Below are 51887 nucleotides of genomic sequence, written 5' to 3' on the forward strand. Positions count from 1 at the left end.
CCCAGACGCCGTTTGCGGCGCGAAACGCGCTGCCGTCCCCAGCAACCACATAGGGCCGCATGCGCGGCGTGCCCGCGGCACCGCTGGTGATGAACAGGAAATCCATGCCGGGCGAGGAAAACAGGTCGAACATGCCGTAGATCGTGGAGGCGGTAGCCTCCGGAACGGCAAGGATCGCCACATTCAATGGGCCGGTCTGTTCAACCATGGCAGAAATGACAGCCTTCCAGCATTTTTGACTTTAGTGGTCGTGCCGGTGCTGCGCTAGCGTGCGTGAAACGAGGAGACCGCCACATGGCCACCGCCGCCACCCTTGCACCATCGAGCATCGAAAGCTTCCGTTCAACGATGCGTGGCGAGGTGCTGGAGCCGTCTAGCCCGTCCTACGATGCGACGCGGGTCGTCTGGAACGGCATGATCGACCGCCGTCCCGCCGTCATCGCGCGCTGCCGGAATGCTGCCGATGTCGCGGCATCGGTGAATTTCGCGCGCGAAGAGCGGCTGGCGATCGCGATCCGCTCGGGCGGCCATAATGTTGCAGGCTATGCCGTCTGCGACGGCGGCCTGATGATCGACATGTCGCTGATGAATGGCGTGCGGGTCGCGCCCGGCCTCGATCGTGCCTTCGTTGAGGGCGGCGCTATTTGGGCCGATGTCGATGCGGCCACCACCCCGCTTGGCCGCGCCACGCCGGGCGGCCTGATCTCGGCGACCGGCGTTGCCGGCCTTACACTCTCAGGAGGCATCGGCTGGCTGCGCGGCAGCCACGGCCTCAGCGTTGACAATCTGCTGGCCGCCGATCTGGTGACCGCCGATGGACGCCTCATCCATGTCGATGCGACGCAGAACCGGGATCTCTTCTGGGCGCTGCGCGGCGGCGGCGGCAATTTTGGCGTGGTGACGAGCTTCGAGTTCAAGCTGCACCCGATCGAACCGGAGCTGATGTTCTGCGGTCCTGCCTATCCCGAAGAGCGCGCCAACAAGATCATTCCGCTCTGGCGCGACTTCATGCAAACCGCCACCGACCGCCTGAGCGGGCTGGCCGAGTTCTCCACCATTCCGGAGGATCCCTCCATTCCCGAACACGCCTGGGGCCGCCGCGTCCTGGCGCTTGCGCATGTCTATGACGGACCGGCGGACGAGGGCGAGCGCGTCGTGGCTCCGCTGCGCAGCTTTGGCGAACCGCTCGTCGATTTCAGCGGCCGCATGCCGTATCGCACCATCCAGTCGCTCTATGACGACCTGTTCCCGAAAGGCCGCGACCGCTGCTACTGGAAATCCACCTACCTCTCGCGCCTCGATGACGAGGTCATCAGGGAGATCACCGCGCGGATGGCGAAGCGGCCCTCCGAGATGACCTTCGCCTCGATCTGGAAGTTCGGCGGTTTCGTCCAGCGCGTTGCAGCCGATGCGACCGCCTTCGGCGACCGCTCCATGCCCTTCATGCTCAGCCTCGACGCCATCTGGCCAGGCGCTGACGATGACGATGCGAACATCGGCTGGGTTCGCAGCTTCTGGCAGGACATGCAGCGCTACTCGACCGGCCGCCTCTACCTGAACTTCCCAGGCCATGGCGAAGGTGCGGATCTCGTGCGCGACGCCTTCGGGGCCGAGGTCTACGCGCGGCTCGCCAAAATCAAGCACAGATACGATCCGGACAATCTGTTCCGCCTCAACCAGAACATCCTGCCAATGCACTGACGACTCTCGTCTCGATCGTGATGGCTTTGATCGCGCTGAGTCGCGAGCGACGCCCAGTGTGGTCGCCGCCGCGATGTGTGCTGATCGAATCGGCGCTCGATCATCTCTTCGTTTTCGTCACGCGCGAAACCAGCGCGACCAGCCTCGGGCGCAGGCGCTGCATGAGGCGATCGAGAAGAACATCCGTCTCCGGCGCATCCGGCGGCAGCAAGAAGTGCCGTGCACAGGCTGCTTGCCAATACCGACGAGGTTATCGGGCGGTCGCGGCGGTGATTTATACCGCAAAGTCGGCGCTGCCCCTCACCCTTACCCTCTCCCCGTAAAGAACGGGGAGAGGGGGAGGCCAGCGCTGGAGCTTGTCCCTTCTCCCCGTTTTTCATGGGGAGAAGGTGGCGGCAGCCGGATGAGGGGCAGCGCCAACTTTTATCAGGTACGGCGAGCCAATCGCCTCAAATCGTCGGCTTCTCCCCATCCTTCGTCGGCGTCAAATCGATGCCGTTGACCTTGCCGATATGCGTCGCCAGCATCGGCACATATTGATCGGCGGGCCCGGCGGCGAATGCGCCGGCGAAGGCGTTCTTGGTGGCGTTGCCGAGCGGGTTGGCGATGCCGGCGGCACCGGCCATCGATTCGAGATAGGTGAGGTCCTTGAAGGCGTTGGCGATGGTGAATTTGTGCGCGTCGCGGTCGCCTTCCAGCGTCCAGCGCATGAAGGTCTGGTAGAAGCCGCAATCCATGCGGCCGTTGCGGATGACGCTGTCGAAGCGGGGCGGCGAGATGCCGACCTTTTCGGCCAGCGCCAGCGCCTCAGAATAGATCGCCGCATAGCCCAGCGAGATGAAATTATTGAGCAGCTTCATACGGTGGCCGTCGCCGGTGTCACCGATATGGACGATACGCCCGGCCCAGGTGTCGAGCACTGGCTTCAGCCGGGCAAACACCGCGTCGGATGCACCCACCATGGCGTCGAGCGTGCCTTCCCAAGCCTCCTTCGGGGTGCGGCTGAGCGGGGCATCGACATAGTCGACGCCAATCGCCTTGAGTTCGGCGGCAAGCGCCACCGTCGAGGTCGGGTCGGAGGTCGAGCAATCGACGACCACCGAACCCTGCTTCAAGCCCTCCTTGAGGCCGCCCGGCCCGCGGATGATGGCCTCGACCTCGCGCGAGCCGGTGACGCAGATGAAGACGATATCGGATGCCACTGCCACCTCGCGCGAGGTCGCGGCTTCCTTCGCGCCGCGGCCGAGCAGGTCTTGCGCCGGCGCGCGGTTCTTGCGGCCGAGAAACGTCAGGGAATAGCCCTTGTCGACGATGTTCTTCGCGATCCCGTGTCCCATCAGGCCAAGGCCGATGAAGCCGATCTTTTCGCTCGCGGCGGTGGTGTTCATGGCGTGTAATCCCTGTTGCGGTCTCGATGACGGCGCCGCACTTCGGCAGGCGAATTGTTGAAGCGGGTTTTTGCCGCAAGCGGTTGGCAGACGATTGCAGACTTCGATATTGTCTGACAATACACATGAATCCTGGAGAATGTGGAGAGCAAAATGACGAAGCGGATCATGTTCACCGGCGGCAGCGGCAAGGCTGGGCGTCATGTCGTGCAGTATCTGGTCGAGCAGGGCTGCCAGGTGCTCAATATCGACACCAAGCCGCTCGACAATCCCAAGGTGCGCACGCTGATCACCGACATCACCGACAGCGGGCAGGTGTTCAATGCGCTGTCGAGCTATATGGGCCTGCATGAATTCGACCCGTCGCTGCGCGCGCAGCCGGTCGACGCCGTGGTGCATTTCGCGGCCATTCCGCGCATCATGATCACGCCCGACAACGAGGTGTTCCGCATCAACGCACTCGGCACCTACAACGTCATCGAGGCGGCGGTGAAGCTCGGCATTCGCAAGGTGGTGATCGCTTCCAGCGAGACCACCTACGGCCTAGTCTTCGCCAACGAGCCGCGCAACCCGACGCATTTCCCGCTCGACGAGGACTATGATGTCGACCCGATGGACAGTTATGCGCTGTCCAAGATCGTCAACGAGAAGACGGCGCGCGCCTTCGCGCTGCGCAGCGGCATCGACATCTATGCCTTGCGCATCGGCAATGTCATCCAGCCGCATGAATATTCGCTGTTTCCGAAATGGTTCGCCGATCCGGGTTTTCGCAAGCGCATCGCCTGGAGCTATGTCGATGCGCGCGACCTCGGCCAGATCACGTTGCGCGCCATCGAGAAGGACGGGCTCGGCTATCAGGTGTTCAACGCCGCCAATGACGACACCTCGTCCGACCTGCCGACTGCCGTACTCTTGAAGCGGTTTTATCCCGGCGTGCCGGTCAAGGTTGAGCTCGGGGAATACGAGACGCTGCTTTCGAACCGCAAGGCGCGGGACCTGCTCGGGTTCCGCCCGGAACACAGCTGGCGGAAATACGTCAAGACGGCATGACGGGATCGATGCATCCGGGCTGATCTGTGCACAGAAGCAGGCTTTGCAGCCCGAGGCTTTTCCCGCGCTTGACAGCTTTCGGAATCCGGACTTTGTGAATGCATGCGGGACGGGAAGCCGAACAAGAGAAAAACACCGGCCAAAACGGCGTCCGCCGAGCGCCCGGCTGTCGTGCGTCGGGCCGACGCGGCGCGTATGCCGGGGTCGAGCGTGCATGCATCGCTGGCCAACGAAATCGGTCTCAGGATCGTGCGCGGCGACTATCCGCCGGGAACCATCCTTCCCAACGAGGCCAAATGGTCCGAGACTTTCGACGTCAGCCGCTCGGCGGTGCGCGAAGCGATCAAAATGCTGATGGCCAAGAGCCTTTTGGCGTCGCGTCCAAAGATCGGCAGCTGGGTCGAGCCGAAAGAGCGCTGGAACCTGCTCGACCGCGACGTGCTGGCCTGGTACGCGACCTCGCCCGACCGCGAGGTGTTCCTGAAAACGGTGCAGGAGTTCCGCCACATCATCGAGCCGGAAGCGACCGCCTTTGCCGCGATGCGGCGTACAGACGAGCAGATGGCCGAGATCAGCCGGGCCTGCCGGGAGATGGGCGCGGCGGCGACGCTGCAGGAGCGCACCCGCGCCGACACGCGTTTTCATCTGGCGATCCTGCGCGCCTCCGGCAACGACCTCCTGGTGCCGCTCGGCGTGCTGATCGAATCGGCGTTCGATCATCTGTTCGCCTATACGACGCGGGAACTGGACGATCTGCAGCACGCGCAGAAGCTGCACGAGGCGATCGAAAGGAGCATCCGCCTGCAGCGGCCGGATGCGGCACGCAACGCGGTGCGCAAGCTGTTGGCCAACACCGACAGCGTCATCAAATCGCGCTGATATAGCGCGGGACCACTGCAGCTGCGGTGCAGGACCTTTGATCGTGGAGGGACAGCGCGCCCCTCTGTCCTGCCGGACATTTCCGCCGCAAGGAAGGAGATCGGCCTTTATCACTGATTTCGCCAACCAGCCTTGCAAAAAGGACGCCGTCCGCAAAGCTGCCGATCTCCCCCCAAGTGGGGGAGATGTCCGGCAGGACAGAGGGGGGCGCGAAGGATCGCAACAGAGCGCTTTTATTCTGAGCCGCAGCATTCTTCGGCTGATGTAACGGCATGGATCCTAGGGTCTGCGCCGCGTCGCTTCGCTCCTTGCTCCGCCCTAGGACGACGAAGTGGCGGGGTGTCCTGCGGCCAATCTACCGCCGGGCGTCGCCATCGTCATCCCGCCGGCGTCTCAGTGCTCTCTCGGGCGGCCAAACGCGGCGCGCAGTTCGTCCTTGGCGTCCTCCAGCGCTTTCTTCTGCTTGGCCGGCAGGTTCTTGCCGGCGCGGTTGATGTAGAAATTCAGCATCGACATGGCGGACTGGAACGGCTCGGCCTTGCGCCGGTCGCTGTGTTCGGCCGATCGCTTCAACGAGGCTGCGATCTTCTTGGGGTCGTGGGATTCGAAGATATGTTCCTCGAGGTCCAGCGCATCGCTGTGCTCGGTGACCTCGGCCGACCATTTCCTTTTCGCGGTCATGACAAACTCCTTCTTCCTTCTATTGGCCTATTGGCAAGTTGATGAAAAACTCCGGGACGGCGGCCACCGTTCCACTGCAGCTCAAATCCCTGGAGCCACGGAATTGCGCGATGTGGCGCTGCACGGCGCCGCCAATGTGCCGATAGTGGTGTCGAACCCGTCGACTTGCGCACAACCGCGGACAGGAAACGCCTTGACCACAACCGCCTCCAGCCAGGCAAGCAGCCCCGGCATAGACAGCGCCTATGCCTGGCTGCGGCTCGGCATCTCGATGCTGCTGGCGACGATCGGCGGTGTCGGCATGTGGGCGGTGGTCGTAGTGCTGCCCGCCGTGCAGGCCGAATTCGGCGTCGATCGCGCCGCCGCTTCGACGCCCTATACCGCGACCATGGTCGGCTTCGCCGTCGGCAATGTGCTGGTCGGCCGCGCCATCGACCGCATCGGCTACTGGATACCGGCGCTCATTGCCTCGGTGACGCTCGGTACCGGGTTCCTGTTGGCGTCGCTGACCACTTCGGTGCTGCAGTTCACCCTTGTCCAGGGGCTTTTGATCGGCGTCGGCACGTCGGCGATTTTCGGGCCGCTGATCGCCGACATCTCGCACTGGTTCAACCGCCGCCGCGGCGTTGCGGTGACGGCTGCCGCCGCCGGCAGCTATCTCGCCGGGGTGATCTGGCCGTTGGCAATGCCCTACGTCATGCAGAGCGAGGGCTGGCGCTTCGCCTATGCCGCGATCGGCGTCGTCTGCCTCGCCACCATGCTGCCGCTGATCCTGCTGCTCAGGCGCGGCGCACCACATGCCGCCGCTCCCGGTTCACCCGGCAGCCGGCCGGTCCAGCCGATCTCGCTGTCACCGGCAGCGCTGCAGGTGTTGCTCGTCGTCGCCGGCCTTGGCTGCTGCGTGGCGATGTCGATGCCGCAGGTCCATATCGTCGCCTATTGCATGGATCTCGGCTACGGCGTGGCGCGAGGCGCCGACATGCTGTCGATCATGATGGCGGCGGGCGTCGTCAGCCGGCTGGCGTCCGGCTTCCTTGCCGATCGCATCGGCGGCGTGAAAACCCTGCTGGTCGGCTCGGTGCTGCAAGCCCTGTCGCTGTTGTTCTACATCCCCTTCGACGGGCTCGCGTCGCTTTACGTCGTCTCGCTGGTCTTCGGCCTGTCGCAGGGCGGCATCGTGCCTTGCTATGCCATCATCGTGCGCGAATACATGCCCGCCAGAGAGGCCGGCCAGCGCGTCGGCATCGTAATCATGGCAACCATCGTCGGCATGGCAATCGGCGGCTGGATGTCGGGCTGGATCTACGATCTGACCGGCTCCTACGCCGCCGCGTTCCTCAACGGCATCGCCTGGAACCTGCTGAACATAGCGGCCATGGTGCTGCTGCTGTGGAAGGCACGGCGCAGCGCCGCGGCGATGGCCTGAGCACTGACCCCGGTGGCCTGCCGCTGGCCAGAGCGATGGAAGAGACATGGCGGTGGCTCGTGAGACGCGGATGCCGGCCACGTTCGTGCTTGACCTACACATATCTCGGCGGTTATTGGTTTTCCAATAGCCAGCGAGTTATCGATTGTCACAGTCCCACGAGATCCTCTTTAAAACGCTCGCCGATCCGACGCGACGGGCCATCTTCGAGCGGCTGTGTCGCGACGGAGACCAGACCGTCGCGGCCCTGACCGCTCGGGCCGGGGTCTCGCAACCGGCCGTGTCAAAGCATCTTGGGGTGCTGAAGCAGGCCGGGTTGGTGCGCGATCGCCACGAAGGCCGCAACACGCACTACAGCGCGGAGCTTGGCGCCCTGGCCCCGCTGATCGACTGGACAAACCAAATGGCTGGGTTCTGGCAAAGCCGGTTCGACAACCTCGAAGATCTGCTCAAAAGGATGGACCAATGACCAGTACTGAGACCGAAACGCGCGCCGTCGTTGTCGAACGGGAGGTCGCTTTTCCGCCGGAAAAGATCTGGCGCGCGCTCACCCAATCACACCTGATCGAGGAGTGGCTGATGAAGAACGATTTCAAGCCAGACGAGGGGCACCGTTTCAATCTGAGCGCGGACTGGGGGACGGTCGACTGTCAGGTCCAGGCAGTCGAGCCCAACAAGACGCTGTCTTACACGTGGGATACCAAGGATCTCAAGAGTGTCGTCACGTGGACGCTCACCCCTACGAGCACCGGGACCCATCTGCGCATGGAGCAGTTGGGCTTCCGGCCGGACCAGCAGCAGTACTATCAGGGCGCCCAACACGGATGGCAGCGGTTCTTTGCGAACCTGGAGCAGGTCGTGGCGCGGATAGAATAGCCGTGCCGGCGCCATAGGCATCTGCGGGCGAACGCCATGCTCAACAAGACGCCCGTCAACGAAACAAGGTAGCAAAAAAGCCGCCAAGCGGGTCGCGCGGCGCGTCTTCAGAGGAGGTCCCAAATGAACTGGAATACGTGGATTCGGCAATTCCACCGCTGGCTGTCGATCATTTTTACGGCGGTCGTCGCTGCCATCTTCATCAGCTTGGGCGTAGGTGTCGAGCCCGCCTACTGGGTATACCTCATGCCGCTGATCCCGCTCGGCTTGCTCATGCTCAGCGGTCTCTACCTGTTCGCGTTGCCCTACGCCAAGAGGTGGCGCAGCGGACGACGCACGGCGTAGAGGCCTGAGCACGGTGGACGACAAGACGCCCGCTCACCACCCACAGCCGAAATTCAAACTGTGGCGCTACCCGAGTTCGGGTAGCTGTCCTGCCCGGTTCGCTTGACAATGGGCTAAGGCTGCGCGACGCCAGACGAGTGCGGCAGCCAAAATCACTGGTAAGTATGGGTTGGCATGGCGACAGTGGCAAAGACGCTGAACAGCATTTCGTGGCCGCGCTTGGGCGAAGGCGCCGCGTTCGGGGCAAGGCTGTGACCAAACCGCGCTCGCGCCGCGGCGGCGGCCGTCCGACGATCGCCGATGTCGCGCGCAAGGCCGGCGTCGGCGCCATCACCGTCTCCCGCGCCTTGCGCGAGCCGGAGCGCGTTTCGGAGGATCTGCGCCGCCAGATCCAGGCGGCCGTCGATGAGCTCGGCTATCTGCCCGACCCGAATGCGCGAGCGTTGGCTTCGGCGCGCGCCGAGGTCTTTGGCGTGCTGGTGCCGTCGCTCACCAACAGCGTCTTTGCCGAAGTGCTGCGTGGCATCTATGACAGCCTGTCGGACAGCTCCTACCGCATCCAGCTCGGCAACACCCATTATTCCGGCCTCGAGGAGGAACGGCTGCTGCAGGTGTTCGGCCCGCAGCGCCCGGCGGCGTTGATCGTGGCGGGCATCGACCAGACGCCCACGTCGCGAAGACTGCTCGAGACCGCCGGCTGCCCGGTGGTTCAGGTCATGGAGACCGGCCCCGATCCCGTCGACATGATGGTCGGCTTCTCGCATTTCGACGGCGGCAAGGCGGCGACGGAGCACATGATCGAAATGGGCTATCGCCGCATCGGCTTCATGGGCGCGCGCATGGACCCGCGCTCGCAGCGGCGGCTGGCCGGCTATCGCGCGGCAATGGAGGCGGCCGGCCTGTTCGACGCGCGGCTGGTCACCACCACGCCTGTGCCGTCCAGTGTGACGCTGGGGCGCGAATTGTTTCGCGATGCGCTGGCCAGGATGCCGACGCTGGACGGAGTTTTCTGCAACAATGACGACATCGCGCTCGGCGTGCTGTTCGAATGCCACCGCGCCTCGATCGCCGTGCCGAAGACGATCGGCATCACCGGCTTCAACGATCTCGACATGATGGAAGTGGCTTTTCCCTCCGTCACCAGCGTCCGGACGCCTCGCTACGAGATCGGCCGGCTTTCTGTCGCCATGGCGCTCGCGGCGATTGCAGGCAAGCGGCCGCAACAGCCGGTCGTCGATCTCGGCTTCGAACTCAAGCGCCGCGAGAGCACTGCCCGCTGAAAGCACTTTCCAGGGATCGCGAAATGACGCTTTACACAACGTCATGGTAGCGCTACCATCCGCCTCTGGGCGAAAACTCGCGGCAAAGACCGAAGTCTGTTTATTATATATAAGCGACAGCCAATGCTTGTTTATTATGTATAATATGATAGTTTTTACTCCGGTTTACCGGGCGACAAGGAGGGAGATCGGGTTGGCATTCGGCCACCTGAAAAGCGCGACGGGCAAGGCGGGAGGTGCCGGGCCAGACGCGGCGAGACGCGTAAAAACAATCAGAAACTGCAACTGGGAGGAATATCAATGATCAAGTCACTCGTTGGCGGCATCGTTGCCGCCACTGCATTCGTCATGTTGAGCTCGTCGGCCATCGCCGACCCCGAAATCGTCAAGGGCCCGGCCGCAGAGCCGGACTGCTTCGTGCCATGGGCTGCCGACACGCAGTTCTTCAAGTTCCCCAAGAAGGAAGGCCCCTACCGCATCGCGCTCGCCAATGGCTATATCGCCAACACCTGGCGCATCCAGATGATCCAGACCGCCAAAGCTTACGCAGCGCAAAAAGACGTCGCTGCCAAGCTTAAGGAATTCAAGGTCGTGTCGACCGGCGAGGATGTACCGGCGCAGATTTCGGCGATCAACAACTTCATCGATTCCGGCTATGACGCCATCGTCGTCAACGCGCAGAATCCGACGGCGTTCGGACCGGTCATCAAGCGTGCCAAGGAAGCCGGCGTCGTGCTGGTCGCCTTCGACAATATTCTCGACACCAAGGACGCCATCAACGTCAATGTCGACCAGAAAGGCCTTGGCGAGTTGTGGGCCAACTGGCTGATCAAGCATATTCCCAATGGCGGCAAGCTCCTCGAGGTGCGCGGCGTTGCCGGCACGTCGGTCGATACCGACCGCCATAACGGCATCCATGAGGTTCTGGACGCTTCGGGCAAGAAATGGGAGGTCACCGAAGTCGCCGGCAAGTGGGATGATCCGACAGCGCAGAAGGTCACGGCTGACGCGATCGCCACCAATGGTCCGTTCGTCGGCATCACCGGCCAGGGCGGCGACACCGGCATCGTCCAGGCGATGATCGACGCCAAGCATCCGTTCGTACCGTTCGGCGGCGAAACAGAGAACGGCTTCCGCAAGTTCTGCGCGGCCCATGCAGCCGACGGGCTGAAATGCTCGTCAGCCGGTACCGGTCCGGCGCAGGTGGCGGTTGCTATCAAGACGGCGATCGCAGCACTCGAAGGCCAGGTCGTCCCGCAGTCGGTGAAGCTGCCGCTGGCGATCGTCGAGGATCCGAACTTCAAGGCAGGCCAGGACTATTTCCCCGACCAGTCCGACAATTTCTTCGTCGGCAACTCGTTCCCGACCTGCGGCATCAACTTCACCGCGCAGGAAATCATGGGCCAGAGCAAGGAAAACCAGTAGACTGATCGCTCGGCGCCGCGGAACATCCCGCGGCGCCGGTCCCGAAGAACAAGCGCCTTGGGAGGGGCCGATGGACGGTGCGGTTCCGCTCTTCCGCATGGAAGGCATATCCAAGCGCTATGGCGGCGTGCGGGCGCTGGAAAAGGCCGAGCTGTCCGTCACGCCAGGCAGCATCCACGCCGTCCTCGGTGAAAACGGCGCCGGCAAATCGACACTGATCAAGGTCATGGCGGGCGTCGTCGCGCCTGACGAAGGCCGCATGATGCTGGACGGCAGCGAGGTGACCTTCGCCTCGCCGGCTGCCGCCAACCAGGCCGGCATCGTCTGCATCTTCCAGGAGCTGTCGCTCGTTCCCGAACTCAGCGTCGCCGACAATATCGTCATTTCCGATCCGCCGAAACGCTTCGGCATGATCGACCGCAAGGCGCAGCGCCGCATCGCGGAAGAAGCCCTGGCTCGTGCAGGCGCCGCCGACATCCACCCGCTGGCGCTGGTCAAGGACCTTCCGCTTTCAAGACGGCAGATGGTCGAGATCGCCAAGGCGCTGGCACGCAAGCCGCGCATCCTGATCCTCGACGAGGCGACCTCGGCGCTGACCGCGGCCGACGTCGCCAAGATCTTCGGCGTGCTGAAGCGGCTGCGCTCGGAAGGGCTGGCGCTGCTCTACATCTCGCACCGGATGAACGAGATCGCCGAGCTTGCCGACCAGTGCACGGTGTTTCGCAACGGCCGCAATGTCGCAAGCTACAAGGCAGGCTCGAAGAGCGACAACGAAGTCGTCGAGTTGATGATCGGGCGCGAATACAGCCACATCTTTCCGCCGAAGCCGGTGCGTGCACCGGCCACCGCCGCTCCCGTGCTGGAGGCGCGAAAACTGTCGTGGACCGACCGGCTGGACAATATCTCACTCACGGTCGGCGCAGGCGAAGTCGTCGGCCTCGGCGGTCTCGACGGCCAGGGTCAGCGCGAATTGCTGCTCGCCTTCTTCGGCGTGCTGCGCGGCCTGTCCGGCCAGATATTGATCGACGGCAAGCCGGTCGCCATCGCCAGTCCGGCCGCCGCGCGCGGTGACCGGATCGGCATGGCGCTGATCCCGGAGGACCGCAAGACGGAAGGCCTGATGCTGCCGATGACGGTGCGCGAGAACCTCTCCTTCGCGGCACTCGACCGGCTGTCCAGGGCCGGCATCATCGATCGTGCCGCCGAGCAGCGGCTGATCGACGACATGGTCGGTCTGCTGGCGATCAAAACGGCGGGTCTCGACATTCCGGTCGGAGCGCTGTCCGGCGGCAACCAGCAGAAGGTCGTCATCGCCAAATGGCTGATGCGGCAGCCGCGCATCATCCTGCTCAACGATCCGACGCGCGGCATCGATGTCGGCACCAAGCAGGAACTCTATCAGCTGATGCGCAAGCTCGCCGATCAAGGTGCGGCGATCCTGTTTTACTCAACCGACTATGACGAGCTGATCGGCTGCTGCGACCGGGTGCTGGTGCTCTATGACGGAGCGGTCAAGCGCGAGCTGGTCGGTCCCGAGATCACCGAGCGGGCGCTGATCGCCAGCGCGCTCAACATCCATGGCGAAGAGATGCCCGTTAGCCTGGGAGCGGACGCGTGAAGGATTGGCGCTACTGGCTTGCCGAACAACGCGGAACGCTGCTGGCCTTCGGCATCTTCATCGTAATGTTCACGATCTACACCTCGAACCATCCGGCGGGCTTCACCGCCAATGTCGTGCAGACGGCGTCGAACAAGGGCGTGCTGCTCGCCTTCGTCGCCATGGCGCAGACGCTGGTGGTGATCACCGCAGGCATCGACCTTTCCGTCGGCATGATCTTCACGCTGACCAATTGCCTGGCCTCGTGGCTGGTCATCGGCACCGGCATCGAGACCGCCTTCGGGGTCGTGGCGGTGCTCGGCACCGGGCTGCTGTGCGGCGCCATCAACGGCGCCATCGTCATCTATGGACGGCTTCAGCCGATCGTCGCCACCATTGCCACCGGCGCGGTCTATTTCGGCATCGCGCTGCTGCTAAGACCCTTTCCGGGCGGTTCGGTCAACGAGGATCTCGCCGACGCCCTGACCGGGCGCCTGTTCGGCGTGGTCCCGGCGAGCCTGGTCGTGCTTTTGGCCGTCGTGCTTTTGGTCTGGGTGCCGTTCAGCCGCTCCGTGCTCGGTCGCGCGGCCTATGCGGCGGGATCGTCGGAGATGGCGGCCTACATGTCCGGCGTGCCGATCCGGCGCGGCAAGTTCGCCGCCTACGCGCTCGGAGGGCTGCTTGCCGCGATCGGCGGGCTGTTCCTGACGTTCTTCACCTATACCGGCGATGCGGCCTATGCCAGCGGCAATGCCTACACGCTGTTTTCCATAGCCGCCGTGGTGCTCGGCGGCGTGTCGCTGTTCGGCGGCAAGGGCAGCGCCATCGGTGCGATCTTCGGCGCGCTCGCCTTCCGCACCATCGGCGACCTGCTGTTCGTCTTCGATTTCGATCCGCTCTGGCAGCCGCTGTTCCAGGGTGTCATCCTGCTGATCGCGGTCAGCCTCGGCGCCTTCGCCCTGTTCCGGGTCCGCAACCGGCTGGAGTGGTTCCTGTGAGCGAGACGACTATCGGCGGCATTGCCGGCCGCATGCCGAAATTCATCCGCCGCGCCGATCCGGCGGTGTTGACCGCCTTTGCCTGCATCGTGCTGCTGCTGTTTGTGGGCAGTCTCTACTCACGCAGCTTCCTGTCGCCTGAATATCTGCTGCAGCAGCTCAAGGTGGCTTCGTTTCTGGGCGTCATCGCCACCGGCATGATGCTGGTCATCCTGCTCGGCCAGATCGACCTGTCGGTGCCGTGGTCGGTGGCGGTGGGCGCGATGATGGCCAGTGCGATGGCGGCCTTCGGGCCGGTTGGCGTGGCGCTTGCGATCCCGTTCGGCATTTTCTGTGGGGTGCTGATCGGCATCGTCAATGGCATCGGCGTCGCTTATCTGCGCATCCCCTCGATGATCATCACGCTTGCCACCAACGCCGTCGCGCAAGGGCTGATGGTGGTCTACACGGGCGGGTTCTCGCCGCAGGATTCGGCGACCCGGGCGATGCGCTATCTGGCGACCGGCTTTGCCATTCCGGGCGTGCCCAACGCCGTCATCATCTGGGCGCTGATCGGTGCCGCGATGGTGTTCGTGCTGACCCGCACCGGCTTCGGCCGCGCCGTCTACGGCATCGGCAATCGCGAGCGCGCCGCCTACCTCTCCGGCATCGACACGCGGCGCGTGGTGATGATCGCCTTCGCCGTGTCCGGTGGGCTCTCGGCCTTTGGCGGCGTGCTTCTGGCCGGCTATGCCTCCAAGGCGGCACAGTCGATGGGCGACGCCTATCTCCTGCCGTCCATCGCCGCGGTGGTGCTCGGCGGCACCTCGATCCTCGGCGGGCGCGGCTCCTACCTCGGCACGGTCGCCGGCGTCATCCTGATCACGCTTTTGCAATCCATTCTTTCCGTCATGCAGATGCCGGAGGCGGGGCGGCAGATCATCTATGGCGTCGTCATCGTCGCCATGCTTTTGCTTTATGGCCGCGCGCCGGCAAGCCGCTGATCCGCATCGTGGACGACAAGGCAGCATACGTACAGAGGGATCCGGTTCGGTCCGCACCGGCCGTCGTCGTGATGGGCGTCGCCGGCTGTGGCAAGTCGGCCGTCGGCGAAGCGCTGGCGGCGGCACTTGGCGCCGTCTTCGTCGAGGGCGACAGGCTGCACCCGCCGGAAAACGTCGCGCGCATGGCAAGCGGCGAGCCGCTGACCGACGCATTGCGCGAAGGTTGGCTCGACGCGATCGGCCGGCGCATTGCCGGACCGGTCGGCGACGGGCAAGCCGTCGTCGCCGCCTGCTCGGCGCTCAAGCGCAGCTATCGCGAGCGTCTGCGCGGTTTTTGCCAGGATATCGTTTTCCTCTATCTGGAAATCGATCCGGCGACCGCAAAGCAGCGCGTCGGCTCCCGCCAGGACCATTTCATGCCGGCAAGCCTGGTCGACAGCCAGTTCGCCACGCTCGAAGCGCCGGCAGCCGACGAGAACGCATTGACGCTCGATGCGACGCGCCCGATCGCCGAGATTGTCGGCGATGCCGTGAGTCTGGTCGAGGCGAATTCGTGAAGGGGGGTCGCTGGCGCGGATCCGCCTCAGCGGCGCCAGATCAGATCTGTGACGTCAGTTCGACTGGAAAATCGTCATTGTCGGCGTCGCGCATGGCGGCGAGGCTGCGATTGTCCAGCACCTCGGCGATCGCATGGCGCACCTCCAGCATCATGTTCCGGACCTGGCATGTCGCCTCGTCGCAATCATCGCAGCGCTGATATTGGGTACGGCTGGCGCAAGGGATCGGCGCCAGCGGCCCGTCGAGGACGCGCACGACATGGCCGATCTTGATCTCGGAGGCCGGGCGGGCGAGGCGATAGCCGCCTTCCTTGCCCTTGCGGCTCTGGACGAAGCCGGCATTGCGCAATTCGCCCAGAATGGCATCCAGGAATTTCTTCGGGATGTTGTTGGCGACCGCAATGTCGTTGACGAACGCAAGCTGGCCGACCGGCAAGCCTGACAGATGCACGAGGGCCTTGAGGCCGTATTTGCCTTTTTTGGTAAGCATGCCCGATTCAGTTCATGAAAACCCCAACCGCCCGCATCTGGCGGTTGTTTGTGTGCAAATCATGACGTTTTGTCGCGCGACGCAGTTTCGCGAAACAAGCCGTCCGATGGCACAGTAGGCACAAACACGTTGATTGTTCGTGACGTTTTGGACGGCGCGCTGGGAACGTGCGGGAAATCACCTGTCCGGAGCGCGAAAACGAAGAAAGCCGGCAAAAGCCGGCTTTCCATCGATTTCGAAGATCGCTTGGCTCAGCGGCTGCCATAGGTCTGGTCGAGCACTCCGCCGGCGGCGAAATACTCGGCCTGGATCTTGGCCCAGCCGCCGAAGACATCTTCCACCGTCAGCAGCCGGACATCGGGAAACTCGGCCTTGTATTTGGCGGCGACCGCCGCGTCGCGAGCCCGCAGGCCGTTGCGGGCGGCGATGTCCTGGCCTTGCGGCGTGTAGAGGAAGTCGAGATAGGTCTTGGCGAGGTCACGCGTGCCATGCTCGTCGGCGACCGTGTCGACGATCGCCACCGGAAACTCCGCCAGCAGGCTGACCGAAGGCGTCACCTGCTCGAACTTATCATCGCCATACTCCCTGCGGACGCCGCGCGTTTCCGACTCGAAGGTGATCAGCACGTCGCCGATCTCACGCTGCACGAAGGTGGTGGTGGCGGCGCGCCCGCCAGAGTCGAAGATCGGCACGTTGTTGAACAGCTTGGTGACGAATTCCTTCACCTTGGCGTCGTCGCCCTTGAAGGCCTCCTTGGCATAGGCGGTAGCCGCCAGATAGGTGTAGCGCGCATTGCCCGAGGTTTTCGGATTGGGGAAGATCACCTGCACGTCGTCGCGCACGAGATCGTCCCAATCCTTGATGTTCTTCGGGTTGCCGGCGCGCACCAGGAAGGACGGCAGCGAATAGAAAGGCGAGGCGTTGTCGGGGAAATCCTTCTGCCAGTCGGCGGAGATAAGACCCTTCGAGACCAGGAAGTCGATGTCGATGACCTGATTGAAGGTGACGACATCGGCGCCGAGGCCCTCGGCAATGGCGCGCGCTTGCGCCGACGTCCCGGCATGCGACTGATCGATGGCCACGCCGGGGTGCTCTGATATGAAGGCCTTGTTGACCTGCGCAAACAGTTCGCGGCCGACATCATAGGACGAATTCAGTAGTCTATCGGCCGACCAGGCCTGGGAGGATGCCAGGAACAGGCCCGCCAATGTGGCGACGCCAAGCAAAATTCGCTTCATGAAAACAGAACTCCAATGCAGTGCACCTATTGCCGAACCATAGCGGCAAGGCATGGTGGCCGACGAGACACGAAGGACGGCTGTGTTACATTGTCCCTAGAAAATCATTCCTACTCGGTGGCGTCTTTAGGATTTTCTTTCAAAGCAGAGGCTTCGAGGCATCTAGGCCACCGGTGTCCGGCCGGCCCATGTGTTGGCAAACGATGTGTTGGCGGACGATTGCATCATGGCGTAATCTGGCATATACAATTGGTATATACAAAGGAGCCGTCGCCGTGTCCCAGCGCCGCCATTCAACAACACCACCGAAAGAAGCAGCAACGCCACAGAAAGAGGCGAAGCTGTTTCGCAACAATCGCAGCCAGGCGGTGCGCATTCCTGTCGAGTTCGAGCTCCCCGGCGAAAAGGTCTTGATCAGCCGTGAAGGCGACCGCCTGGTCATCGAGCCGGTCCGCAAACCTGGCCTCTCGGCGCTGCTCGCGCACTGGGCGCAAGAACCGCCGCTCGGTCCCGAGGACGACTTCCCCGAATTCGACGATATACCTGTCAAATCCGAGGAATTTTTTTAATGCGGTTCATGTTGGACACCAACATTATCAGCGACATGATCCGAAACCCGGCGGGCAGAGCCGCCAGCGCCGTCCTGCGCGTGGGAGAGGACGCCGTGTGTACCAGCATCGTGGTCGCCTCGGAACTGCGATATGGCTGCGTCAGGAAGGGATCGGCCAAGCTGCTCAAGAAGGTCGAGGAATTGCTGGCCGAAATTCCTGTCTTGCCGCTCGATGTGCCGGTGGATGCCAAATACGGCGCGATTCGCGCCGAGTTGGAACGCATCGGCCGGACCATTGGCCAAAACGACCTTTTTATTGCTGCCCACGCCTACGCACTGGACACGACCCTGGTGACCGCCAACATGGGAGAGTTCAACCGGATCAAGGGCCTGAAGGTCGAGAACTGGCTGGCGTAGGAGGGATAGGGGATCAAGCAGCCGGAAAAAGCTTCCAGCGCCGCGGCCTGAACGCTACCCGGGTCTTCTGCGCCGCCGGATGGTCGACGGGCAGCTCGATCTCGACCCGCTGGCGCTCGCCGCCGATTTCGAGCTCCACCCGTCTGGTGCCGGCGACGCGGCGGCTGGCGGCGACCGTACCGGCGATGCAGCCATTGCATTCGTCCACCAGGTCGACATCGTGCGGGCGGAAGAACAGCGTTGCCTCGCCCCGCGGCGCCTGCGGCGCAGACAGCCCGATCGGGCGGTCGGCGATCCAGACCTGGCCGTCCTCGACCTTGACCGGAAGCGCGCTCGATTCACCGATGAAGCCGTAGACGAAGGGCGAGTTCGGCGTGTCGTAGATTTCGTCGGCGGTGCCGACCTGCTCGATGCTGCCCTGGCTCATCACCACGACGCGGTCGGCAAGCTCGAGCGCTTCTTCCTGGTCATGGGTGACAAAGACCGTGGTGTGGCCGGTGGCGTCGTGGATGTCGCGCAGCCAGCGGCGCAATTCGCGGCGGACCTGGGCGTCGAGCGCGCCGAACGGCTCATCGAGCAAAAGCACGGCCGGTTCGATCGCCATCGCGCGGGCCAGCGCCACGCGCTGGCGCTGGCCGCCCGAAAGCTGCGCCGGATAGCGCTTTTCCAGGCCGGAAAGCTGGACGAGGTCGAGAAGCTCTGAGGCACGGCGGCGGATTTCCTGCGCCGACGGCCGTGACGCCCCATGCCGAACTTTTAAGCCGAAGCCGATATTGTCGGCGACCGTCATATGGCGAAACAGCGCATAATGCTGGAAAACGAAGCCGACATTGCGCTCCTGGATCGACTTTTGCGACGCATCCTCCTCGCCGAAGAAGATCTTTCCTTTCGTCGGCCGCTCCAGCCCGGCTATCAGCCTGAGCAGCGTCGTCTTGCCGGAGCCGGAAGGCCCGAGCAGCGCGATCAGTTCGCCGGACTTGATGTCGAGCGAAACGTCGTGGAGCGCCGGAAACCGTTCAAACTCCTTGCGCACGTTGGCAACGCGAACTTCCATCAACCGTCCCTTTGTTTCAATGTCCGCGCGTCGCGGCGATCTCGGCGCCGTAGCGCATTTCGAGAAGTGTTTTCAAGACCAGCGTGACGAGCGCCAGGCCCGCAAGCAGCGAGGCGACGGCGAAGGCGGCTGCGGCATTGTATTCGTTATAGAGGATTTCGACATGCAGCGGCATGGTGTTGGTCAGTCCGCGTATGTGGCCCGACACGACGGAGACCGCGCCGAACTCACCCATGGCGCGAGCATTGCACAACAAGACGCCGTAGAGCAGCCCCCATTTGACGTTGGGCAGCGTCACGTACCAGAACGCCTGCCAGCCATTGGCGCCGAGCGACAGCGCCGCCTCCTCGTCGCCATTGCCCTGTTCCTGCATCAAGGGGATCAGTTCACGAGCGACGAAGGGGAAAGTGACGAAGATGGTGGCGAGCACGATGCCCGGCACGGCAAAGAGGATGACGATGCCATGCGCCTTCAGCCAGGCACCGAGCAGGCCTTGCGCGCCGAACAACAGCACATAGACCAGCCCGGAAATGACCGGCGATACCGAAAACGGCAGGTCGATGAGCGTGGTCAGGAAAGCCTTGCCCTTGAACTCGAACTTGGCGATCGCCCAGGCGGCGGAGACGCCGAAGACAATGTTGAGCGGCACCGAGATCGCCGCCACCAGCAGCGTCAGGTGGATCGCCGAACGCGTGTCGGGATTGGTCAGCGCCTCGGTATAGGCACTGAGACCCTTTGCGAAGGCTTCATTGAAGACGACGATCAGCGGCAACAGCAGGAAAATGCCGAGGAAGGCAAAGGTCACGATCATCAGCACGGCTTTCGCCGGGCGGCTTTCGGTCACTGCCGCCGACTGGCTTTCGTGGTGCAGTGCGTAGGATTTGATCTCCGGATCAGCCATAGCGCTTGCGGCTCCACGTCTGCACCAGATTGATGACCAGCAGCATCACGAACGACAAAGCGAGCATGATCGCCGCGATCGCGGTCGCCGCCGCATAATTGTATTCCTCGAGCCTGATGACGATCAGAAGCGGCGCGATCTCGGATTTGTAGGGCAGGTTGCCGGCGATGAAGATGACGGAGCCGTACTCGCCGACGCCACGCGCGAAAGCCAGCGCAAAACCGGTGACGATGGCCGGCGCCAGGCCCGGAAGCAGAACCCGGGCGATGGTCTGGAAGCGATTGGCGCCGAGCGTGGCGGCCACTTCCTCGACCTCCTTGTCGATCTCCTCCATGATCGGCTGGACGGTGCGCACGACAAAAGGCAGGCCGATGAAGATCAGCGCGATGACGATGCCGAGCGGCGTGTAGGCGACCTTGATGCCAAGCGGCGCCAGCAGGCTGCCGAGCCAGCCGTTTGGCGCGTAGAGCGTGGTCAGGGCGATGCCGGCCACCGCCGTCGGCAGTGCAAAGGGCAGGTCGACCATGGCGTCGACGATGCGGCGACCTGGAAAGCTGTAGCGCACCAATACCCAGGCGACGATCGTGCCGAAGACGACATTGACCGCCGCGGCAATGAAGGCGGTGCCAAAACTGATTTCAAGCGCGTTGATGGTGCGGCGGTCGGTGGCGATCGCCCAGAAATCGGCCCAGCCAAGCGCGGCCGATCGCCAGATCAGCCCTGACAGGGGAATGAGGATGATGAGCGTGAGGTAGGCAAGCGAGAAGCCGAGCGTCAATCCGAAACCCGGAATGACGCTCGGCTGTCTGAACCGCCACCCCGCCTTGGCGGGTGCTGTGGTCATGTCGTCCTGATCTAGAATCTAGCTTACTGGGTCTACTGGGCCGGCGTGTAGATCTGGTCGAATATACCACCGTCGCCGAAATGGTAAGGCTGTGCTTTCTTCCAACCGCCAAAAAGCGGATCGTCGATGGTGATCAGCTTGATCTCAGGCAGTTTCGCGAGGTCCTCGGGCGGTACCAAATCCGGCTTCGACGGGCGATAGTGGTTCTTGGCGATCAGCGTCTGGCCTTCCTTGGAGTAGAGATAGCTCAGATAGGCTTCGGCGACTTTTCGCGTGCCCTTGGCATCGACATTGGCGTCGACCACGGCGACCGGCGGCTCGGCCAGGATCGAGGTCGGCGGGTAGACGATATCGAAATTGTCGGCGCCGAACTCGTCGAGCGCCAGATAGGCCTCGTTTTCCCAGGCCAGCAGCACGTCGCCCAGGCCCTTTTGCGCGAAGGTCACGGTCGAGCCGCGCGCGCCGGTGTCGAGCACCGGAACATGCGCGTAGAGGTTGCCGACGAACTCCTTGGTCTTGGCTTCGTCGCCACCATCCTTGGCGGTGGCGTAGGCCCAGGCGGCGAGATAGTTCCAGCGCGCGCCGCCCGAAGTCTTGGGGTTTGGCGTGATCACCTGAACGTCGTCCTTGACCAGATCGCCCCAGTCCTGGATGCCCTTCGGGTTGCCCTTGCGGACAAGGAAGACGATGGTCGAAGTGTAGGGTGCCGAATTGTTCTCGAACTTGGTCCGCCAGTCGGGATTGATCTTCTTCGATTTCGAGACGATGGCGTTGATGTCGCCTTCGAGCGCCAGCGTTACCACGTCGGCGTCGAGGCCGTCGATCACGGCGCGGGCCTGCGCGCCCGACCCGCCATGCGACTGCTGGACGGTTACCGTCTCGCCGGTCTCGGCCTTCCAGTGGGCGGCAAAGGCCTCGTCGAATTGCTTGTAAAGCTCACGCGTCGGATCATAGGACACGTTGAGGATGGTGGTATCGGCAAACGCCAAACCGAGCGTGCCGAACTGGACAGATGTGGCGACCAGTGCGCCGAGCAGTTTCCTGAAATGAGGATTGGACATTTCCGCCTCCGTTGAGATCACCTCAATCTACCGAATTAGTAGAAATTAGATGCATTCAAAGTTGCTTTTTTCGGCCTTATGAAGCAATTTTTCGCTGACTTCCGGCATTACGAAGAAATTCTTTCCTCGCAGCGCTGCTATGCGGATCCGAGCACATGAGCGATCTATCTAGAGACAGGTTGCGCCTCGGCAATGGCTTGAGGAGTGCGAGCGTGTGTTCAGTCGGCGGCGACGAGAAGATTGAAGCGCTGCTTGGAAATGGCTCGCGCGCAAAATTGGCAGGACGACGGCGACCTTGCGGAAGACGAGCTTCGGCATACCCCTCTGGCCTGCCGGCCAGAGGGGGCGCCTCGGAACAGGCATGGGCAAGTATCCTGCTACTCGACGACCTCGCGGAAAGCCAATTCCCTCAATCGCCTGGCGCATTCTATTCAACGAACACTTTCACACTGGCCGCGCGCCCGGCCGCGTCGATCACGGTCAGGGTCGAATAGCCGGCGCAGTCCGGCTGCCAGGTCGCGGTGCGCCGCCGGTCGATGCCGACCAGCGGCTTGCCATTGGCCAGCCAGCGGAAAGGCGCGCGGCCGCCTTGCAGCTTCAGCACCAGTGGCGTGGCGTCGGCGGCGGTGGCGCCGAGATCGACGTGGGCGCCGTCGGGCGGAAAGATGATCGTCGGGGCGGGCTCGGTCGGCGTCGCCTGGACCAGGCCGTCGGCGCCAGAGCCGAAGCGGGCCAATGTGACCGGCAGATCGTCGCGCCTGGGTCTGGTGACGCCAGCCGGCTGGCTTGGCAGCGGCACGGCAGCCAGGCCGGAGCGGACAAAGCCCTCGAACAGGATCGGTGCGGCCGAGACATAGCCGGACAGGCCGGGCACCGCGCCGGCATCGGGACGGCCGACCCAGACGCCCAGCACGAAGCGCCCGTCGAAGCCGACCGACCAGGCATCGCGGTAGCCGTAGGAGGTGCCGGTCTTGTAGGCGATGCCGCGCTGGGCGGCGCCCTCAGGCGGCTTGACGCCCGACAATATGTCGGTGATCTGCCAGTTCGCCTGATCATCGAGGATGGTAGCGGTCGAGCGCTCGGCATTCGCCGGCTCGGTGCCGTCATGCAGCGTGTGTGCCTTGCCGCCATTGGCGAGCCCGGCATAGAGCTGGACGAGGTCGCGCAGCGTCACGCCGACGCCGCCAAGGCCGATGGCGAGACCCGGCGCCTTGTTGACGGGCAGGATCGGTGTGACGCCGGCCTGCCGGAAGCGCGCGAGCAGCCGCGCCGGCCCGACCGCGTCGAGCACACTGATCGCCGGCACGTTGAGCGACAGCTGCAGCGCCTGCCTGATGCTGACGTCGCCCTGATAGCCCATGTCGAAATTCTTCGGCCGATAGCCGAAGAAATCCGTCGGCCTGTCATCGATCAGCGTTTCCTGCGCCACCAATCCCTGCTCGAAGGCGAGCCCGTAGATGAACGGCTTCAGGGTCGAACCGGGCGAGCGGACGATCCTGGTCATGTCGATCCAGCCGGAGCGGCTGGCGTCGAAATAGTCGGCGGAGCCGACTTCGCCGAGGATGTCGCCGGTGCGGGCGTCGGCCAGTACCATGGCGACGGACAGGCGGGGGCCGAGCCTGGTTGCGGCATCCCTGGCCACCTGCTCCAGCCCTTCCTGGACGCTTTTGCGGATCGTCAGCCGCAGCTTCTGGCCGAGGACGGCCCTGGGCAGCACCGCATAAGCGGCATGGGCGGCGAGCGCCGGAAGCGGGCGGCGGCCGGCGGGAACATCATCGAGCGCGGCACGTGCGGCCTCGCGCTCGCCGAGCAGGCCTGATGCGACCATGCGCGTCATCACCCGGTCGCGGGCGGCGTGGGCGATTGAAAGGTTGCGGTCGGGCCGGCGCTTTTCCGGCAGTTGCGGCAGCGCGACGAGCAGGGCCGCCTCCGAGACGGTCAGCCGCTTCGGCTCCTTGCCGAAATAGGCCAGCGAGGCGGCGCGCGCGCCTTCGAGATTGCCGCCATAGGGCGCCAGCGTCAGATAGCGTTCGAGGATCTCGCGCTTGGTGACCCGCCGCTCGATCTGCAGGGCGCGCAGCAGCTGCTTGAGCTTGGAGCCGAGGCTGCGGCTGTCGCGCGGTTCGGTCAGCCGGGCGAGCTGCATCGACAGCGTCGAGCCGCCGGAGACGATACGGCCATTGGTCACGAACTGGCCGGCGGCGCGGGCCAGCGCCAGCACGTCGACGCCTCGATGGTCCCAGAAGCGCTTGTCCTCGTAAGTCACCAGCATGTCGACGAACTGTCTGTCGACCTGATCGAGGCGGGTGGCGAGCCGCCAATAGCCATCCGGCGTGGCGAAGGCCCGCAACAGCTGGCCGTCGCGGTCCTGCACTTCGGTCGATACCGTCAGCGCCGCCGGCAGCGGCGGCGGAAAGGCGCGGTCGAGCTGCCACAGGGTGGCAGCGGCGAGCGCGAGGAAGCCGGCGAGGGAGATGGCCGTGATGGCTGAACGGCGCAGGAATTTTTTGGAGAGCATGGCGCCGCCCCTCATCCGCCTGCCGGCACCTTCTCCCCGTATAGTGACGGGGAGAAGGGAGCTGTCACGGTCCACGGCGGCTTTTCTGCAGCGTTCGAGATTGGCGAAAACTTCGGCGCAGGCCTTTTTCTCCCCGTCACTATACGGGGAGAAATGCCCGGCAGGGCAATGAGGGGCGGCGCCATCGCCATGTTCATGTTCGCCATCTTTGCCTTACGGCGCCTTGACCTCCATCATGCCGGTCGCGGTACGAGCCGAATATTGCGGCCGGTACATGTCCTCGACGGTTGCCGCCGGGTGGGCATAGGTGCCCGGCGTCACCGCACGCACGACATAGGCGAGCGTGATGTTGCGGTCGCCTTCGCCGTCGTTCGGATTGAAAGCAGCGACGAAACGGTCGTCGCGGAATTCGAGATGGGCGGCGTCGGTCTGGGCCAGCCAGGAGAAATTCGACAACTGGGCGCTGGAAACCAGGCCCGGATTGTCGATCTCGAAGCCGGCCGGCAGCAGATCGGTGATCACCAGCCGCGACGGCCATTTGTTCTGCTCGTAGATATTGAGCACGACGACATAGCGTTCGTTCTGGGTCGCCTCTGTGACATTGGCTTCAGTGCCGTCGAGCTTGTAGTAGGTGCGGCCGATGGTGAAGCCGTCGCCGCTGGCCGGCAGCGGCTGGATCGGCGAGGCCACCGTGGTGACGACCGCCTGCAGCGGGTTGCTGCCGGTGTTGGCGACCGTCAGCGGACTGTCGGCAATGTCGCTGCCGGCGATCTGGTCCGAATAGGCGCCGGCATGCGGCGCGCCATTGATGGTCAGCGCGATCGCATCATTGCCGGCCTTCAGGGCACGCGCCGCCAGCAGCATCCAGGACTCGTCCTGCGTGCTGGTCCATCTGACGGCGGCGCGTTCCTGCGTCACCCGCTTGATCAGCGCCGGCACGATCGTCGGCACCGGCTTGGACTCGGCGGCAAGCGCCAGCATCGCCGCGCTGTCACGCAGCGGCGAGCCATAATCGGACCTGTAGTAGTCGTATGCCGAGGTCGAATTGGCCAGTTGCACGGCGGCCTGGAAGGTGGCTTCCGAGCGCTGCGTATCGCCATAGAGCGCCAGGCCCGCCGCCAGTTGGGCGACGGCCATCGGGCTGGTAAAGACTTCGAGCTGGGTGTCGGCATAGTAGCGCAGATCGCCGATCGAGGCTTTCTTGTTGCGGGTCAGAACATAGAGCGCATAGGCGATCTCGCTGCCGCGATCCTTGACGTCCTGGTCATAGCCGATCGCGTTTTGCAGATTGCTCAGCGCTTGGTTCATCGCCAGCGCCGGCACGTCGTATTTCTGCTCGCGCGCCCGGGTCAGGAAGTCGGTGACATAGGCGTCGAGCCACAGGTCGCCGGAGCCCGGGCCCCACAGGCCGAAGCTGCCGGCCGAGGCCTGGTAGCTCAGCACCTTGTAGATGGCGTCCTGGATGCGGCCGTGCAGATCGGCGTCGCTGGCCATGCCGGCGCCCGACGCCATCTCGTTGACATAGAGCAGCGGCATGGCGCGGCTGGTGGTCTGCTCGGCACAGCCATAGGGGTAGCGGTCGAGCGTCATCAGCAGCGACGGCACGTCGAAGGCCGCCGCCTGTGAAACGCCGACGCTGACCGAAGCACCGTCGAGCAGGCTTGCCGCCAAGAGCTCCTTGTCGACGCGCAGCGAGCCGCCATTGCCCTTGAGGTCGACCACCATGCGGGTGGTCACCGGCAATTGCGCCGGGCGCACCGGGACATAAAGCGTCTGCTCGACAGCGGTGCCGTCGGCATGGGCGAGCTTGATGGTGATCGAGGCGTTGCCCGGCGCCTCAGCGATTAGCGGCACCGTCAGCGTCTGCCGCTTGCCCTTGGCCAGCGTCAGCTTTTCGGGCAGGGCGGCACTGCCGGTCGAAAGATTGCCTGTGGTGTCGATCGACAGCGCATAGTCGCCCTCCGGACCGTCGGCGTCGGTGACGTCGAGCCGCATGACGGCCGAATCACCGGGCGCCAGGAAGCGCGGCAGGCCGGCAGTGATCACCACCGGATCGCGCACGATCACGTCGGACTGGGCGTGGCCGACCCCGTCCTCGGTCCAGGCGACGGCCATGACGCGCACGGTACCGTTGAACTGTGGGATGTCGAAGTCGACCCGCGCCTTGCCGTCGGCGTCGAGCTGGACCGGACCGGAGAAGAAGGCGACCAGCTTTTCGGTCGGCGGGCTGCCCTGCGACAGGATGTTGGCGCCGTCGCCGCCGCTGCGCAGCTTGCCGGTCGTGCCCAGCGAGCCGTCGATCAGGCGGCCGTAGAGGTCGCGTACCTCAAGGCCGAGCATGCGCTGGCCGAAGAACCAGGTCTCCGGATCCGGCGCCTTGTAGTTGGTCAGGTTGAGGATGCCGACATCGACGGCCGCGACCATGACATAGGCGTTGGCGCCCGGCTGCACGCCGGCCACCGAAACCGGGATCGACAGCTGCTGGCGCGGCATGGTCTTGTCCGGCGGCGTCAGGCTGACGGCGAGCTTCTTGGAGCCAGGATCGATCTTCAGCCATTTGACGCCGATGGCGCGCGCCGGCATGCGGGTTTCCTGCGCATCACCCGGCCTGAACAGCGTTGCCGTGACATAGGCGCCGGCGCCCCAGTCGTCGCCGACCGGGATGTCGATGGTGCTGCCGCCGGCCGGCACGCTGGCGGTGACGGTCTTCAAGAGCTTGTCGGCGCCGATGGTGACGAGCAGCTCGCCGGCAAAATGCGGCGACACTTTGAGCTTGGCTACTTCGCCGGCCGCATAGCTGTCCTTGTCGAGGGCGATTTCGAGGCCATCGGGCGTTTCGGTGGTGGTGGAGCTGACATACCAGCCGGCGTCGAATTCGTAGCTGGTCGCCGGGCCCTCCGGGTCAGATGTCTCGATCTCGAGCCGGTAGCGGCCCCAGTCGACCGGCAGCGACACGGTGGCCTCGCCGTCGGCGGTCAGGTCGACCTGGCCGCTGGCCACCGACTTGGTGAAGGTGACCGGCTCATAATTCCAGGAATTGCTGGAGCGGTACCATTGGTAATTGCGTTCGACCTTGACCAGCGACCATTGCGCGCCCTGCAGCGCCTCGCGCTTGCCGTCGGGGTCGACGGCGATCAGGCCGAACTTCGCCGTGCCGCCTTGCGGCACCTCGTCGCCGTCGAAATCCGGACGGATGCCGATCATCTGGCCCTGCGGCCGGATGGCGATATTGAGCGAGCGTTCGACGGCGCGGCCGCCGGTCTCGCGCATCCTGACCGTAACCTTGGCGTCGACCAGCCTGGTGGTCGAGGGCAACTGGTCGACGGAAACCGGGAAGGTCGCCTTGCCGTCGTCGCCGACCACCGGCAGGCCGGTGAACGGGGTGACCGACGGTTCCGCCGACTGCTCGTCGGCGAGGCCGAAGGAATAGCCTTTGAAGCGATCCCAGTCGCGGGTGGTCGACAGCGTCAGCTCGCCTTCGAGCGCCAGCCCGGCGGCCGGCGCGCCATAAAGGAAGCGGCCGTCGACGGTAATGTTGGCGGTTTCGCCCTGTGCGATCTCCTGCTTGTCGGAGGACAGGTCGAACTCGATGCGATCCGGCACGAAATCCTCGACCAGGAACATCTGGCTGGCGACCGCCGCTTGCTTGGGGTCGGTGTGGATCGCCACCGTCCAGGTGCCGCGCATGGCGTTGGGTTCGAGCGGCAGGTCGACGGCATGGCCGCCGGCCGATGCGCCGTCGCTGACGATGCGGCGGTTCTCGACGCCGTCGGGACGGGTGAAGATGAAGGTCAGCGGCAGTTTCTCGACCGCCTTGGCGGCGCCGTCGCGGGCAAGTGCTGCGACATGGACGTCCTCGCCGGCGCGGTAGATGCCGCGTTCGGTCCAGGCATAGACGTCGAGCGCGCCTGGCGCGGGACGCCCGGTGACGCCGCGATCGGAAAGATCGAAGCCGGCGCGGCCCATGTCGAGGAAGACGAAGTCGCTGTCGCCCTGCTTGGCTGTCAGCACGGCCGGCACCATGCCGCCGTCGCCGCGCGTCAGTCCGGGGTTGAAGACGGCGCGGCCATCCGCGTCCGTGGTTGCGGTGCCGAGGATCTCGTTGTTCCTGGCCAGCAGCGTCAGTTCAGCACCTGATATCGGCTTGGCGGTTCCGAGCGAACGGGCAAAGACGTTCAGCCCGTCCTGCCCGGTATAGGTCGACAGGCCGATATCGGAGACGACGAACCATTGCGTGGCGCGCGAATCATAGTCGTTGTCGTTCTCGTCGACCGGTTGCGCGGTCAGCACATAGACGCCGGGCTTGCGCTGCGGCAGCGCTTCGTCGACCGGGAAGGAGGTGGTGACTTCCTTGTTCAGGTCGTCGGCGATGTCGAACTGGCCCTGCCAGACCGGCTCGCCCATCTGGTCGGAAATGTTGGAGATGTCGTAGCCGTCAAGCTGGCGCAGGAACTGGTAGCCGGACAGAAGCTGGGTCAGCGAGCGATCGCCGATGCGATAAAGCTTCATTTCGGCGACGCTCATATTGACGGTGACGACCGGGATGCCGCGGCGCGCGCCGGCCGGCAGCACGAAGCTGTCGCCGGTGAAACGGGCGGACGGGGCGCGGTCCTGCACATAGATCGACAGCACCACCGGGGTGGAGATCACCTCGCCGATGGCGGCCGGCAGGCCGGGGCGGAAGGTCACGTCGTAATGCTGGCCGTGCTCGAGCCCTTCGACGCAGATCTGCTTGTCCTTGGCCTCGACGCCCTTGGGGGCGGCGTTGTCGACGGTGACGAATTGCGCGTAGTCGACGCCGGTCTTGACCAGGTCCTCGGAAAACTGCGCGCAGATGCGTGGCGCGCTGGTGTCGGCGTCGACCGTGTGATCGACGACGCGGAAGCCCTTGCGCGCCTTGAGGTCCTGATAGGCGGCCGTGACCCAAGGCGAACTGACCAGCGCGAGGCTCGCTTCGTAGGCCTGCAGCGCCGGCCGAGCGAGGTCGCGGCGATCGAGCCCGTCGCCAAGCAGTGCCAGCGCTTCGGCGCGGGTTTTCGTGGTGCGCAGCAATTTGTAGGCGTTGAAGCCGGCGGAGGTGGCGTTCGCCGGCAGGGTCGACGCCTCGGCGCTGTTGGCGGTCGGCTGCACGGCAAGCGTTTCCCGCGCCAGTTCAAGCCAGAGTTGGCCATCGTCGGGCAATACCGAAACCAAAGCTTCGTATTTTTGAACGGCCAAGCGGTGGTCGCCGGACTGCGACGCTTGCTTTGCCGCCTCCCGCAGCGCCGTCAGCCCTTCGGTGGGCTTGGTGTAGGCCGGGCCGGTGAGCCTGTTGCGGTATTGCTGGGCCTGGTCGGCCATCCAGGCGGGGAAGAAGGCGAGCGCCGGCGGCGCGCCGATATCGGGGTCGCCTTCGACGTTGACGACCTTGCCGGCGACGGCGCCCTTGAAGGGCTTCAACGTGTTATAGTCGGATTTTAGAAAACACCATTTGGCCTTGGGGTTGTAGGTGAAGGCGCGGCAGGCGGGATCGCCGAGACATGTCGTCGTGCACTGATCGAGGCTGACGTTCTGGTCGGATCTGAGATCGAAGCCGAAGTAATCGGAATTGTCCGATGTCACCGCCCGGCGCGCTTCGGCCGCTTGCGCGACACTGCCCCAGGCGAAAAAGAGAAGGAAAAGAATCGACAGACCACGAGCCGCGCGCATTGCCATGACACCCCTCCGGACACTGCTTACGTTACGTCCACGTTACGTCCAGACATGTTCAGGCTTCGGTCCAGCTTGTCAACACAAGGACGCGGCAGGTTCCCGCCTGCCAACGGTTTCCTTTCCGGCCGATGACCGGTAGTACCTCCAATAGGACAGGGATCACGCTTTCTTGCGGCGACGCAGAAGGTGTGAATTCCAAGCCCTGTCCATTTCAGACACTTGGATTGTGGCAATTGGATTGTGGCCCGTTTACGAGCAATTCAGAACTTCATTCCAATTTTAGCTTTGGCCGCTAGTGTAGAGTTGTAATGTCGGCGTATGAAAGGCAGATGTCGGGAGGAACCGCGCCACGGCGCGTGTTTTCGCTCGCCTTGCTTTCCGCCTTGCTATGCTCGACTGCACTGGTTGGCGCGAGCGGAAATGCGGCCGCTTTCGAGATCTTCGGCATCAAGCTGTGGGGATCGTCCGAGGATGAAGATGCCGACATCGTCGATCCGCTGCGCTATGCGGTGACCATCGAGGCGCCCGACGCCGACGAGGATCTCGCCGAGAAACTCGAAAACGCCTCGGCGCTGAAGGACGACGAAGAACGTCCGGTTTCCGGTTCGCTCGGCCTGCTGGCCAAGGCGCGTGCCGACCGCGATCAGCTTGTCGCCGCCCTTTATGCGGACGCCCGCTACGAGGGCGTCGTCACCATTACCATCGAAGGCAAGCCGCTCGACGATTTGCCGCCCGACGCTGAATTCTTGGGTCCGCAGCCGATTCCGGTTGTGATCATCATTGCGGCCGGGCCGAAGTTCACGCTTGGCGACATCAGGCTGGAGGGCGATGCGGCGGGGCTGGCGGGCGCCGATTTCGGCCTGATCGCCGGCGGCGATGCCGGTTCCGGTGCCGTGCTCAAGGCCGAGGCGTCGATCGTGCGGGCGCTCAAAGAGCAAGGCAGGCCGCTGGCCAAGGTGACGGACCGCGAGATCGTTGCAGACCACGCCACCTCGACGCTCGACGTAACGCTGGCCGTGGCGGCCGGGCCGGTTGCCGGCTACGGCGACACCACGGTCGAGGGCACGGAAAAGGTCGACCGCGATTTCACCGAATATATGACCGGCCTGCAGCGCGGCCGCCAATATTCGCCGGAAGAGATCGACGAAGCGCGCGACCGTCTGCTCGGGCTGGAAGTCTTCAACAGCGTGACGCTGAAGGAGGCCGACGGTCTCGACGCCGACGGCAACATCCCGATCGGCGTCGAAGTGAGTGAGCGCAAGCCGCGCTATTTCGGCCTTGGTGGCACCTTCTCCAACACCGAAGGGCTCGGCCTTGAAGGCTATTGGGGGCACCGCAACCTGTTCGGCCGTGCCGAAAAGCTGCGCATCGAGGGCGCAATCAGCGGTATCGGCAGCAATGAGTTTACCGAGCTCAATTACAATGCCGGCATCATGTTCGAAAAGCCGGGCGTGGTCGGGCCGGCGTCGAAATTCTTCGCCGGCGTCAGCACCGTATTAGAGCATCCCGACGCCTACGACAATTTCTCGGTCAAGGGCAACACCGGCCTGTCTTATGACCTCGACAGGCAGCAGACGGTTTCCGCCGAAGTCGTGCTCGACTATTCGAAGATCCACGATTCTTTCGGCAAGCACACCTATCTGATCGCCAGCGTTCCGCTGCGATATGTCTACGACAATCGCGACAGCCGGCTCAACCCGACGACCGGATTCAGGGCGCTGGCCTATGCCGAGCCGAGCTACGACATTTTGAACGGTGCGGCCTTCGTCAAGCTGAGGGGCGAAGGATCGGCCTATCAGTCGCTCGACGCGGCTTCGAAATTCGTGCTTGCCGAACGAGTCGTCATCGGCTCGATCGTCGGCGCCGGCCTTCAGGATGTTCCGGCCAACCGGCGCTTCTATGCCGGCGGCGGCGGCTCGGTGCGCGGTTATGCCTATCAGGGCATCGGTCCGAAGGACGCCGACGGAGAGCCGATCGGCGGGCTTTCGCTCTTCGAGACCTCGGTCGAGATGCGCATCGCCATCACCGACACGATCGGCGTCGTGCCGTTCGTCGATGCCGGCACCGTCTCCACCAATCAATTCCCGGATTTTTCCGGCATGAAGGTCGGCGCCGGCGTCGGCTTGCGCTATATTACGCCGTTCGGACCGTTGCGTATCGACGCGGCGGTGCCGCTCAACCGGGATCCCGATGACCCGCATTTCGGCATCTATGCCGGCATCGGCCAGGCGTTTTGATGACAATGTTCAAGCGCGTCCTTCGCATTGTTCTTTACACGCTGCTCGTCCTGGTGGCGGCGGTGGTGGGTGCGCTCGTCGTGCTGACCAAGACCGAGCGCGGCCGCGCCAACCTCGCCGGCATCATCTCGACCGTGGCGTCGACCGATGACCAGAAGGTCACGGTCAGCGGCATCGACGGCATCTGGTCCGGAGCCCTGACGGTCGACCATGTGGTGCTGGAGGATCGCCAGGGCGCCTGGCTGGTGGCGCGCAAGGTGGCCGTCGACTGGTCGCCGCTGGCGCTTCTGTCGAAGAACTTCAGCGCCGGCCGCGTCGCCGCCGATCGCCTCGAGCTGGCGCGGCTGCCGGTGGCCGGCACGCAGCCGAGCCAAGGTGGCGCCACCACGCTGCCGGTGTCGCTCGACATCAAGCAGATCGACCTGCCGGAAATCGCGCTCGGGCAGGCGCTGGCCGGCAGCGGTATCGCCGAGCTCGCCGCCAGGGGATCGTTCAAGGCCGACGCGGCGCCATTGGCGCTCGAAACCAGGCTCAACATCACCCGCCACGACGGCAAGCAAGGCAAGGTCGACGCCAACATCCATTTCGCGCCCGCCGAAAACAAGCTGAACCTCGATCTGAAGGCATCGGAGCCGGCCGGCGGTATCATCGCCAATCTGCTCAAATTGCCCGATACGCCGCCGGTCAACATCGTCGTCACCGGCACTGGGCCGGTCGCCAACTGGAGCGGCATCGGTACCTTCGTCGTCGACGGCCAGATCGTCACCCAGCTCACCGGTCGCCACCAGCTCACCGACAAGGGCAACTATGTCGAGGCCAAGGGCGACGGCGACTTCCAGCGCTTCTTGCCCGACAATCTGAAATCCTTGTTTGCCGGCAAGACCAGCTTCGAACTCGCCGGAACCGCGATCGTGACGGGCGGCGTCGAAGTCGAGCGCGCCAGCATCGACAGCGATGCCGTGCATGGCACCGCTGCGGGCATCATCGACCCCAACGGCGCCAGCGACCTTTCGGTGGAACTCGCCGCCAAGGGTCCACCAATCGTGCTCAGCCTCGGCGCCGCGGCGCAGCCGGTGACGGTGGCGATCACCGGTGCCACGGCCCGCGCGTTCGGCGGCGGCAAGGCGCCGATAATCGACATCGGCGCGTCTCTGGTCTCGGTGGTGGCGGGCGGCACCCGGGTGGACGATCTGGTGGCCGAAATCCATTCCGACGGCTTCGACATCCAGGACCGCAGCGGACCGGTCACCATCAAGCTTATCGCCGGCGGCCTGAACACCGACGTGGCGACGCTGGCGCCGCTGGTGACCGGCAGGGTCACCGCGGACCTCGCCGGGTCGATCAGCAAGGACGAGATCGTCGTCGATCAAGGCACGCTGCGCAGCGATGCGCTCAATGCCTCGGTGACGTCCAAGGTGACGCTGGCCGATCTGGCGATGACGCTCAAGATGAACGCCGATGCCGTCTCGACGGCGCTGCCGCCGCAGATCCGCCAGGTTCTCGGCGAGCGTGTGACATTCTCGGCGACCGCGACCCGCGACCAACAAGGCTTGTTTGCCGCCAATGCGCTGCAACTCACGTCGGGCTCGCTCAGCGCCAGCGGCACCGCCAGCGCGACCGGCACTGACATCCAGGCCGACATCAGGGGCACGCTCGGCGACGTTTCGGTGCTGTCGCCGATGGTTGGTGTACCAGTCGGCGGGGCCGTCGATTTCGCGCTGACGGCGAGCGGCGCGCGCTCGGCGCCGGATTTCTCGGTCTCGGCCGACAGCGACAGCCTGACCGCGTCGGGCCGCACGGTCAAGGCGATCAAGCTGACAGCGACGGGCAAGGCCGACATCGTCAATCCGGCTGCCGATGTCGCACTGACCGGGTCCGTCGACGACCAGCCGCTCGATCTCAGGGCATCCTTGGTGACGCGCGACGGCACGCGTTCCATCAACGGGCTTAGCCTGTCGCTGGCCGATAACAAGGTCTCGGGCGATCTCGTGCTCGACGACAGCTTGCTGCCGCTCGGCACGCTGACACTCGAAGCGCCCGATATCGGCCCGCTGGCCGCGCTTGCCGGGCAGACGGCGGCCGGCGACGTACAGGGCAACATTCGCCTCTCGAATGATGGTGGCGCGCCGACGGTAGCCATCGATATGACGAGCGGGTCTATTTCGCGCGGCGATCTGGCGGCGAAGACCATCGTCGTCAACGCGCTGGTCGCCAACTATCTCAAGGCACCGGCGATCTCCGGCACGATCAAGGCCGATACGGTCACTTCGGGGGCCACCGTGATCAGCGGCATCGGTGTCGATTTGAAGCGCGACGGCGACTGGACCGGGTTTTCCGGCGGCGCCACCGTCGCCGGCATTCCGGCCACCGCCGAAGGCCGGGTGAAGATCGCAGACGGCACGACAAGCGTCGAGATCGCCTCCGGCGAGGCGACCATTCGCGGCATCAAGGCCGCGATCGCGCAGCCGTCGACCCTGAGCATCGCCAATGGCGCGGCCAGCATCGAGAAGCTGATGCTCGATGTCGGCGGCGGATCGGTGACCGTGTCCGGCACCGCCGGCCCGACGCTCGACCTTGCGGCAGAGTTTTCCGCGCTGCCGGCCGCCCTGGCCAATGATTTTTCACCCGGCCTCGACGCCGCGGGCACGCTCGGTGGAACGGCGCAAGTGACGGGACCGTCGGCAGCCCCCGACATTCGTTTCGATGCGCAGCTCAGCGGCGCCGAGACCAGCCAGACCCGCCAGGCGGGGCTTGGGCCGCTCAAGCTCGATGCGGCAGGCAGCTTCTCCTCCGCCGGCGGCGTCGCCATCGACCACGCGACACTTTCAGGAGACAAAATTTCCGGCAAGGCTGCCGGCACCATCAATCCGAACGGCGCCAGCGATTTTTCGCTCGACCTGGCCTCGACCGGCCCGAGCCTGCCGCTAGCGCTCGGCAGCACCGAAAGCCCGATCAATCTCGAGTTGCAGGCGCTGTCGGTGGAGGTCGCGGGGCAGGGCATGCAATCGACATTGAATATCTCCGCGACACTGCCGTCGGTCGCCACCAACCTCGCCAAAGCCGAAGGCGTCGCGCTTGCGCTCCATTCTGACGCCTTCGATCTGAAGGGCCGGACAGGGCCGATCTCCGGCACGGTGACGGCGGACAAGATCGGCCTGGACAATCCGACCATCGCGCCGCTGCTCGCCGGAAAGATCACTGCCAAGGTCGCCGGCGATCTCGCTACCGATACCATCGTCATCGACAGCGGCTCGGTGACGAGCGAGGTACTGGACAGCGGCTTTAATGGAAGGGTCTCCCTGGCCGATGGCGCCATCGATCTCAACCTCAGGGCGGTTGCGGCTTCCGCAGCACTGCCGGCGGCAGTGCGCGGCGTGCTCGCCGAGCGGACGCAGCTCAGCGCGGCACTGAAGCGCGACGCCAACGGCAATGTTATCGCCAACGCCATCAGGCTGGTATCAGGTGCATTCAGCGCCGACGGGCAGGCCAGCCTCGCCGACAACAAGGTCAGCGCCGACGTCAAGGGCGCGCTGGCCGACATCTCGCTTCTGTCGAAGGATGCCAAGGGCGCCATTATGTTCGCGCTGAACGCACAGGGCGCTGGTACAGCGCCGGACCTGTCGCTGACAGTCCACAGCGACCGGCTTTCGGTGGCGGCGCGAGAAATCACCGGGCTAAAGCTCACCGCGACGGGGAAGGGCGACATCGCCAGACCGGCGGCCGATATCTCGCTCACCGGATCCGTCAATGACGAGCCACTCGATTTCAAGGCGTCGCTAGTAACGCGCCAGGGAAAGCGGTCCATAAACGGGCTAAGCCTGTCATTGGGCGACAACAAAGTTTCGGGCGACCTTGTTCTCGACGATCGATTCCTGCCGCTCGGCACGGTGGCGCTGGATCTACCCGATATCAGTCCGCTCGCAGCCCTGGCGCTGGAAAAAGCTAACGGCGACGTGCGTGGCACGATCGCCTTCTCGAAGACCGGCAATGCGCCTGATGTCGCCATCAAGGCGACCACAGATTCAATTTCGCGCGGCGATCTTTCGGCAACGACGGTCACCATCGATGCGCTGATTGCCAACTATCTCGCCGCACCGGTGATCTCCGGAAAAATCCGTGCCGACAGCGTCACCTCCGGCGGCACCGTCATTCGTGGCATCGATGTCGATCTCAAGCGCGACGGCGACTGGACCGGGTTTTCCGGCGGCGCCACCGTCGCCGGCATTCCGGCCACCGCCGAAGGCAGGGTGAGGATCGCGGACGGCACGACAAGCATCGAGATCGCCTCCGGCGAGGCGACCATTCGCGGCATCAAGGCAGGGATAGCGCAGCCGTCGAGCTTAAGCATCGCCAATGGCACCGCAAGCATCGAGAAGCTGATGCTCGATGTCGGCGGCGGATCGGTGACCGTATCCGGCACCGCCGGCCCGACGCTCGACCTCGCGGCAGAGTTTTCCGGGCTGCCGGCCGCCCTGGCCAATGATTTTTCACCCGGCCTCGACGCCGCGGGCACATTCCTTGGAACGGCGCAAGTGACGGGACCGTCGGCAGCCCCTGACATTCGTTTCAATGCGCAGCTCAGCGGGGCCGAGACCAGCCAGACCCGCCAGGCGGGGCTTGGGCCGCTCAACCTCGATGCGGCAGGCAGCTTCTCCTCCGCCGGCGGCGTCGCCATCGACCACGCGACACTTTCAGGAGACAAAATTTCCGGCAAGGCTGCCGGCACCATCAATCCGAACGGCGCCAGCGATTTTTCGCTCGACCTGGCCTCGACCGGCCCGAGCCTGCCGCTGGCGCTCGGCAGCACCGAAAGCCCGATCAAGCTCGAGCTGCAGGCGCTTTCGGTAAAGGCTGCAGGGCAGGGCACGCAGCCGCAGCTCGACATTTCCGCTGTTCTGCCTTCGGTCGCCACGAAATTCAGCGATGTCGAGGGGCTCACGCTGGCATTGCACTCGGACGCTTTCGACGTGAAGAGCCGGACGGGGCCGGTCTCCGGCACGGTGACGGCAAACAAGATCGGCCTGGACAATCCGACCATAGCGCCGCTGATCGCCGGCAAGATCACGGCACAAGTCGCTGGCAGTCTGGCGACCGACGGCATTGTCATCGACAGCGGGTCGGTGACGGGCGACGCGCTGAACACCGGCTTCGATGGAAGGATCTCGCTGGCCGACGGCGCCATCGACCTCAACCTCAAGACCGACGCCGTTTCCGCGGCGCTGCCGGCGGCAGCGCGCGGCGTGCTCGCGCAGCGGACGGAACTCAGTGCCGCGCTGAAGCGCGACGCCGATGGCAATGTCACCGCCAACGCGATCAGGCTGGTGTCCGGCGCGCTGACCGCCGACGGGCAGGCAAGCCTTGCCGACAACAAGCTCACCGTCGACATCAAAGGCGCGCTGGCCGACATCTCGCTTCTGTCCGGGGACGCCAACGGCGCCATCACCTTCGCGCTGAACGCGCAAGGCGCCAGCACCGCGCCCGACCTGTCGCTGACGGTCAACAGCGACCGGCTTTCGGTGGCCGAACGCGAGATCACCGGGTTGAGCCTCACCGCCACCGGCAAGGCCGATACCGCCAACCCGGCGGCCAATGTCCAATTGACCGGAAATGTCGCGGGCCAGCCCCTGCAAGGCAGTGCCGTGCTGGCGACATCCGACGGCAAGCGCGCCATCGACGGGCTTTTGCTGTCGCTCGGCAAGAACCGGATATCAGGCGACCTGGCGCTTGACGAGGCTTTCGTGCCTGAAGGCACCGTGGCGCTCGACCTGCCTGACGTCGGACCGCTGGCAGCGCTTGCGCTGGAAAAGGCGGAAGGCGACGTGCGTGGCACGATCGTGTTCTCGAAGACCGGCAATGCGCCTGAGGTCACCGTCAAGGCTTCGACGGCGTCGATTACACGCGGCGATGTTTCGGCGAAGACGGTCACCATCGACGCATCGATCGCCAACTATCTTGCGGCACCGGTGATCTCCGGGAAAATCCGTGCCGACAGCGTCACCTCCGGCGGCACCGTCATTCGCGGCATCGATGTCGATCTCACCCGTGACGGCGACTGGACCGGCTTTTCCGGCGGCGCCACCGTCAAGGACATTCCGGCCAAGGCGGCCGGCCGCGTCAGGGTCGCCAATGGCACGACGACGGTCGAGCTCGCCTCCGGCCAGGCGACCATGCGCGGCATCAAGGCGGCGATCGCCCAGACCTCGACCATCACCATCGCCAACGGTACCACTAGCCTGGACAGGCTCGCACTCAACCTCGGCGGCGGCACGGCGACGGTTTCGGGCAAGGTCGGGGAGGCGCTCAACCTCAACGCAACGCTGGCGCGGGTGCCGATGTCGCTCGCCAACAGTTTCTCGCCGGGCCTCGATGCCGCCGGCTCGATCTCGGGCACGGTGAAGGTGACGGGCGCGCCGGCCAATCCGGCCGTCGCCTTCAAGGTCGACGCCGCAGGCGTCCAGACGTCGCAGACCCGCGGCGCCGGTTTCGGCGGCATGGGCGTTTCGTCCTCCGGCACGTTTTCCGGCAACAGACTGAGCTTCGAGGCCAGCATGAGCGATGCCGCCGGTCTCGGCCTCAAGGGCGGCGGCACGATGACGACGTCGGGCACGCCGACGCTTGATCTCGACTTTTCCGGCAAGGTGCCATTCGCCTTCCTGACCCGGACACTGGCCGCGCAAGGCCTTTCGTTGAGCGGCACGGCCGACGTCAATTTGAAGGTGCGCGGCCCGGCGACGGCGCCAGTGATCTCAGGCACGGTCCGCACGTCGGGCGCCCGCCTGATCGATGCACGCTCGGGACTTGCGATCAACGACATCACCGCCGATGTGGCGATCGGCGATGGCGTCGCCAGGATCAACCGCCTGACCGGCAATTTGTCGACGCGCGGCAGCCTGTCGGCCAGTGGCACGGTCGGCATCAATCCGGCGCAGGGCTTTCCGGCCGACCTGTCGGTCAAGCTCGTCGACGGCCGCTACACCGACGGCAGGGTGGTCACCGCCAATCTCGGCGGCGACCTGACCATCAAGGGGCCACTCGCATCGGCGCCGGTGATCTCGGGTACGATCAACCTGGCCAAGACGGTCATCACCGTTCCCGAAAAGCTGCCGGGCTCGCTGGCGGCGCTCAACGTCAGGCACAAGAACGCACCGGCCGCCGTGCGCGCGCAGGACAAGGCGTTGCGCCCGGCGACGGCGAGCAGCAGCAGCGGTGGCGGCGGACTCAACCTCGATGTCACGGTCAACGCGCCCAGCCAGATCTTCATCCAGGGCAGGGGCGTCGATGCCGAGCTTGGCGGTTCGCTGCGGCTGACCGGCCCGGCATCGTCGCCGCAAGCGGTCGGCACCTTTGACTTGCAGCGCGGTCGGCTGTCGATCCTAGCCAAGCGGCTGACCTTCACCGAAGGCACGGTCGGCTTTTCGGGGTCGCTGGTGCCTTATCTCAATCTCACGGCGACATCGACGACGAGCAGCACCACCGTCACCATCGTGGTGTCGGGCGAGGCGACCAATCCGAAATTCAACTTCTCGTCGGTGCCGGCGCTGCCGGAAGACGAGGTTCTGGCGCAACTGATTTTCGGCCGCTCGATGTCGAACCTGTCGCCGCTGCAGATCGCCCAGCTTGCCGAAGCCGCCGCGCAACTGGCCGGTATCGGCGGCTCGACCTCGCTGCTCCAGAACCTGCGCAGCGCCATCGGCGTCGACGATCTCGACGTCATCACCGACGAGGAGGGCGGCACCGCGGTCTCGGCCGGCAAATATCTCAACGACCGCACCTATGTAACGATCCAGAAGGGCGACAAGCCGGGTTCGGGCAAGGCGGCGATCGATCTCGACGTCGGCCGCGGCGTCAAATTGCGCGGCGAAGCCACCGACGCCGGCGAAGCCAAGGGCGGCGTTTTCTACGAACGCGAGTACTGAAGCCGGCGGGCGCGAAAGGTTCGGCAACCCGACAGTCGTCGCCGTTCTGGCAGCCTGTCCGGGATCGGCTGGCACTGTGCAAAGCTTCGCCAGATGCGAAATTATGCATGTTGTTATCGCAAAACCGCTGCGCACTTTTGCGCGACATGCATTAGGGATTGTGCGCGTATCAAGGTGCTACGGCGTCCGTTGCGCGGCCAACCGGATACGCGGCGCTGTGGTGAATGTTTCAGTTTGATCGATGCCGGAGATTCGAACGAAATCTGCCGGGCAATAGCAATTTTGCGCCAAGACTGTCGTTATCACGCGAACTGCTTCCCTTCCAAAGTTGCACATTCCTTGGCATGTTCCCAACCCGTGCCGTTTTTGACATCATGGCCCGGATGCGGAATGGTAAAAGGCAGAAAGCCAACAATGGGAGTTCGTGATGACAAACTACAAGAGTAATGGCGATCGCGTTCCGGATAACATCCTGGCGATGGCCCAAAAAGCCAAGGCAAGCAAGGTGGATCGCCGCGAATTCCTGGCTCTGGCCAGCGTGTTCGGAGCGTCGACCGCGATGGCTTACGGAATGCTCGGTCTGGTCGCGCCGACGCCGGCACTCGCTCAAGAGCCTAAGAAGGGCGGCGTGATCAGGGTTTCGATGTTCGTCAAGGACCAGAAGGACCCGCGCTCCTACGACTGGCCAGAAATGGCGAATGTGGCGCGCCAGTTCCTTGAGCCATTGGTCAAGTACACGCGCGAATTCACATTCGAGCCGGCTTTGCTCGAAAGCTGGGAAATCAACGACGACGCCACCGAATACACGCTCCACGTTCGCCAAGGCGTGACGTGGAACAATGGCGATGCCTTCGGTGTCGATGACGTGATGTTCAACCTTCTGCGTTGGTGCGACGGAGCAGCAGAAGGCAATTCGATGGCGGCGCGCATGGGCGCACTGGTCGATCCGGCGACGAAGAAGGCCAGGGATGGCGCGATAACGAAGGTCGATGACCATACGATCAAAGTCAAATTTCCGGCGCCCGACATCACCTTCATTCCGGGCGTCTCCGACTATCCCGGCATCATCGTGCATCGCGATTTCGAGAAGAACGGGTCGAACCTCGTCTCGCACCCGATCGGCACCGGGCCGTTCGAGCTTGTGTCCTACGATGTCGGCTCCAAGGCAGTGCTGAAGCGGCGCGAGAACGGCAAATGGTGGGGCGGCGAGGCCTACCTCGATGGCGTCGAGTTCATCGACTATGGAGCAGACCCGTCGGCCGCTGTCAGCGCCTTCGAGGCAGGAGAGGTCGATACCAACTACGAAACCGTCGCCGACTATGTCGATATCCTCGACGGGCTTGGGCTTGTGAAGTCCGAGGTCAACACGGCCGCGACCATCGTGGCGCGCATGAACGTCAACAACAAACCCTATGACGACCAAAAGGTTCGCAACGCGCTGCAGATGGCGGTCGACAACGCCACCGTTCTTCAGCTCGGCTATGGTGGCCGGGGCACGGTGGCGGAAAACCATCATGTTTCGCCGATCCATCCCGAGTATGTGGAATTGCCCAAGAAGGCACGCGATGCGGCGGGCGCCAAGAAGCTGATGGAAGAATCCGGCCATGCCGATTTCGAGCACGACCTGATCACCACCGACGAGGATTGGCACAAGAACACCGGCGATACGATAGCCGCGCAGATGCGCGAGGCGGGTCTGAAGGTGAAGCGCACCGTGCTGCCGGGTGCCACCTTCTGGAACGACTGGACCAAATATCCCTTCTCGATGACAACCTGGAACATGCGTCCGCTGGGTGTTCAGATCCTGGTGCTTGGGTATCGCAGCGGCGAAGCCTGGAACGAGACCGCCTATGCCAACCCCGAGTTCGACAAAAAGCTTGCCGAAGCGACAGCGCAGCCCGATGTCGAAAAGCGCAAGCTGCTGATGAAGGATCTCGAGCAGATCCTGCAGGATTCCGGCATTATCATCCAGCCCTACTGGCGCTCGCTCTACAATCACTCGGCCACCTACGTAAAGAACCACGGCATGCACCCGACCAACGAGCACGATTTCTACCGGGTATGGCTCGACAAGGAGGCATGACCAACGCGTATAGAGAGAGGGGCTGCAGCCCCTCTCTCTAGCTCAATTGTTGATCTTTCTTACCCCAACCAAACCGGCAGGGGCATAAAATGTTTGCATTCGTTTTCAGACGGCTCGGCACCATGCTTCTCACCATGCTGTGCCTGACGATGGTCGTGTTCTTTCTGATCAATCTCGAACCCAATTTGAAAAAGCTGGCGATCAGCCAGACCGAAATGCATACCTCCGCCGAGCAGCTCGAAAGCTGGCTGGTCAACCATGGCTACCGCCAGAATTTCTTCTCCCGGTATGGCCAATGGCTGGGTATCGTGCCCAAACAGCCGGTCACAGACCCGGCAACGGGCAAACCCACGCGACGATTTTCCTTCTGCAACGATCCTGTCGAGCCGACATTCTCAGGCGTGCTGCAGGGTGACTTCGGCTGCTCGACCAAGTTCAAGACGACGGTCGCGTCGAAGCTTTTCCCGGCGCTAGGTGCTACCGGAATCCTGATGTTCTGGGTGCTTGTGGTGATGGTGCCGATCTCGCTGCTGATCGGCATCCTCGCCGGCATGCGCGAAGGCTCGCGAACCGACCGGACCTTGTCTGTCGCCTCGATCGCCTCGACGGCGACGCCCGAATATGTCTCGGGCGTCATATTCACCGTCATCTTCGCCTCATGGCTCGGCCTGCTGAACGGTTCGGCGGCTTCGGCCAGCCGGGGCATCACCTTCTACAACTTCACCTTGCCGGTGATGACGCTGGCGATCTATGGCATCGGCTATATCGCCCGCATGACCCGCGCCTCGATGGTCGAGGTGATGACGCAGCAATATATCCGCACCGCCCGGTTGAAGGGCCTCTCCTTCGGCAGCGTCGTGGTCAAGCACGCGTTGCGCAACGCCCTGATCGCGCCGTTCACCGTCATCATGCTGCAATTTCCCTGGCTGCTCACCGGCGTCGTCATTGTCGAGGTGATGTTCCGCTACCAGGGATTTGGCTACACGCTGGTCGAGGCGGCCGGCAACAACGATATCGATCTTTTGCTCGGCTGCTCCCTGGTCTCGGTGTTCATCGTCCTGATCACGCAGCTCATTTCCGATGTCGGCTACGCGTTTCTCAATCCGCGTATCAGAGTTCAATAGGGGATCGAGCGGATGCAGCTTGAATATATCGGCGCCTTCAATGTGGTGCTTGGCGTGCTTGCGCGTTTCTGGCCGGTCTGGATCGCTCTCGTCCTGGTGATGGGGGCGAGCTTCGCCTACAAGAAGAGGCTTGGCCTCTACGGTCAGCTTTTCGACAGCGGCGTCGGCATTGCCGGCGTCGGCATCTGCCTGTTCTGGCTGTTCACAGCGATCTTTGCGTCGACCATTTCGCCCTTCGATCCACTGGCGCAGGTTTCGATCATGAAGGACGCGCTGCCCGGCGCGGTCGAGCCGCAATCGGGACTTGTCTACCTGTTCGGCGGCGACAAGCTTGCCCGCGACGTGTTCAGCCGCATGGTCTACGGCAGCCAGATCGTGCTGATCATCGCGCCGGCGGCGACCGGGTTTGCGCTGATGGTCGGCATCACGCTCGGCCTGCCGGCCGGCTATTATGGCGGCAGGATCGATACGGTGCTGTCATTCCTCGCCAATCTGGTGCTCGCCTTCCCGGTGATCCTGCTGTTCTACCTCCTGGTGACGCCGGGCATCATGGAGACACCGATTCCCTATGCGATGGCCGGCGTGTTCTTCATGTTTCCGATCATCTTCTTCAGCGTGCTGTTCTGGACGCGCTACAAGAAACGGCCCGACCGCCTTTACATCCTGCTGGGGCTGACGCTGATCATTGGCGGCTGGGTCTATGCCGGCCTGGTCTTCGATGCCGATCCGTTCAGGATCATCCATATCGATCCCAACCAGCTCAACATCTTCGTGGCGGTGGTGTTCGCCTCCAGCCCCGGCGTGTTCCGCATCGTGCGCGGCCTGGTCATGGACATCAAAACGCGCGACTATGTGGCGGCGGCGCAGACGCGCGGTGAATCGCCCTGGTACATCATGCTGTGGGAGGTCCTGCCCAACGCGCGCGGGCCGCTGATCGTCGATGGCTGCCTGCGTATCGGCTACACCACGATCCTGCTCGGCACGCTCGGCTATTTCGGCCTGGGGCTGGCGCCCGAGAGCCCGGACTGGGGCACCGCGATCAAGGATGCCAGCCGGCTGCTGCGCTCCTTCATCCATCCGGCGCTGCCGCCGACGATCGCGCTGATGTCGTTCGTGCTGGGCCTTAACCTTTTGGCCGACTCGCTGCGTGAGCAATCGATGAAAGATTGATGGACGGGTTCTCGACCCGATATGCTGAAAGAACCAGGATTGGAGCGACCCATGAATGAGGCAGTTCGAAATCCCGCCGAGCCGACCAATGGGCCGACCAATGGGCCGATCATCGAGATCGAGAACCTGTCGATCTCCTTCTTCACCCGCAAGGGCGAGATACCGGCCGTCATGGACTTCTCCTGCACGGTCATGCCTGGCGAAGCGATGGGCATCGTCGGCGAATCCGGCTGCGGCAAGTCGACCGTGTCGCTCGGCATCATGCGCGACCTCTCCAACATCGGAAAGATCGTCGGCGGCCGGATAAAGTTCCAGGGCAAGGACATGGGCGAGCTGTCCGACGAGGAACTGCGCGCCATCCGCGGCAACAAGATCGCGATGATCTACCAGGAGCCGATGGCCAGCCTGAACCCGGCGATGAAGGTCGGCCAGCAACTGATGGAAGTGCCGCTGATCCACGACAAGGTGTCGAAGGAAGAGGCTTACAGGCGCGCGCTGGAAATGGTGCGATCGGTCAGGCTGCCCGATCCCGAGCGCATGATGCGCTCGTTTCCGCACCAGCTTTCCGGTGGCCAGCAACAGCGTATCGTCATCGCCATGGCGCTGCTGTCGAAGCCGGCGCTGCTGCTGCTTGACGAGCCGACGACGGCGCTCGACGTGACGGTGGAAGCCGGCATCGTCGACCTGGTCAAAGGGCTCGGCGAGAAGTTCGGCACCTCGATGATCTTCGTGTCGCACAATCTCGGCCTGATCCTGGAAACCTGCGACCGCATCACGGTGATGTATTCGGGCGAAGCGGTGGAGACCGGCAAGATCAAGGACGTCTTCGACCGGATGCGCCATCCCTACACGCAAGGCCTGTTCCGCTCGATCCCGCTGCCCGGCGCCGACAAGAATTCGCGGCCTCTGATCTCCATCCCGGGGCAATTGCCGCTGCCGCACGAGCGGCCGAAGGGCTGCAATTTCGGCCCCCGCTGCCACCATTTCGTCGAGGGCGTCTGCAACGCCGCCGAAATCCCGATGATCGCGGTCGACGGCCATGAAGGCCATTTTTCGCGCTGCGTGCGCTTCAACGAGATCGACTGGGAAGCGCTGCCGCCCGGCGCCAAGAAGGTCAACGAGCGCGTCGAGCCCGGCGCGCCGGTGCTCAAGATCGAGGATCTCAAAAAGTACTACAAGGTCGGCGGCAGCGAGGTGTTCGGCTCGAGCGAGGGCCGCGTCGTCAAGGCCAATGAGACGATCTCCTTCATGGCGCGCGAATCCGAGACCGTCGCCATTGTCGGCGAGTCCGGCTGCGGAAAATCGACGCTGGCCAAGGTGCTGCTCGGACTGGAGACGGCAAGCTCCGGCAGCGTGACGCTCGGCAACCAGCAAATCCAGTCGATCGGGGTCGAGAACCGCAGCGTCGAGACGGTGTCGTCGATCCAGATGGTGTTCCAGAATCCGTTCGACACGCTCAACCCCAGCCATACGGTCGGCTCGCAGATCATCCGCACGCTGGAAAAGTTCAATGTCGGCAACACCGTTGCCGACCGCCGCAAACGCATGCTGGAACTGCTCGACCTGGTGAAGCTGCCACGGGCGTTCGAGACCCGCAAGCCGCGCCAGCTTTCCGGCGGCCAGAAGCAGCGCATCGGCGTGGCGCGGGCCTTTGCCGGCGATGCCAAGGTGGTGGTGGCCGACGAGCCGGTCTCTGCACTCGATGTGTCGGTGCAGGCGGCGGTGACCGAACTGTTGATGGACATCCAGCGCAAGAACAAGACGACGATGCTGTTCATCAGCCACGACCTGTCGGTGGTGCGCTACATCGCCGACCGCGTCGTCGTCATGTATCTCGGCTATATCGTCGAGCAGGGCACGACCGACCAGATCTTTTCGCCCCCCTATCATCCCTACACCGAGGCGCTGCTGTCGGCGATCCCGATCGCCGACACCAGCGTGATCAAGAAGCACATCGTGCTGGAGGGCGACATCCCCTCGGCGATGAACCCGCCAACCGGCTGTCCGTTCCAGACCCGCTGCGGCTACAAGAAGCTGGTGCCGGACAATCTTTGCGAGACGCAGGTGCCGCCGGTCAAGCATCTCGGCGACGGTCATATGAGCCTGTGCTGGCTTGCCGACGACGTGCTGGCGAAAATGGAGCCGGTGATCAAGTTCGACAAGGAGCATGCCGCCAATGAAGGCGTGCCGGAAGACGCGCCGCACGGCGTCGGTCCGGGCTTTGCCGGCGCTCCGCCGCAGCGTCCGCACGGCAAGAGGCCGAAGCTGACGGACGATTAGATCCGTGGCGCCATCAACGCGCGCATTGGCGTAGCTGCGCGGCGTAGTCCCGAGCCATCTGCTCGGTGGCCCGCGCGTAGCGCTGCACGCCGGCATCGCCGCGGTTGCCGCGGCCATAGGCCGTCCAGCCGAGATAATAGGCCAGATAGAGATTGTAGGTGTCGTTGCGGGCGACGCCGAGCGTGTCTGATGTCTTGGAATGATACCAGCCGACGAAATCGACGGCATCGGCGAAGCTGGTGCGGCGCGCCGCCCAGCTGCCGGTCTCGCTCTGATATTGCGCCCAGGTGCCGTCGAGCGCCTGCGAGAAGCCGGTGGCGCTGGAGACGCGTTTCCAGGGAATGAAGCCGAGCAGCTTCTTGCGCGGCGGCCTGGCGTTGCTCTTGAAGCCGGATTCCTTGCGCACCGTCGCCATCAGCACGGGAACCGGCACGCCATGCTTCCGTTCGGCGCGTTCGGCCGCCGCCTGCCAGTTGTCGAGCCAGCCGTCGTTCTGGTCGAAGACGGCGCAGACATCGTTGATATGGCTCGGCGGCGTCGCGCAGGCCGACAGCGCCAGCAGCACGGCAACAGCTACCATTTTACTAAAACTCGACCTACCCATTGGAAGAGGATTAGGCCGGAATCATAAAGGGAATCTTGCGGCGTTCCTTAACGGCTGATCGGCCGCTTTGGCCGCGACACAGCGATGATGGATATTCCGACGTTTTCCGTCGCTTTTGTCGGCACGAAAATCCCAAAGTGCCGCCTTGGCTAAAATCGCGCCCGCAGGTGGCGGATTTCTGACAGCCCGATCGTCGTGCCGGCGCTTTGATGCGCCGCATGACCGAACCGAGACGCAAGCGCGGCGCCGAGCGAACCAGCAACAGGGGACCGGCCGCCATCCCGCAACTGCCGTTGCGCCGCGTGACCAATCCCTATCCGCCGATGGCTATGCTCTCGGCCGACCAGATCGAGGCGATCCACCGGGCGTCGATGCACATTCTGGAGAATTTCGGCATCGAGGTGATGAGCCCGCGGGCGCTTTCGCTGTTCGAGAAGGCCGGCGCCAAGGTCGATCATGCGTCGATGACTGTCCGCATCGACCGCGGCATGGTCGACCAGGCACTGAAGACGACGCGGTCCAGCTATACGCTGACGCCGCGCAACCCGGCCCACACGGTCCATCTCGGCGGCAACACCATCAATTTTACGCTCGTCGCCGGACCGCCGAACGTGCATGACATGGAACGCGGCCGGCGCGCCGGCAATTTGCGTGACTATTGCGATCTCACCCGGCTGGCGCAGCATTTCAACTGCATCCACATGCTGGGCAATCAGGTCTGCGCACCGGTGGAACTGCCGGCCAATTCACGCCACCTCGACACCTATTTCGCCAATCTGACGCTGACCGACAAGAGTTTTCACGTCTCGGCGATCGGCCGCGGCAGGGCGCTGGACGGCATCGAAATGATGGCGATTTCGCAGGGCTTGAGCCTCGACCAGATGCGCGACCATCCCGGCGTCACCACCATCATCTCGGTCAATTCGCCGCGCCGTTTCGACGAAATGATGGCCGAGGGCCTGATGACCATGGCCGAGTTCGGCCAATCGGTTGCGGTGACGCCGTTCACGCTGATGGGGGCGATGAGCCCGGTGACGCTTGCCGGCGCGCTGGCGCAACAGAACGCCGAGGCACTGTTCGGCGTGGTCTTGACGCAGCTTGTCCGCCCTGGCGCCCCGGTCATGTATGGCGCCTTCACCTCCAATGTCGACATGAAGTCCGGTGCGCCGGCCTTTGGCACGCCGGAGAACACCAAGGCCAACATCGCCTCCGGGCAATTGGCGCGACGCTATGATCTGCCCTACCGGACGACGCCGGGCTCGGCCTCCAACGCCGCCGACGCGCAAGGCGCCTATGAGACGCTGATGGCGCTGTGGGGGGCGGTGCTCGGCCACGGCAATCTGGTCTACCACGCTGCCGGCTGGCAGGAGGGCGGGCTGACCGCATCGTTCGAAAAGTTCATCATCGACGTCGAGATGATCCAGCACATGATGGAGTTTTTGCGTCCGATCGAAGTCAACGAGGCGGAACTCGCCGTCGAGGCGCTGGGTGCGGTGCCGACCGGCGGCCATTTCTTCGGCGAGCCGCACACGCTGGAGCGCTATGCAACCGCCTTCTACCAGCCGATGCTCTCCAATTGGCAGAACTACGAGGCTTGGCAGGAGGCCGGCGGGCTCGACGCCACGACGCGGGCGACGCGGCTGTGGAAGAAAGCGCTGGAAGACCATGTCGAGCCGACGATGGATATTGCGGTGCGCGAGGCGCTGGAGGCGTATGTGGCCAGGCGCAAGGAAGCGATCGGGCAGGGCGAGCCGTGATGGTCGAAGGCTTGCGCTCGTGTACCCCCCTCTGTCCTGCCCTCTTTGCCAAAACTTGGCATCTCCCCCTCAAGGGGGGAGATTGGCTGTCACGTTCTCCTTCGCCAATTACCAACGTTGAAAAGAGCGCGGCGGCGCCGTCGCTGCTGATCTCCCCCCTTGAGGGGGAGATGGCCGGAAGGCCAGAGGGGGGTGGCTTGGCTCCTCCCGCACCGATTCATCTCACCCCTCCAACTCCCTGAAATAACGAGAAAACCCATGAAATCGCATGCGAAGGTCGTGGTCATTGGCGGCGGTGTCGTCGGCTGTTCGGTGCTGTTCCATCTCGCCCGTCACGGCTGGACCGACATTGTGCTTCTGGAGCGCGACGAGCTGACTTCCGGCTCGACCTGGCACGCGGCCGGCGGCATGCACACGATCAATGGCGATCCCAACGTCGCCAAGCTGCAGAAATACACGATCTCGCTGTACAAGGAGATCGAGGAACTGTCCGGCCAGGCGACCGGTGTGCATCTGACCGGTGGCGTGCTTCTGGCGGCGACCGAGGCGCGGCTCGACTGGCTGCGCGGCGTCGTCGCCAAGGGCCGCTATCTTGGCATCGACCTCGAGGAGATTTCGCCTGATGAGGCGGCCGAGTTGATGCCGCTGCTCGACCCGAAACAGTTCGTCGGCGCGGTGCGCAACAAGGAGGACGGTCACCTCGACCCGTCCGGCGTCACCCACGCCTATGCCAAGGCGGCCAGGAAACTTGGCGCCGAGGTTGAGCGCTTCACCAAGGTCGAGGATATCGTGCGCCGCGCCGACGGGCTGTGGCGCGTCATCACCAACAAGGGTGAGGTGGTGGCCGAGCATGTCGTCAACGCCGGCGGCCTGTGGGCGCGCGAGGTCGGCCGCATGGTTGGTCTCGAACTGCCGGTGCTGGCGATGGAACACATGTATCTGATCACCGAGGACATGCCGGAGGTCGCCGCCTGGAACCAGAAGACCGGCACGGAGATCATCCACGCGGTCGATTTCGACGGCGAGCTCTATCTGCGCCAGGAGCGCGGCGGCATGCTGATGGGCACCTATGAGAAAGCCAACAAGCCATGGTCCGAGCTTCAGACACCGTGGAATTTCGGCCACGAGTTGCTGGAGCCCGACATCGACCGCATCGCGCCGTCACTGGAAGTCGGGTTCCGGCATTTCCCGGCCTTCCAGAACACCGGCATCAGGCAGATCATCAACGGCCCCTTCACCTTCGCGCCCGACGGCAACCCTTTGGTCGGGCCGGTGCGCGGCCTGCCGGGCTTCTGGGTCGCCTGCGGCGTCATGGCCGGGTTTTCGCAGGGCGGCGGTGTTGGCCTGGCGCTGTCGAACTGGATGATCGAGGGCGATCCCGGCGCCGACATCTGGGCGATGGATGTCTCGCGCTACGGCGACTGGGCAACAATGGCCTACACCAACGCCAAGGTGCGCGAGAATTATTCGCGGCGTTTTTCCATCCGCTTCCCCAATGAGGAGCTGCCTGCCGGGCGGCCGCTCAAGACTACACCGGTCTACGACCTTTTGTCGGCGAAGGGCGCGCAGTGGGGTGTGGCCTTTGGGCTGGAAGTGCCGCTGTGGTATGCGCCCGAAGACGTCAGGGACGAATTCTCGTGGCGGCGCTCGAGCGATTTCGAGCATGTCGCAAAAGAGGTGAGGACGGTGCGGACAAGTGTCGGCCTGTCGGAAATCTCGTCCTTCGCCAAATACAGGGTGACGGGCGCGGGCGCCGCGGCCTGGCTCGACCGCCTGCTTGCCTGCAGGCTGCCAAAGCCCGGCCGCATGACGCTGGCGCCGATGCTGAAAGAAGACGGCAGGCTGATCGGCGATTTTTCGCTGGCCAATCTCGGCAGCCGCAGTTCCAGCGGGGAGGGCTGGTTCCTCGCTGGTTCCGGCATTGCCGAGCAGTATCACATGCGCTGGTTCGAGGCGCATCTGCCGAAGGACGGTTCGGTGATGATCGAGGCGCTGGGGGCGAAGCTGACGGGCCTGTCGATCGCCGGACCGAAGGCGCGGGACGTGCTTGCCAGGGCTACGCGGACGGATGTGTCGAATGCGGCGTTTCCGTTCATGGCTACGGCCAGGATGGATATCGGCATGGCGCCGTGCCTGGTCGGCCGCGTCAGCTACACCGGCGATCTCGGCTACGAGATCTGGGTGGCGCCGGAATATCAGCGTGCCGCGTACCAGACCCTGATCGCGGCCGGCGAAGACTTCGGCATCGGCCTGTTCGGCGCCCGCGCGCTCAACGCGCTGCGGTTGGAGAAGAACTACGGCTCGTGGGCGCGCGAATACCGGCCGATCTATGGTCCGCTGGAGGCCGGGCTCGACCGTTTCGTCGCCTACGGGAAAGAAACCGATTTCATCGGCAGGCAGGCGGCACTGGCTGAGCGCCAGCAAGGCGGCAAGCTGCGGCTGCGCGCCTTTGTCGTCGATGCGGCAGACGCCGACGTCATCGGCGACGAGCCGATCTGGTTCGACGGCGCCGTGCGCGGCTGGGTCACGTCAGGCGGCTACGCCCACCATTCAAAGACGTCCATGGCCCTGGGCTATGTGCCGAAGGAGATCGCCGACGAGGCCGACGGTTTCGAGATCGAACTCTTGGGCAAGCGCTACCCCGCCCGAGTGCAGCCGACGCCGCTGTTCGACGCGAATCTCGAGCGGATGCGCGGGTGATGGCGCTGCCATTGCGCGGGTCGGCGGGACAGCGCCCCCCTCTGTCCTGCCGGACATCTCCCCTAC

34 protein-coding genes and 1 pseudogene are annotated in these 51887 nt (G+C 64.1%); 23 read left to right on the forward strand and 12 right to left on the reverse strand.

Going from position 1 to position 51887, the window contains the following annotated elements; translation table 11 throughout:
• A pseudogene (locus tag BQ8794_RS36140) lies at positions 1 to 208 on the reverse strand (AraC family transcriptional regulator); the annotation flags it as partial.
• 86 nt (positions 209 to 294) lie between these two features.
• Between BQ8794_RS36140 and BQ8794_RS30630 the strand changes: the two are divergent.
• Positions 295 to 1701: an FAD-binding oxidoreductase gene (locus BQ8794_RS30630; protein ID WP_077382948.1), complete on the forward strand. Its 1407-nt coding sequence runs from the start codon at positions 295 to 297 to the stop codon at positions 1699 to 1701.
• Positions 1702 to 2150: 449 nt separating this feature from the next.
• Here BQ8794_RS30630 and BQ8794_RS30635 read toward each other — a convergent pair whose 3' ends face one another.
• Positions 2151 to 3089, reverse strand: a complete 939-nt coding sequence (locus BQ8794_RS30635) for an NAD(P)-dependent oxidoreductase (RefSeq protein WP_077382951.1) — start codon at positions 3087 to 3089, stop codon at positions 2151 to 2153.
• Between the two features lie 153 nt (positions 3090 to 3242).
• On the opposite strand from BQ8794_RS30635, the gene BQ8794_RS30640 reads away from it, so the two are divergent.
• On the forward strand, positions 3243 to 4139 hold the full coding sequence (locus BQ8794_RS30640; protein ID WP_077382954.1) for an NAD-dependent epimerase/dehydratase family protein: 897 nt from the start codon (positions 3243 to 3245) through the stop codon (positions 4137 to 4139).
• Between the two features lie 102 nt (positions 4140 to 4241).
• Positions 4242 to 5018, forward strand: coding sequence for a FadR/GntR family transcriptional regulator (locus BQ8794_RS30645; RefSeq protein ID WP_077382957.1), 777 nt, complete (start codon positions 4242 to 4244; stop codon positions 5016 to 5018).
• A gap of 393 nt (positions 5019 to 5411) precedes the next feature.
• Here BQ8794_RS30645 and BQ8794_RS30655 read toward each other — a convergent pair whose 3' ends face one another.
• The gene (locus BQ8794_RS30655; protein WP_077382959.1) at positions 5412 to 5699 is read right to left on the reverse strand and encodes a DUF3175 domain-containing protein; all 288 of its coding nucleotides are present in this window, start codon (positions 5697 to 5699) and stop codon (positions 5412 to 5414) included.
• 193 nt (positions 5700 to 5892) lie between these two features.
• Between BQ8794_RS30655 and BQ8794_RS30660 the strand changes: the two genes are divergently transcribed.
• From BQ8794_RS30660 to BQ8794_RS30705, 10 genes are all read left to right on the forward strand, one after another.
• Positions 5893 to 7125: an MFS transporter gene (locus BQ8794_RS30660; RefSeq protein ID WP_077383513.1), complete on the forward strand. Its 1233-nt coding sequence runs from the start codon at positions 5893 to 5895 to the stop codon at positions 7123 to 7125.
• Between the two features lie 145 nt (positions 7126 to 7270).
• Positions 7271 to 7594, forward strand: coding sequence for an ArsR/SmtB family transcription factor (locus tag BQ8794_RS30665; RefSeq protein WP_077382960.1), 324 nt, complete (start codon positions 7271 to 7273; stop codon positions 7592 to 7594).
• Positions 7591 to 8001, forward strand: a complete 411-nt coding sequence (locus BQ8794_RS30670; RefSeq protein ID WP_077382962.1) for an SRPBCC family protein — start codon at positions 7591 to 7593, stop codon at positions 7999 to 8001. Before BQ8794_RS30665 ends, BQ8794_RS30670 begins: the two co-directional genes overlap by 4 nt.
• Positions 8002 to 8124: 123 nt before the next feature.
• A complete protein-coding gene (locus BQ8794_RS30675; protein WP_077382964.1) occupies positions 8125 to 8346 on the forward strand; it encodes a hypothetical protein in 222 nt (73 codons plus the stop codon).
• A gap of 251 nt (positions 8347 to 8597) precedes the next feature.
• Positions 8598 to 9626 (forward strand): HTH-type transcriptional regulator GntR, encoded by a 1029-nt coding sequence (gene gntR / locus BQ8794_RS30680; protein WP_077383514.1) that lies wholly within the window; start codon positions 8598 to 8600, stop codon positions 9624 to 9626.
• Positions 9627 to 9926: 300 nt separating this feature from the next.
• Positions 9927 to 11051 carry a sugar ABC transporter substrate-binding protein gene (locus BQ8794_RS30685; protein WP_077382968.1) on the forward strand — a complete coding sequence of 375 codons (1125 nt, stop codon included), beginning with the start codon at positions 9927 to 9929 and terminating at the stop codon, positions 11049 to 11051.
• Between the two features lie 70 nt (positions 11052 to 11121).
• A complete protein-coding gene (locus BQ8794_RS30690) occupies positions 11122 to 12669 on the forward strand; it encodes a sugar ABC transporter ATP-binding protein (RefSeq protein WP_077382971.1) in 1548 nt (515 codons plus the stop codon).
• Complete coding sequence (locus BQ8794_RS30695; RefSeq protein ID WP_077382974.1) at positions 12666 to 13646, forward strand: ABC transporter permease; 981 nt, start codon at positions 12666 to 12668, stop codon at positions 13644 to 13646. Before BQ8794_RS30690 ends, BQ8794_RS30695 begins: the two co-directional genes overlap by 4 nt.
• Complete coding sequence (locus BQ8794_RS30700) at positions 13643 to 14629, forward strand: ABC transporter permease (protein ID WP_077382978.1); 987 nt, start codon at positions 13643 to 13645, stop codon at positions 14627 to 14629. The genes BQ8794_RS30695 and BQ8794_RS30700 overlap by 4 nt, the downstream gene beginning before the upstream one ends.
• Before the next feature lie 8 nt (positions 14630 to 14637).
• Complete coding sequence (locus BQ8794_RS30705) at positions 14638 to 15186, forward strand: gluconokinase (protein WP_425293598.1); 549 nt, start codon at positions 14638 to 14640, stop codon at positions 15184 to 15186.
• 40 nt (positions 15187 to 15226) lie between these two features.
• Here BQ8794_RS30705 and BQ8794_RS30710 read toward each other — a convergent pair whose 3' ends face one another.
• A complete protein-coding gene (locus BQ8794_RS30710; RefSeq protein ID WP_027154320.1) occupies positions 15227 to 15676 on the reverse strand; it encodes an RrF2 family transcriptional regulator in 450 nt (149 codons plus the stop codon).
• 251 nt (positions 15677 to 15927) lie between these two features.
• Positions 15928 to 16914 (reverse strand): sulfate ABC transporter substrate-binding protein, encoded by a 987-nt coding sequence (locus BQ8794_RS30715; protein WP_077382984.1) that lies wholly within the window; start codon positions 16912 to 16914, stop codon positions 15928 to 15930.
• Positions 16915 to 17189: 275 nt separating this feature from the next.
• Here BQ8794_RS30715 and BQ8794_RS30720 point away from each other — a divergent pair, with 275 nt between their 5' ends.
• A complete protein-coding gene (locus BQ8794_RS30720) occupies positions 17190 to 17483 on the forward strand; it encodes an antitoxin (RefSeq protein WP_143744773.1) in 294 nt (97 codons plus the stop codon).
• A complete protein-coding gene (locus BQ8794_RS30725) occupies positions 17483 to 17881 on the forward strand; it encodes a type II toxin-antitoxin system VapC family toxin (protein WP_077382989.1) in 399 nt (132 codons plus the stop codon). The genes BQ8794_RS30720 and BQ8794_RS30725 overlap by 1 nt, the downstream gene beginning before the upstream one ends.
• Positions 17882 to 17894: 13 nt before the next feature.
• Here the strand turns inward: BQ8794_RS30725 and BQ8794_RS30730 are convergent, their stop codons facing one another.
• The 6 genes from BQ8794_RS30730 to BQ8794_RS30755 all read right to left on the reverse strand — a co-directional run bounded on the left by BQ8794_RS30730 (position 17895) and on the right by BQ8794_RS30755 (position 29953).
• Entirely contained in the window at positions 17895 to 18935 is a 1041-nt protein-coding gene (locus tag BQ8794_RS30730) for a sulfate/molybdate ABC transporter ATP-binding protein (protein WP_077382992.1), read from the reverse strand.
• Positions 18936 to 18951: 16 nt separating this feature from the next.
• Positions 18952 to 19836 (reverse strand): sulfate ABC transporter permease subunit CysW, encoded by an 885-nt coding sequence (gene cysW / locus BQ8794_RS30735; protein WP_077382995.1) that lies wholly within the window; start codon positions 19834 to 19836, stop codon positions 18952 to 18954.
• Positions 19829 to 20680, reverse strand: coding sequence for a sulfate ABC transporter permease subunit CysT (cysT, locus tag BQ8794_RS30740; RefSeq protein WP_077382998.1), 852 nt, complete (start codon positions 20678 to 20680; stop codon positions 19829 to 19831). The genes cysW and cysT overlap by 8 nt, the downstream gene beginning before the upstream one ends.
• 32 nt (positions 20681 to 20712) lie before the next feature.
• Positions 20713 to 21741 (reverse strand): sulfate ABC transporter substrate-binding protein, encoded by a 1029-nt coding sequence (locus BQ8794_RS30745; protein ID WP_077383001.1) that lies wholly within the window; start codon positions 21739 to 21741, stop codon positions 20713 to 20715.
• Positions 21742 to 22168: 427 nt separating this feature from the next.
• Complete coding sequence (gene pbpC / locus BQ8794_RS30750; RefSeq protein ID WP_143744775.1) at positions 22169 to 24259, reverse strand: penicillin-binding protein 1C; 2091 nt, start codon at positions 24257 to 24259, stop codon at positions 22169 to 22171.
• A gap of 213 nt (positions 24260 to 24472) precedes the next feature.
• Positions 24473 to 29953: an alpha-2-macroglobulin family protein gene (locus tag BQ8794_RS30755; RefSeq protein ID WP_077383005.1), complete on the reverse strand. Its 5481-nt coding sequence runs from the start codon at positions 29951 to 29953 to the stop codon at positions 24473 to 24475.
• Between the two features lie 305 nt (positions 29954 to 30258).
• Between BQ8794_RS30755 and BQ8794_RS30760 the strand changes: the two genes are divergently transcribed.
• From BQ8794_RS30760 to BQ8794_RS30785, 6 genes are all read left to right on the forward strand, one after another.
• Complete coding sequence (locus BQ8794_RS30760; RefSeq protein ID WP_077383007.1) at positions 30259 to 32187, forward strand: autotransporter assembly complex protein TamA; 1929 nt, start codon at positions 30259 to 30261, stop codon at positions 32185 to 32187.
• A complete protein-coding gene (locus BQ8794_RS30765; protein ID WP_077383009.1) occupies positions 32187 to 40103 on the forward strand; it encodes a translocation/assembly module TamB domain-containing protein in 7917 nt (2638 codons plus the stop codon). The genes BQ8794_RS30760 and BQ8794_RS30765 overlap by 1 nt, the downstream gene beginning before the upstream one ends.
• Positions 40104 to 40530: 427 nt before the next feature.
• Positions 40531 to 42186 (forward strand): ABC transporter substrate-binding protein, encoded by a 1656-nt coding sequence (locus BQ8794_RS30770; RefSeq protein ID WP_077383012.1) that lies wholly within the window; start codon positions 40531 to 40533, stop codon positions 42184 to 42186.
• Positions 42187 to 42275: 89 nt separating this feature from the next.
• On the forward strand, positions 42276 to 43310 hold the full coding sequence (locus tag BQ8794_RS30775; RefSeq protein WP_077383014.1) for an ABC transporter permease: 1035 nt from the start codon (positions 42276 to 42278) through the stop codon (positions 43308 to 43310).
• Between the two features lie 12 nt (positions 43311 to 43322).
• The gene (locus BQ8794_RS30780) at positions 43323 to 44480 is read left to right on the forward strand and encodes an ABC transporter permease (RefSeq protein WP_077383017.1); all 1158 of its coding nucleotides are present in this window, start codon (positions 43323 to 43325) and stop codon (positions 44478 to 44480) included.
• Positions 44481 to 44531: 51 nt separating this feature from the next.
• Entirely contained in the window at positions 44532 to 46760 is a 2229-nt protein-coding gene (locus BQ8794_RS30785) for a dipeptide ABC transporter ATP-binding protein (protein WP_077383020.1), read from the forward strand.
• Positions 46761 to 46773: 13 nt separating this feature from the next.
• Here the strand turns inward: BQ8794_RS30785 and BQ8794_RS30790 are convergent, their stop codons facing one another.
• Positions 46774 to 47364: a transglycosylase SLT domain-containing protein gene (locus BQ8794_RS30790; protein ID WP_077383023.1), complete on the reverse strand. Its 591-nt coding sequence runs from the start codon at positions 47362 to 47364 to the stop codon at positions 46774 to 46776.
• Positions 47365 to 47582: 218 nt separating this feature from the next.
• On the opposite strand from BQ8794_RS30790, the gene BQ8794_RS30795 reads away from it, so the two are divergent.
• Positions 47583 to 49121, forward strand: coding sequence for a trimethylamine methyltransferase family protein (locus BQ8794_RS30795; RefSeq protein ID WP_167378905.1), 1539 nt, complete (start codon positions 47583 to 47585; stop codon positions 49119 to 49121).
• A 258-nt stretch (positions 49122 to 49379) separates the two neighbouring features.
• Positions 49380 to 51821 (forward strand): GcvT family protein, encoded by a 2442-nt coding sequence (locus BQ8794_RS30805; RefSeq protein WP_077383033.1) that lies wholly within the window; start codon positions 49380 to 49382, stop codon positions 51819 to 51821.
• Positions 51822 to 51887: the final 66 nt, after the last annotated feature.

The sequence above is a fragment of the Mesorhizobium prunaredense genome (assembly GCF_900156895.1).
GTDB lineage: Bacteria > Pseudomonadota > Alphaproteobacteria > Rhizobiales > Rhizobiaceae > Mesorhizobium > Mesorhizobium prunaredense.

What these genes read in the sequence shown, in the direction of transcription:
- BQ8794_RS30630 (WP_077382948.1), top strand. Translation starts at nt 295, where the DNA reads ATGGCCACCGCCGCCACCCTTGCACCATCGAGCATCGAAAGCTTCCGT.
- BQ8794_RS30635 (WP_077382951.1), bottom strand. Translation starts at nt 3,089, where the DNA reads ATGAACACCACCGCCGCGAGCGAAAAGATCGGCTTCATCGGCCTTGGC.
- BQ8794_RS30640 (WP_077382954.1), top strand. Translation starts at nt 3,243, where the DNA reads ATGACGAAGCGGATCATGTTCACCGGCGGCAGCGGCAAGGCTGGGCGT.
- BQ8794_RS30645 (WP_077382957.1), top strand. Translation starts at nt 4,242, where the DNA reads ATGCGGGACGGGAAGCCGAACAAGAGAAAAACACCGGCCAAAACGGCG.
- BQ8794_RS30655 (WP_077382959.1), bottom strand. Translation starts at nt 5,699, where the DNA reads ATGACCGCGAAAAGGAAATGGTCGGCCGAGGTCACCGAGCACAGCGAT.
- BQ8794_RS30670 (WP_077382962.1), top strand. Translation starts at nt 7,591, where the DNA reads ATGACCAGTACTGAGACCGAAACGCGCGCCGTCGTTGTCGAACGGGAG.
- BQ8794_RS30675 (WP_077382964.1), top strand. Translation starts at nt 8,125, where the DNA reads ATGAACTGGAATACGTGGATTCGGCAATTCCACCGCTGGCTGTCGATC.
- BQ8794_RS30685 (WP_077382968.1), top strand. Translation starts at nt 9,927, where the DNA reads ATGATCAAGTCACTCGTTGGCGGCATCGTTGCCGCCACTGCATTCGTC.
- BQ8794_RS30690 (WP_077382971.1), top strand. Translation starts at nt 11,122, where the DNA reads ATGGACGGTGCGGTTCCGCTCTTCCGCATGGAAGGCATATCCAAGCGC.
- BQ8794_RS30710 (WP_027154320.1), bottom strand. Translation starts at nt 15,676, where the DNA reads ATGCTTACCAAAAAAGGCAAATACGGCCTCAAGGCCCTCGTGCATCTG.
- BQ8794_RS30715 (WP_077382984.1), bottom strand. Translation starts at nt 16,914, where the DNA reads ATGAAGCGAATTTTGCTTGGCGTCGCCACATTGGCGGGCCTGTTCCTG.
- BQ8794_RS30725 (WP_077382989.1), top strand. Translation starts at nt 17,483, where the DNA reads ATGCGGTTCATGTTGGACACCAACATTATCAGCGACATGATCCGAAAC.
- BQ8794_RS30730 (WP_077382992.1), bottom strand. Translation starts at nt 18,935, where the DNA reads ATGGAAGTTCGCGTTGCCAACGTGCGCAAGGAGTTTGAACGGTTTCCG.
- cysW (WP_077382995.1), bottom strand. Translation starts at nt 19,836, where the DNA reads ATGGCTGATCCGGAGATCAAATCCTACGCACTGCACCACGAAAGCCAG.
- cysT (WP_077382998.1), bottom strand. Translation starts at nt 20,680, where the DNA reads ATGACCACAGCACCCGCCAAGGCGGGGTGGCGGTTCAGACAGCCGAGC.
- BQ8794_RS30745 (WP_077383001.1), bottom strand. Translation starts at nt 21,741, where the DNA reads ATGTCCAATCCTCATTTCAGGAAACTGCTCGGCGCACTGGTCGCCACA.
- pbpC (WP_143744775.1), bottom strand. Translation starts at nt 24,259, where the DNA reads ATGCTCTCCAAAAAATTCCTGCGCCGTTCAGCCATCACGGCCATCTCC.
- BQ8794_RS30755 (WP_077383005.1), bottom strand. Translation starts at nt 29,953, where the DNA reads ATGGCAATGCGCGCGGCTCGTGGTCTGTCGATTCTTTTCCTTCTCTTT.
- BQ8794_RS30760 (WP_077383007.1), top strand. Translation starts at nt 30,259, where the DNA reads ATGTCGGCGTATGAAAGGCAGATGTCGGGAGGAACCGCGCCACGGCGC.
- BQ8794_RS30765 (WP_077383009.1), top strand. Translation starts at nt 32,187, where the DNA reads ATGACAATGTTCAAGCGCGTCCTTCGCATTGTTCTTTACACGCTGCTC.
- BQ8794_RS30770 (WP_077383012.1), top strand. Translation starts at nt 40,531, where the DNA reads ATGACAAACTACAAGAGTAATGGCGATCGCGTTCCGGATAACATCCTG.
- BQ8794_RS30775 (WP_077383014.1), top strand. Translation starts at nt 42,276, where the DNA reads ATGTTTGCATTCGTTTTCAGACGGCTCGGCACCATGCTTCTCACCATG.
- BQ8794_RS30780 (WP_077383017.1), top strand. Translation starts at nt 43,323, where the DNA reads ATGCAGCTTGAATATATCGGCGCCTTCAATGTGGTGCTTGGCGTGCTT.
- BQ8794_RS30785 (WP_077383020.1), top strand. Translation starts at nt 44,532, where the DNA reads ATGAATGAGGCAGTTCGAAATCCCGCCGAGCCGACCAATGGGCCGACC.
- BQ8794_RS30790 (WP_077383023.1), bottom strand. Translation starts at nt 47,364, where the DNA reads ATGGGTAGGTCGAGTTTTAGTAAAATGGTAGCTGTTGCCGTGCTGCTG.
- BQ8794_RS30795 (WP_167378905.1), top strand. Translation starts at nt 47,583, where the DNA reads ATGACCGAACCGAGACGCAAGCGCGGCGCCGAGCGAACCAGCAACAGG.
- BQ8794_RS30805 (WP_077383033.1), top strand. Translation starts at nt 49,380, where the DNA reads ATGAAATCGCATGCGAAGGTCGTGGTCATTGGCGGCGGTGTCGTCGGC.